The sequence below is a fragment of the Nocardia sp. CA-135953 genome, from assembly GCF_050955735.1.
Taxonomy (GTDB): Bacteria; Actinomycetota; Actinomycetes; order Mycobacteriales; family Mycobacteriaceae; genus Nocardia.
The window spans coordinates 2,806,219-2,862,913 of the sequence record NZ_CP192082.1; the positions used below are offsets into that span (position 1 = coordinate 2,806,219).

General features: G+C 65.1%; 56 protein-coding genes and 1 pseudogene (1 of these 57 cut by a window edge). 24 read left to right on the top strand and 33 right to left on the bottom strand.

The window, feature by feature from the left end:
• Window positions 1-363, top strand: the 3' portion of a protein-coding gene (locus ACQPXH_RS12750) for an SRPBCC family protein (RefSeq protein WP_433602545.1). 90 nt of this gene lie to the left of the window's left edge; only the last 363 of its 453 coding nucleotides appear in the window; its start codon lies beyond the left edge, outside the window; the stop codon is at window positions 361-363.
• Between the two features lie 346 nt (window positions 364-709).
• On the top strand, window positions 710-4,180 hold the full coding sequence (locus ACQPXH_RS12755) for a protein kinase domain-containing protein (RefSeq protein ID WP_433602546.1): 3,471 nt from the start codon (window positions 710-712) through the stop codon (window positions 4,178-4,180).
• Window positions 4,181-4,373: 193 nt separating this feature from the next.
• On the opposite strand, the gene ACQPXH_RS12760 is transcribed toward ACQPXH_RS12755, so the two are convergent.
• The 5 genes from ACQPXH_RS12760 to ACQPXH_RS12780 form a co-directional block, all read right to left on the bottom strand.
• Window positions 4,374-4,655 (bottom strand): YggT family protein, encoded by a 282-nt coding sequence (locus ACQPXH_RS12760; protein ID WP_433602547.1) that lies wholly within the window; start codon window positions 4,653-4,655, stop codon window positions 4,374-4,376.
• Window positions 4,656-4,998: 343 nt separating this feature from the next.
• Window positions 4,999-5,511: a peptide-methionine (S)-S-oxide reductase MsrA gene (msrA, locus tag ACQPXH_RS12765; RefSeq protein ID WP_433602548.1), complete on the bottom strand. Its 513-nt coding sequence runs from the start codon at window positions 5,509-5,511 to the stop codon at window positions 4,999-5,001.
• Window positions 5,512-5,587: 76 nt separating this feature from the next.
• Window positions 5,588-6,043, bottom strand: a complete 456-nt coding sequence (gene msrB / locus ACQPXH_RS12770; RefSeq protein ID WP_433602549.1) for a peptide-methionine (R)-S-oxide reductase MsrB — start codon at window positions 6,041-6,043, stop codon at window positions 5,588-5,590.
• An 83-nt stretch (window positions 6,044-6,126) separates the two neighbouring features.
• The gene (locus ACQPXH_RS12775) at window positions 6,127-6,993 is read right to left on the bottom strand and encodes an alpha/beta fold hydrolase (protein ID WP_433602550.1); all 867 of its coding nucleotides are present in this window, start codon (window positions 6,991-6,993) and stop codon (window positions 6,127-6,129) included.
• A 30-nt stretch (window positions 6,994-7,023) separates the two neighbouring features.
• Complete coding sequence (locus tag ACQPXH_RS12780; RefSeq protein WP_433602551.1) at window positions 7,024-8,589, bottom strand: bifunctional phosphatase PAP2/diacylglycerol kinase family protein; 1,566 nt, start codon at window positions 8,587-8,589, stop codon at window positions 7,024-7,026.
• Window positions 8,590-8,706: 117 nt separating this feature from the next.
• Here ACQPXH_RS12780 and ACQPXH_RS12785 point away from each other — a divergent pair, with 117 nt between their 5' ends.
• The gene (locus tag ACQPXH_RS12785) at window positions 8,707-10,731 is read left to right on the top strand and encodes a M3 family metallopeptidase (RefSeq protein WP_433602552.1); all 2,025 of its coding nucleotides are present in this window, start codon (window positions 8,707-8,709) and stop codon (window positions 10,729-10,731) included.
• Window positions 10,732-10,781: 50 nt separating this feature from the next.
• Here the strand turns inward: ACQPXH_RS12785 and ACQPXH_RS12790 are convergent, their stop codons facing one another.
• Both ACQPXH_RS12790 and ACQPXH_RS12795 read right to left on the bottom strand, forming a co-directional pair.
• The gene (locus ACQPXH_RS12790) at window positions 10,782-12,128 is read right to left on the bottom strand and encodes an AIM24 family protein (RefSeq protein ID WP_433603428.1); all 1,347 of its coding nucleotides are present in this window, start codon (window positions 12,126-12,128) and stop codon (window positions 10,782-10,784) included.
• Between the two features lie 96 nt (window positions 12,129-12,224).
• Window positions 12,225-12,551 carry a hypothetical protein gene (locus ACQPXH_RS12795; protein ID WP_433602553.1) on the bottom strand — a complete coding sequence of 109 codons (327 nt, stop codon included), beginning with the start codon at window positions 12,549-12,551 and terminating at the stop codon, window positions 12,225-12,227.
• 502 nt (window positions 12,552-13,053) lie between these two features.
• On the opposite strand from ACQPXH_RS12795, the gene ACQPXH_RS12800 reads away from it, so the two are divergent.
• Window positions 13,054-15,606: an MFS transporter gene (locus ACQPXH_RS12800; protein WP_433602554.1), complete on the top strand. Its 2,553-nt coding sequence runs from the start codon at window positions 13,054-13,056 to the stop codon at window positions 15,604-15,606.
• Between the two features lie 44 nt (window positions 15,607-15,650).
• On the opposite strand, the gene ACQPXH_RS12805 is transcribed toward ACQPXH_RS12800, so the two are convergent.
• A complete protein-coding gene (locus ACQPXH_RS12805) occupies window positions 15,651-16,571 on the bottom strand; it encodes an LLM class flavin-dependent oxidoreductase (RefSeq protein ID WP_433602555.1) in 921 nt (306 codons plus the stop codon).
• Window positions 16,572-16,727: 156 nt separating this feature from the next.
• Here ACQPXH_RS12805 and ACQPXH_RS12810 point away from each other — a divergent pair, with 156 nt between their 5' ends.
• Complete coding sequence (locus ACQPXH_RS12810) at window positions 16,728-17,201, top strand: hypothetical protein (protein WP_433602556.1); 474 nt, start codon at window positions 16,728-16,730, stop codon at window positions 17,199-17,201.
• Between the two features lie 67 nt (window positions 17,202-17,268).
• Here ACQPXH_RS12810 and ACQPXH_RS12815 read toward each other — a convergent pair whose 3' ends face one another.
• From ACQPXH_RS12815 to ACQPXH_RS12840, 6 genes are all read right to left on the bottom strand, one after another.
• Complete coding sequence (locus ACQPXH_RS12815; RefSeq protein WP_433602558.1) at window positions 17,269-17,493, bottom strand: hypothetical protein; 225 nt, start codon at window positions 17,491-17,493, stop codon at window positions 17,269-17,271.
• Between the two features lie 44 nt (window positions 17,494-17,537).
• A complete protein-coding gene (locus tag ACQPXH_RS12820; protein ID WP_433602559.1) occupies window positions 17,538-18,764 on the bottom strand; it encodes a cytochrome P450 in 1,227 nt (408 codons plus the stop codon).
• Between the two features lie 75 nt (window positions 18,765-18,839).
• On the bottom strand, window positions 18,840-19,259 hold the full coding sequence (locus ACQPXH_RS12825; RefSeq protein ID WP_433602560.1) for a MarR family winged helix-turn-helix transcriptional regulator: 420 nt from the start codon (window positions 19,257-19,259) through the stop codon (window positions 18,840-18,842).
• On the bottom strand, window positions 19,249-20,625 hold the full coding sequence (locus ACQPXH_RS12830) for an MFS transporter (RefSeq protein WP_433602561.1): 1,377 nt from the start codon (window positions 20,623-20,625) through the stop codon (window positions 19,249-19,251). Before ACQPXH_RS12830 ends, ACQPXH_RS12825 begins: the two co-directional genes overlap by 11 nt.
• Before the next feature lie 80 nt (window positions 20,626-20,705).
• Entirely contained in the window at window positions 20,706-20,978 is a 273-nt protein-coding gene (locus tag ACQPXH_RS12835; protein ID WP_433603429.1) for a LysR substrate-binding domain-containing protein, read from the bottom strand.
• 124 nt (window positions 20,979-21,102) lie between these two features.
• Window positions 21,103-22,050 carry an alpha/beta fold hydrolase gene (locus tag ACQPXH_RS12840; protein WP_433602562.1) on the bottom strand — a complete coding sequence of 316 codons (948 nt, stop codon included), beginning with the start codon at window positions 22,048-22,050 and terminating at the stop codon, window positions 21,103-21,105.
• Window positions 22,051-22,317: 267 nt separating this feature from the next.
• On the opposite strand from ACQPXH_RS12840, the gene ACQPXH_RS12845 reads away from it, so the two are divergent.
• Genes ACQPXH_RS12845 through ACQPXH_RS12855 form a run of 3 tightly spaced genes read left to right on the top strand, consistent with a single transcriptional unit; the run spans window position 22,318 to window position 24,154 of the window.
• Complete coding sequence (locus ACQPXH_RS12845; protein ID WP_433602563.1) at window positions 22,318-22,794, top strand: iron chaperone; 477 nt, start codon at window positions 22,318-22,320, stop codon at window positions 22,792-22,794.
• A gap of 59 nt (window positions 22,795-22,853) precedes the next feature.
• Window positions 22,854-23,825 carry an alpha/beta hydrolase gene (locus ACQPXH_RS12850; RefSeq protein ID WP_433602564.1) on the top strand — a complete coding sequence of 324 codons (972 nt, stop codon included), beginning with the start codon at window positions 22,854-22,856 and terminating at the stop codon, window positions 23,823-23,825.
• A 47-nt stretch (window positions 23,826-23,872) separates the two neighbouring features.
• A complete protein-coding gene (locus ACQPXH_RS12855) occupies window positions 23,873-24,154 on the top strand; it encodes a hypothetical protein (protein WP_433602565.1) in 282 nt (93 codons plus the stop codon).
• 60 nt (window positions 24,155-24,214) lie between these two features.
• Here the strand turns inward: ACQPXH_RS12855 and ACQPXH_RS12860 are convergent, their stop codons facing one another.
• From ACQPXH_RS12860 to ACQPXH_RS12870, 3 genes are all read right to left on the bottom strand, one after another.
• Window positions 24,215-24,883, bottom strand: coding sequence for a hypothetical protein (locus ACQPXH_RS12860; protein WP_433602566.1), 669 nt, complete (start codon window positions 24,881-24,883; stop codon window positions 24,215-24,217).
• A gap of 658 nt (window positions 24,884-25,541) precedes the next feature.
• The gene (locus ACQPXH_RS12865) at window positions 25,542-26,168 is read right to left on the bottom strand and encodes a YdcF family protein (protein ID WP_433602567.1); all 627 of its coding nucleotides are present in this window, start codon (window positions 26,166-26,168) and stop codon (window positions 25,542-25,544) included.
• A gap of 83 nt (window positions 26,169-26,251) precedes the next feature.
• Window positions 26,252-26,476: a hypothetical protein gene (locus tag ACQPXH_RS12870; protein ID WP_433602568.1), complete on the bottom strand. Its 225-nt coding sequence runs from the start codon at window positions 26,474-26,476 to the stop codon at window positions 26,252-26,254.
• Window positions 26,477-26,729: 253 nt separating this feature from the next.
• Between ACQPXH_RS12870 and ACQPXH_RS12875 the strand changes: the two genes are divergently transcribed.
• The 3 genes from ACQPXH_RS12875 to helR all read left to right on the top strand — a co-directional run bounded on the left by ACQPXH_RS12875 (window position 26,730) and on the right by helR (window position 30,226).
• Complete coding sequence (locus ACQPXH_RS12875) at window positions 26,730-27,296, top strand: hypothetical protein (RefSeq protein ID WP_433602569.1); 567 nt, start codon at window positions 26,730-26,732, stop codon at window positions 27,294-27,296.
• 238 nt (window positions 27,297-27,534) lie between these two features.
• Window positions 27,535-27,684 carry a hypothetical protein gene (locus ACQPXH_RS12880; protein WP_433602570.1) on the top strand — a complete coding sequence of 50 codons (150 nt, stop codon included), beginning with the start codon at window positions 27,535-27,537 and terminating at the stop codon, window positions 27,682-27,684.
• Between the two features lie 349 nt (window positions 27,685-28,033).
• Complete coding sequence (gene helR, locus ACQPXH_RS12885) at window positions 28,034-30,226, top strand: RNA polymerase recycling motor ATPase HelR (RefSeq protein ID WP_433602571.1); 2,193 nt, start codon at window positions 28,034-28,036, stop codon at window positions 30,224-30,226.
• A gap of 10 nt (window positions 30,227-30,236) precedes the next feature.
• Here the strand turns inward: helR and ACQPXH_RS12890 are convergent, their stop codons facing one another.
• The gene (locus ACQPXH_RS12890) at window positions 30,237-30,953 is read right to left on the bottom strand and encodes an MBL fold metallo-hydrolase (protein ID WP_433602572.1); all 717 of its coding nucleotides are present in this window, start codon (window positions 30,951-30,953) and stop codon (window positions 30,237-30,239) included.
• Between the two features lie 203 nt (window positions 30,954-31,156).
• Between ACQPXH_RS12890 and ACQPXH_RS12895 the strand changes: the two genes are divergently transcribed.
• Entirely contained in the window at window positions 31,157-31,429 is a 273-nt protein-coding gene (locus tag ACQPXH_RS12895; RefSeq protein ID WP_433602573.1) for a hypothetical protein, read from the top strand.
• A gap of 237 nt (window positions 31,430-31,666) precedes the next feature.
• On the top strand, window positions 31,667-32,872 hold the full coding sequence (locus tag ACQPXH_RS12900) for a glycoside hydrolase family 76 protein (protein ID WP_433602574.1): 1,206 nt from the start codon (window positions 31,667-31,669) through the stop codon (window positions 32,870-32,872).
• Window positions 32,873-33,046: 174 nt separating this feature from the next.
• Here the strand turns inward: ACQPXH_RS12900 and ACQPXH_RS12905 are convergent, their stop codons facing one another.
• Entirely contained in the window at window positions 33,047-33,466 is a 420-nt protein-coding gene (locus ACQPXH_RS12905) for a hypothetical protein (protein ID WP_433602575.1), read from the bottom strand.
• Window positions 33,467-33,757: 291 nt separating this feature from the next.
• Between ACQPXH_RS12905 and ACQPXH_RS12910 the strand changes: the two genes are divergently transcribed.
• Window positions 33,758-34,816, top strand: coding sequence for a fatty acid desaturase family protein (locus ACQPXH_RS12910; RefSeq protein WP_433602576.1), 1,059 nt, complete (start codon window positions 33,758-33,760; stop codon window positions 34,814-34,816).
• Window positions 34,817-34,860: 44 nt separating this feature from the next.
• On the opposite strand, the gene ACQPXH_RS12915 is transcribed toward ACQPXH_RS12910, so the two are convergent.
• The 5 genes and pseudogenes from ACQPXH_RS12915 to ACQPXH_RS12935 all read right to left on the bottom strand — a co-directional run bounded on the left by ACQPXH_RS12915 (window position 34,861) and on the right by ACQPXH_RS12935 (window position 38,926).
• On the bottom strand, window positions 34,861-35,475 hold the full coding sequence (locus ACQPXH_RS12915) for a class I SAM-dependent methyltransferase (protein WP_433603430.1): 615 nt from the start codon (window positions 35,473-35,475) through the stop codon (window positions 34,861-34,863).
• A 132-nt stretch (window positions 35,476-35,607) separates the two neighbouring features.
• Window positions 35,608-35,847: pseudogene (locus ACQPXH_RS12920) on the bottom strand (NADP-dependent oxidoreductase); the annotation flags it as partial.
• Between the two features lie 566 nt (window positions 35,848-36,413).
• A complete protein-coding gene (locus tag ACQPXH_RS12925) occupies window positions 36,414-36,800 on the bottom strand; it encodes a hypothetical protein (protein WP_433602577.1) in 387 nt (128 codons plus the stop codon).
• A gap of 366 nt (window positions 36,801-37,166) precedes the next feature.
• Window positions 37,167-37,649 carry a dethiobiotin synthetase gene (locus ACQPXH_RS12930; protein WP_433602578.1) on the bottom strand — a complete coding sequence of 161 codons (483 nt, stop codon included), beginning with the start codon at window positions 37,647-37,649 and terminating at the stop codon, window positions 37,167-37,169.
• Entirely contained in the window at window positions 37,646-38,926 is a 1,281-nt protein-coding gene (locus ACQPXH_RS12935) for a hypothetical protein (RefSeq protein ID WP_433602579.1), read from the bottom strand. The genes ACQPXH_RS12930 and ACQPXH_RS12935 overlap by 4 nt, the downstream gene beginning before the upstream one ends.
• A 712-nt stretch (window positions 38,927-39,638) precedes the next feature.
• Between ACQPXH_RS12935 and ACQPXH_RS12940 the strand changes: the two genes are divergently transcribed.
• The 4 genes from ACQPXH_RS12940 to ACQPXH_RS12955 are packed head-to-tail and all read left to right on the top strand — an operon-like array spanning window position 39,639 to window position 43,155.
• On the top strand, window positions 39,639-39,950 hold the full coding sequence (locus ACQPXH_RS12940; RefSeq protein ID WP_433602580.1) for a hypothetical protein: 312 nt from the start codon (window positions 39,639-39,641) through the stop codon (window positions 39,948-39,950).
• 4 nt (window positions 39,951-39,954) lie between these two features.
• The gene (locus ACQPXH_RS12945; RefSeq protein WP_433602581.1) at window positions 39,955-40,917 is read left to right on the top strand and encodes a dTMP kinase; all 963 of its coding nucleotides are present in this window, start codon (window positions 39,955-39,957) and stop codon (window positions 40,915-40,917) included.
• Window positions 40,914-41,717, top strand: a complete 804-nt coding sequence (locus ACQPXH_RS12950; protein WP_433602582.1) for a hypothetical protein — start codon at window positions 40,914-40,916, stop codon at window positions 41,715-41,717. The genes ACQPXH_RS12945 and ACQPXH_RS12950 overlap by 4 nt, the downstream gene beginning before the upstream one ends.
• The gene (locus ACQPXH_RS12955) at window positions 41,683-43,155 is read left to right on the top strand and encodes a B12-binding domain-containing radical SAM protein (RefSeq protein WP_433602583.1); all 1,473 of its coding nucleotides are present in this window, start codon (window positions 41,683-41,685) and stop codon (window positions 43,153-43,155) included. The genes ACQPXH_RS12950 and ACQPXH_RS12955 overlap by 35 nt, the downstream gene beginning before the upstream one ends.
• Here ACQPXH_RS12955 and ACQPXH_RS12960 read toward each other — a convergent pair.
• Window positions 43,152-43,604 (bottom strand): NUDIX domain-containing protein, encoded by a 453-nt coding sequence (locus ACQPXH_RS12960; RefSeq protein ID WP_433602584.1) that lies wholly within the window; start codon window positions 43,602-43,604, stop codon window positions 43,152-43,154. The two genes, ACQPXH_RS12955 and ACQPXH_RS12960, sit on opposite strands and share 4 nt — an antisense overlap.
• Window positions 43,605-43,874: 270 nt before the next feature.
• Between ACQPXH_RS12960 and ACQPXH_RS12965 the strand changes: the two genes are divergently transcribed.
• From ACQPXH_RS12965 to ACQPXH_RS12975, 3 genes are all read left to right on the top strand, one after another.
• Entirely contained in the window at window positions 43,875-44,012 is a 138-nt protein-coding gene (locus tag ACQPXH_RS12965; protein WP_433602585.1) for a hypothetical protein, read from the top strand.
• On the top strand, window positions 44,009-44,251 hold the full coding sequence (locus tag ACQPXH_RS12970) for a hypothetical protein (RefSeq protein ID WP_433602586.1): 243 nt from the start codon (window positions 44,009-44,011) through the stop codon (window positions 44,249-44,251). The genes ACQPXH_RS12965 and ACQPXH_RS12970 overlap by 4 nt, the downstream gene beginning before the upstream one ends.
• A 90-nt stretch (window positions 44,252-44,341) precedes the next feature.
• Window positions 44,342-44,734 carry a hemophore-related protein gene (locus ACQPXH_RS12975; protein WP_433602587.1) on the top strand — a complete coding sequence of 131 codons (393 nt, stop codon included), beginning with the start codon at window positions 44,342-44,344 and terminating at the stop codon, window positions 44,732-44,734.
• 17 nt (window positions 44,735-44,751) lie between these two features.
• Here the strand turns inward: ACQPXH_RS12975 and ACQPXH_RS12980 are convergent, their stop codons facing one another.
• The gene (locus ACQPXH_RS12980; protein ID WP_433602588.1) at window positions 44,752-45,936 is read right to left on the bottom strand and encodes a sensor histidine kinase; all 1,185 of its coding nucleotides are present in this window, start codon (window positions 45,934-45,936) and stop codon (window positions 44,752-44,754) included.
• A complete protein-coding gene (locus ACQPXH_RS12985) occupies window positions 45,933-46,589 on the bottom strand; it encodes a response regulator transcription factor (RefSeq protein ID WP_433602589.1) in 657 nt (218 codons plus the stop codon). The genes ACQPXH_RS12980 and ACQPXH_RS12985 overlap by 4 nt, the downstream gene beginning before the upstream one ends.
• Before the next feature lie 151 nt (window positions 46,590-46,740).
• Here ACQPXH_RS12985 and cqsA point away from each other — a divergent pair, with 151 nt between their 5' ends.
• Window positions 46,741-47,973 (top strand): alpha-hydroxyketone-type quorum-sensing autoinducer synthase, encoded by a 1,233-nt coding sequence (gene cqsA, locus ACQPXH_RS12990; RefSeq protein WP_433602590.1) that lies wholly within the window; start codon window positions 46,741-46,743, stop codon window positions 47,971-47,973.
• A gap of 1 nt (window position 47,974) precedes the next feature.
• Here the strand turns inward: cqsA and ACQPXH_RS12995 are convergent, their stop codons facing one another.
• The 5 genes from ACQPXH_RS12995 to ACQPXH_RS13015 form a co-directional block, all read right to left on the bottom strand.
• The gene (locus tag ACQPXH_RS12995) at window positions 47,975-49,471 is read right to left on the bottom strand and encodes a sensor histidine kinase (RefSeq protein ID WP_433603431.1); all 1,497 of its coding nucleotides are present in this window, start codon (window positions 49,469-49,471) and stop codon (window positions 47,975-47,977) included.
• 109 nt (window positions 49,472-49,580) lie between these two features.
• Window positions 49,581-51,209, bottom strand: coding sequence for an NTF2-like N-terminal transpeptidase domain-containing protein (locus ACQPXH_RS13000; protein ID WP_433602591.1), 1,629 nt, complete (start codon window positions 51,207-51,209; stop codon window positions 49,581-49,583).
• A 225-nt stretch (window positions 51,210-51,434) separates the two neighbouring features.
• Window positions 51,435-51,812: a VOC family protein gene (locus tag ACQPXH_RS13005; RefSeq protein ID WP_433602592.1), complete on the bottom strand. Its 378-nt coding sequence runs from the start codon at window positions 51,810-51,812 to the stop codon at window positions 51,435-51,437.
• 97 nt (window positions 51,813-51,909) lie between these two features.
• Complete coding sequence (locus ACQPXH_RS13010) at window positions 51,910-52,608, bottom strand: helix-turn-helix transcriptional regulator (protein ID WP_433602593.1); 699 nt, start codon at window positions 52,606-52,608, stop codon at window positions 51,910-51,912.
• A gap of 149 nt (window positions 52,609-52,757) precedes the next feature.
• A complete protein-coding gene (locus ACQPXH_RS13015) occupies window positions 52,758-53,363 on the bottom strand; it encodes a hypothetical protein (protein ID WP_433602594.1) in 606 nt (201 codons plus the stop codon).
• A 325-nt stretch (window positions 53,364-53,688) separates the two neighbouring features.
• Here ACQPXH_RS13015 and ACQPXH_RS13020 point away from each other — a divergent pair, with 325 nt between their 5' ends.
• Complete coding sequence (locus ACQPXH_RS13020) at window positions 53,689-54,291, top strand: TIGR03086 family metal-binding protein (protein ID WP_433602595.1); 603 nt, start codon at window positions 53,689-53,691, stop codon at window positions 54,289-54,291.
• A 203-nt stretch (window positions 54,292-54,494) separates the two neighbouring features.
• Window positions 54,495-56,030, top strand: coding sequence for a DHA2 family efflux MFS transporter permease subunit (locus ACQPXH_RS13025; RefSeq protein WP_433602596.1), 1,536 nt, complete (start codon window positions 54,495-54,497; stop codon window positions 56,028-56,030).
• 47 nt (window positions 56,031-56,077) lie between these two features.
• On the opposite strand, the gene ACQPXH_RS13030 is transcribed toward ACQPXH_RS13025, so the two are convergent.
• Window positions 56,078-56,509, bottom strand: coding sequence for a type II toxin-antitoxin system Rv0910 family toxin (locus ACQPXH_RS13030; protein WP_433602597.1), 432 nt, complete (start codon window positions 56,507-56,509; stop codon window positions 56,078-56,080).
• Between the last annotated feature and the right edge of the window lie 186 nt (window positions 56,510-56,695).

The window sequence follows — 56,695 nt, forward strand, 5'->3', positions numbered from 1 at the left end:
GCGCAACAGCCGCGGTGGGACGGCAACGACAACTTGGCCGAAGCCCCGGCGGGCCAACGTGTCGAGGAAGTCGGCGATGTCTTCGCCATGACCACCACCAAGGGCCATATCCGCGAGAACCACATTGTGGAATTCGAAGAGGGGCGCCGGATCGCCTGGCTGCCTGCGGAACCGGCGAGCGAACCGCCGGGGCACCTGTGGCGTTGGGAGCTCGAGCCGGTGGACGCGGCGCACACTCGGGTCACGCACACCTACGACTGGTCGCGATTGACCGACGAGAACCGACTTCCGCGCGCCCGCGCCACCACCGCCGACAAACTCCAAGCGTCCATCGACCGACTCGCGGTCATCGCCGAAGGGTAGGCGTCTGCTGAACTTTCGCTCGGCTGTGTCGAAATCCCGAGGCACACCGGCACGCTCGCATCGCTCGTCGAAAATGCCCGTCCGACGCTTGCGGTGCCGGACTGCCCGGGATGGAAACTCGGACGGCTGCTGCGCACGTCGGCGGCTACCACTGGGCGTGACACAGTTCGCCAACCGGTAGCCTTCCGGTGTGCGGGCCGCGAATAGTTTCGGTGGCCGGACATTCGGCGACCAGGATCGCCTGCCCCGCAGGCAATTGCGGCGGCATCCTTACCGAGCGCGCGCGGAATCGTCGCGACGGGAATATGCTCGAAGTAGCTGGCTGGTAGTTGTAATCGGGGTCGTCGTGTCGCATATCGATCCGCTTTCCACGCAACGCGACCTCACCTCAGGGTTCGCGGCAGAGCTGGCCGCCGCCGGGTTCACCGATGCCGCCGAGATCGGACGTGGCGGATTCGGTGTTGTCTATCGGTGTGCCCAGCCCGCCCTCGAGCGCATGGTGGCGATCAAGGTGCTCACCGCCGATCTGGAATCGGAGAATCTCGAACGTTTTGTCCGCGAACAGCTCGCGATGGGCAAGCTGTCGGGACATCCCAACATCGTCAGCGTTTTCGAGGTGGGCTCCACCGCGACCGGGCGGCCCTACATCGTGATGCCGTACCACCCGCACGGCTCACTGGACACCCGCATCCAGGAGCACGGTCCGATCGGCTGGCAGGACGCACTGCATATCGGGGTGAAAATCGCGGGCGCGCTGGAGACCGCGCATCGACGCGGCCTGCTGCACCGCGATGTGAAACCCGGCAATGTCCTGCTCACCGAATACGGTGAACCGCAGCTGGCCGATTTCGGTATCGCCCGGCTGGTCGGCGGCTTCGAGACGACCGCGGGCACGATCACCGGGTCACCCGCCTTCACCGCACCCGAGGTGTTGCAGGGCCATGTGCCGGATGTGACCTCCGATATCTACAGCCTGGCCTCGACCCTGTTCTGCGCCAGCACCGGTCACGCGGTCTTCGAGCGACGCAACGGCGAGCAGTTGGTCGCCCAGTTCCTGCGCATCACCAAACAGCCGATACCGGATCTCGGCGAGGCGGGCCTGCCCCCGGACGTGACCGCCGCGATCGAAGGCGCGATGTCGCGCGAGCGCGCGGAACGACCCTCCAGCGCAGCCGAATTCGGTGCACAACTGCGCGAGATCCAGGAGCGGCACGGCCTGCCGCCCGACGATATGCCGATCCCGCTGGCCGCCGCCGAACCCGTCGGACATCGGCCGTCGCCGACACCGACCTCCGGCCGCCGCCGCACCTCGGCGACGTCATCGACCATCACCCCGCCCGTACCCGCCACCCGCTTGCGGCCGCCGGTGGCCAACCGTCCGCTGGTCGATCGCCAGCGCCTGATCGCACTGCTGCGCGATGGACGCAACCACAGGCTCGCGGTCATCCACGGCCCCACCGGATTCGGCAAAACCACCCTCGCCGCCCAATGGTGCGAGGCCCTGACCGTCGAGGGCGTTGCGGTGGCCTGGCTGACCGTCGATCACGACGACAACAATGTCGTCTGGTTCCTCTCGCATCTGATCGAAGCCATTCACGCCGCTAGGCCCTCGCTGGCGCGCGAGCTCGGCGAGCTGCTAGAGGAGCACGGCGACGAATCCGAACGCTATGTGCTGACCTCGCTGATCAACGATATCGACCGGCGCGGTGAGGAACTCGTGGTCGTCATCGACGACTGGCACTGCGCCACGGATCCCGCCACCACCCGCGCACTGCGCTTTCTGCTCGAAGGCTGCAGTCCCACATTGCATCTGGTGGTCACCAGCCGCAGTCAGACCGGACTGCCGATGAGTTCCATGCGGGCCCGCGACGAACTGGTCGAAATCGGCCCCACCGCATTGCGTTTCGACATCGCGGAGGCGTATGCCTTCTTGGTCGAACTGGGCGGACTGGAGCTGGATCGCGCCGACGTCGAGGATCTCACCGAATCCACCGAAGGTTGGGTCGCGGCACTGCAACTGGCGGCACTGTCATTGCGCGGCAGCGACGATCCCGGCGGGCTGATCAGCCATCTGACCGGTCGACACCACGCCATCAGCGAGTTCCTGGTCGAGAACGTCCTGGACACCCTCGAACCCGGAACACTCGAATTCATGGTGGCGACCTCGATCACGCCGCGGATCTGCGGTGAACTCGCCTCGGCGCTCACCGGCGTACCGGACGGGCAGGCGAGGCTGGAGCAGATCGAACTGCAGGATCTGTTCCTGCGCAAGCTCGATGACGGCAATTGGTTCCGCTATCACCATCTGTTCCAGGATTTCCTGCAGCAGCGGCTGGAACGCGATCGGCCCGAACGGATCACCGAATTGCACCGGGTCGCTTCACGGTGGTTGGCCGAGCATCGGCATGTCAGCGAGGCGGTCGATCACGCCCTGCTGGCCGGGGATGAGCAGCGGGCCATCGAGATCGTCGAGCGGGACGGGATGTCGTTGCTGGAATACGGGCAGTTCGCCAGTCTCATCGGTCTGGTCAACAAGCTGCCCGCCACCATCATCGAAACGCACCCACGGCTGCAACTGGATCTGGCCTGGGCGAATATCCTGCTGCACCGGGCCGCACCGGCCGAACGCGCACTGCGCCTCGCCGAATCGACGCTGGATAACGGTGAACTCGACGAAGGCGGCACCGCCTTGCTCCGGGCCGAAGCAGGTGTGGTGCATGCGGTGGTCGCGGTGCGCGCGGACGCGCTGGCCGGAGTCGACGACATGCTTGCGCCCTGCTTTTCCCGGGCCGCGGAACTGTCACCGTATGTGGTCGCGATCGGCGCGAATGTCGCGACCTTCACCGCGGGCTATCGCTACGACTTCAACGAGGCGCTGCGCATCCAGGAGTGGTCCGCACCGTACATGCGCCAGAACAAGGGCTTCTACAACAACATTCACGGCCTGTGCTTTCTCGGGCTGGCCGCGAGCCTGCAACTCGATATCGCCAGTGCCGAGCAGTACTTTCGCAAGGCGATGAAGGTGGCCAAGCAATCCGGTGGCAGCCATTCCTACGGCGCGCGGCTGGCCGGATCCCTGCTGGGCGAATTGCTTTATGAGCGTGGGGAAGTCGCGGATGCGGAGCGACTGCTCGACGAGGGCTACAAGCTCGGTCCCGAGGCGGGTGTCGTCGATTTCAAATTGGCGCGCTATGTTGTCGGGGCCCGTATCAAGGCGTTGCGCGGCGATCGCGCGGCCGCGATTCGCCGATTGAACGAGGGTGCGCGCGTCGCGCGTTCGATGTCATTGCCGCGGCTGGGCGCCGAGGTCGAGAACGAGCGGTTGCGACTGGGATTGCCGCCGCATCCGGAATTCGGTCCGCTGCCGGTTGTCGAATACGGAAACCGTCGCGAGCCGATCGACGCGATCGATGAATTCACTGTTCTGTACGAGGAATTCACCGCGATCCGGCTGCTGCTCGCCGCGGAAGTACCGGAGAAGACCGAACTCGCCTGCGCATGGGCCCAGGAATGGGTTGATCTGCTCGAATCCGTCCAGCGGCCGAGGGAATTGCTGAAAGCACGCCGAATGTTGATCGCCTGCCTCGCGGCCGCGGGCCGCGCCGATGCGGCAAAGACCTTGCTGGCCACGGTGACCGCCCAGTGCGCCGAACTCGGATCGGTCCGCTATCTGCTGGACGGGGGACCACACGTCGTCGCCACCCTCGCGGCCGTGCGCGAAGATCAGCTCGCCGGGCATTGGCATCCCGAATGGCCCGACGTGCCAACGGAATTCCTGCTGGCACTGGTCAATGCTGATGCGACACAACGAATCTGATGACCTCACCTGGTCGCATAACCCAGGGCGGTCGGCGCCCCGGCGCCTCCGGCCGGGCATGCTCGCGGTCGAACCGCGCGCCCCAGAATCCGCCGTGCGGCACCACGATGAGCGGTGCCGGACCGTCCGCGATGGGCAAGTACAGGTCGGCAACCTGGTCACGGTGCGGGCCGTAGGCGATGGGTTCGATCGCTTACAGGCTGAAGAAGATCTGACGCAGGACCAAGGCGACGATGAAGACCACGGTGAACGCCAGATCGATGGAGAGTCCGCCCAGCCGGACCGGCCGCAGGTACCGACGTACCGGGGCGATCACCGGTTCGGTCGCGGAATGGCTCAGGTCGCGGGCGCGGTTCACCCACTGGGGGTGCCTGCCGTCGGCGAGCACGCCTACCCAATCGAATACCAACCGCGCGAGTAGCAGCAGGATGAATACCGTCAGGGCTAACCCGAGCAAGGTGCCGATAAGGGTCATGTCGCACTCCTTCGTGGGTGGCCGTTTCCAGTATCAACGGTCGGCACCGGCTGGAAAGTGTCCCATTCGTCGGGTTCTCAGCCGACTATCAGGTCGGTTAGCGCCACTGGTTCTCGCTCACGCGGGATGTGCCATGCACTGGGATCAGATGACCGCAACGCCCGATGACCTCCGCGAGCGGGTGCGCGAGGCGTCGATGTCCGGGCAACTCGGGGTGCTCGGGTCGATCATCGATGCGGCGGAGGGGCCGTGGCTCGGTCCGATGGATACCGATGGCCGGGGTGCTGCGGCCCGGCGCGTCGAATGGCTTGTGCCGCAATCAATCAAATTGCGGCAACACAACCTACTGTGCGGTCTGCCGCTTCGGCAGCTTCCAGCCCGTTCGCGGGAAGTGGCAGGTGTAGCCCTCCGGGTAGCGCAGCAGGTAGTCCTGGTGCTCGGGCTCGGCGTCCCAGAACGCACTCGCCGCGGTCACCTCGGTGACCACCTTGCCCGGCCACAGGCCCGAGTCGTCGACATCGACGATGGTTTCCTGCGCGACGCGCTTCTGCTCGTCGTCGAGATAGAAGATCGCCGAACGGTAGCTGGAGCCGATGTCGTTGCCCTGGCGGTCCTTCGTCGTCGGATCGTGGATCTGGAAGAAGAACTCCAGCAGCGAACGGTAGTCGGTCTGCGCCGGGTCGTAGATGATCTCGACGGCCTCGGCATGGCCCGGGTGGTTGCGGTAGGTGGGGTGATCGTTCTGCCCGCCGGAGTAGCCGACTCGCGTCGAAATCACCCCCGGCTGCTTACGAATCAAGTCCTGCATGCCCCAGAAGCATCCGCCGGCCAGAATCGCCTTTCGCGTGTCGCTCATGACTCCGCCTCGCTGGCGCTCGGCTCCGTCACGACCGACAGGTCGGCTGTGTTGATTGTTCGCTCGCTGCGCTCGCTCACGCGTCCTCCTTACTGAACAGGGTCTTGTACCAACCGTAGCCTTCCGCCTCGAGGTCATCGAGGTGGATGAACCGCAGGGCCGCCGAGTTGATGCAATACCGCAGACCGCCCGCCGCGCGCGGGCCGTCGGTGAACACATGCCCGAGATGGCTGTCACCGTGCGTCGAACGCACCTCGGTGCGGACCATCAGATGACTGAAATCCCGCTTCTCGACGACGTTCTCGCTATCGATCGGCTTGGTGAAACTCGGCCATCCCGAACCGCTGTCGAACTTGTCGACCGAGGCGAACAACGGTTCACCGGAGACCACATCCACGTAGATACCCGGTTCGTGATTGTCCCAGTACTCGCCTGTGAACGCCCGCTCGGTCCCGTTCTGCTGGGTGACGTGGTACTGCTCGGGCGACAGCGCGTCCACCGCGGCGGGGTTCCGGTTGTATTCCTGTGCCACCTGACCTCCTCATATCGGCCCCACGTACAACCCGCGGTCCGATTCGGAAAGTCCCCGCCGAGCAGCGCGTCATACTTCCGTCATTATTGTCCGGCCAGGACCTCGCGCAGTGTGCGCGCGAAGGCTTCGGGCTGACCCTGATACCCGTAGTCGCCGCCGAGGAAGCCGCCGTGATGGCTCGGGAATATGGTTGCCCGCTGGCCGAGCAGTTCTGCGGCGGCCACCGATGTGCGTGCGGTGAAGGTGCCCACGGACTCCTCGCCGACGGCGATGACGACCCGGGTCGGTGCGGCCGACAGCGCGGCGATATCGGGGTGGTAGCTGCTGATCGCCCAGGACCGGTCGGACAGCAGCGGATCGTCCCGGGAACCGTCGTCCTCGCTCGGCATTCCGAACATGGCGGGGTCGGCGGCGGGCTGGGCGAAGTAGTCGTCGGTGTATTCGCCCTGCCATGAGGTCATCGCGATGAAGGTCGCCATGCCCGCACCGAAGCCCTTGGCCTCGTATGCCTCGCGAACTTCCGCACGGGCGCGCTCCGCGGCGGCCGCGTCGGGCAGCACCGGAATGAGCGGCGGCTCATGGGCCACCAGCGTGCTGACATCGTTCGGATAGGCCGCTACCAGCGCGAGCGCGGTGACCGCGCCGCCGCTGCTCCCGAACAGCTCGACCGGGCCCGCGCCGAGCGCCTCGATCACGGCGTGCACGTCCTCGGCCTGGACCGTCGGCGTGTTGTCGACCCGGCCGTCCTTGCGTGTGCTGCGGCCGAGTCCGCGCGGATCGTAGGTGACCACTGTGCGATCCGGAAAGTACGAGGCCAACGTGCTGAACCCACCGGCATCCATGGGCTGCCCGATCATGACCAGCGGCGGGCGTCCCTCATCGGTGGGCAGCGGCCCGTGCACGTCGTACACGATGTCGGCTCCGGCGGTTTCCAGCGTGTGTGTCGTCATACCGGTATCGACGTCGCTCCTGTCGCGAATTCATCGGTTCGTGCGGAAGGCATCGCGGAGCCAGGGCGCTCGGCGGTGGTGCGGGCGGAACCGGTCGGCCCAACGGGGGTTCGATTCGTCGCGGCGGTAGGCAGCGAGCCGGCCCGCCATCGTGAAGTGCAGGTGGGTGGCCTTGCCGACCACCTCACCATCGGTGGCAAGCGCCTCCGGCCTGGGCAATTGCACATACAGCTCGGGCAACCGGCGCTCGCCGTAGACCTTGCTGTGGCCGATCGCGGCCAGCAGTAGAGCCACCAATGCGCGGGTGCGCGACCAGCGTAGATCGGCGCGCAGCCAGCGGACGTCGAGTAGTCCGGCGTCGAGCCGGTCGCGGAAGGCGGGTACGGCGCCGTGCGGGTGGTAGGGGCCGTTGCCGATGAACAGGAACCACACTCGCTGCCAGCGATCGTCGAGATAGATCTCGATCGGTTCGGCCCGGCGCAGGGTGACCACCAGCGCGGCCGCGAAGGCGGGCCATTTGCCCCAGCGCGCTTGCCACTGCTCGCGCAGCCGCACCAGGTCCGGATAGGCGCCGATGCTGGCGGTATTGATCAAATGCCTGGTGTGCGAACCGGTTTCGTCACCGTATTCGACGCGCGCGATATCGACCGCGACCGCCTCGCCGGTACCGGTCGCATCGATCACTTCGCGCAAATCGTAGACGCCGAGATCACGCGCGAAATGGTTGAGCGTGCCGGTGGGGATGACGGCCAGCGGCAACTCGTGCCGCAGCGCCACCGCGGCCGCGGCCGCCACGGTGCCGTCGCCACCGGCGATGCCCAACGCCAGCACCGGCTCGGCGTTTTCGGCGAGCGCCCGCTCGAGTTGTTCGGCGGCATCCAGGTCGGGTTCGGTGCGCAGGACGGTGGCGGCGGGCAGGGCCGCGATGATATCGGCGGTGGGATCGTAGTTCGGATCGCCGGAAATCGGATTCACCAAAACCACAAGACCCTTGCCGTCCGCCAATGCGGGCGCCTCACGGACCAGCCTGGCCTGTGCCTCGTCCGATTCACGCACCGGCCACCAGCGTCGGGTGGCCAATGCGATACCGGAACCTACGGCCGCCCCGACCAGCACATCGGAGCTCCAGTGCACGCCGGTGTGCACCCGCGAGTAGGCGACGGTGGCTGCCAGCGGGGCGACAACCAGTGCGGTGCGCGGACTTTCGAGCGCGACCGCCGTGGCGAATGCCGCCGCGCAGGCGCTGTGGCCGGACGGGAAGGAGGACGACGTCGGGGCCGGCGTCAGCCGCCGGTATGCGGGCAAGAGTTCGGCGGCCGGTCGGCGCCGCGCAATGAGCGGCTTGAGTCCGAGGTTGACGGCCAAGCTCGCGCCCCCGACGGAGACGACCCCACGCAGCGCGGCGCGCCGCGGTGTGCCCTGGCGGGTGGCGAGCAGTGCCGCGCAGACCAGCCACAGCGCGCTGAAATCGGCGCTCTTGGTGACCCGCAGCAGGCCGTTGTCGACTATGGAGGCCGGTAATTCGGCGACCGCGCTGCCGACCGCCCGATCGAATCGTCCGACTCTGTGGAACTTTCGCCGCACCCAGCTACTCACTCGCTCGACATTACCGATCGCGGCGGACGGCGTGTTGCCGCCGTCGTCAGCGCTGTGGATCTTGCTCGCCAGCGATTTCGCTGCCAGGGGAGCGCGATCGGAGCATAGGGTTCACCTATGACGAGCAACCCGTTCTTCGAGCCAAGTGCGCTGCCGTATGAGCTTCCTCCGTTCGCCGAGATCGGTACGGAGCACTATTTGCCCGCGTTCGAGCGAGGGATGGCGGAGCAATTGGCAGAGGTTGCCGCCATCACCTCGAGTGGGGAAGGGGCGAGTTTCGCGAATACCATTGCGGCCCTGGAGCGTTCGGGAGCGGTGCTGACGCGCGTCGCGAATGTGTTCTTCAATATCACGAGCTCGGATTCCAGCGAGTCCACCGATGCGATCGAGGCCGAGGTATCGCCGAAGCTGGCGGCGCACCGGGACGCGATCTACTTGGATCCCGAGCTCTTCGCTCGGGTCGAGGCACTCTACGGCCGCCGCGACGAACTGGGATTGGATCCCGAGGAAGCGCGACTGCTGGAGCAATATCATATTCGGTTCGTGCGGGCGGGGGCTCGGCTGGATGCGGCCGGGCAAGCGCGTTTGCGTGAGTTGAATGCGGAACTCGCCACGGCGGCAACTGAATTCGGGCAGAATATTTTGGTGGCGACCAATGGTGCGACGGTAGTCGTCGAGTCGGCGGCGGAATTGTCGGGGCTCGGACAGACGGCGGTGGCAGCCGCCTCGGAGAACGCTCGGGAGTTGGGGCGCGACGGCGCATGGGCGCTTCGGCTGCAGAACGTTTCGAATCAGCCCGTACTGGCGGAACTGGCCGACCGGGACGTGCGGCGGCGGGTGATGGCGGCTTCGCTGGGGCGCGGCCTGGGCGACAACGGCGCGCTCGCCGTGCGCATCGCGAAATTGCGAGCCGAACGGGCTGCGCTGCTGGGCTATTCGGACCATGCGGCGTATGCGGTCGAGGATCAGACCGCGAAAACCGCTGCGGCGGTGGAGGAAATGCTCGGGCGGTTGGTCGCGCCAGCAGTGTCCAACGCAGAGCGTGAGGCAGCCGAGTTGGCGCAGGCCATGGGTGGGCAGGAGCTGCGCTCGTGGGATTGGCAGTTCTGGTCGGAAAAAGTGAGGGCCGAACGGTTTTCGGTGGACGCGGAAGCGTTGCGTCCCTATTTCGAGCTCGAACGGGTGTTGCGCGACGGTGTCTTCTTCGCCGCCGAGCAGGTGTACGGGATCACCTTCCAGGAGCGGAAGGATCTGGTCGGATATCACCCGGAAGTGCGGATCTTCGAGGTATTCGACGCGGACGGCGGTGCACTCGGACTATTCCTCGGTGACTTCTTCGCGCGCCCGTCCAAGCGTGGCGGGGCGTGGATGAACGAATTGGTCAGCCAGTCACGGCTTTTGGGCAAGCGGCCGGTGGTGGTCAACAACCTCAATATCGTGAAGCCCCCCGCGGGCGAACCCGCACTGCTCACCTGGGACAATGTGCGCACGCTCTTCCACGAGTTCGGGCACGCGCTGCACGGACTGTTCTCGGATGTGATGTACCCGTTCTTCTCCGGCACCGAAGTACCGCGAGATTTCGTCGAATTCCCGTCCCAGGTGAACGAGATGTGGATGTCGCGACCGGAGGTACTCGCCAACTACGCCAGGCATATCGAGACCGGTGAACCGATGCCCACCGAACTCGTCGAGCGGATGGCGCAGGCCGAGCGTTTCGGCACGGGCTTCAAAACCGTCGAATACCTCGGCGCGACACTGCTGGACTGGGCGTGGCATCGCGTGCCCGCACCAGAGGCGTTGGCCGACACCGATGTCGAGGCGTTCGAGGAGGAAGCTCTGCGCAAGGCGGGTCTGGCTATCGATGCGATTCCACCGCGCTACCGGACCGGCTACTTCGCCCACATCTTCTCCGGCGGCTACGCGGCGGGCTACTACTCCTACATCTGGAGCGAGGTGCTGGACGCGGACACCGTCGAGTGGTTCGACGAGGGCGAGGAGTCCATCCGGGAAAAGGGTGAGGCTTTCCGCCGCGAACTGCTCTCGCGCGGTGGCTCGGTCGACCCGCTCGAGGCCTTCGAATCGTTCCGCGGCCGCGCGCCCGTAATCGAACCGCTCCTGGTCCGGCGCGGTCTGCTGAACTGATCCACAGCGCTGGAACCGGCTGCGGCGTAGCCGGTTCCAGCACGGGACGGTTATCCGAACAAGCCGCCGAGCACGCCGCCGCTTTGTCCGGCCTCCTGACCACCACCGGTGCCCCCGATGAAACCGCCCGGCGGCAGTTCCGACGGCTGCACGATGACGAAGCCGCGCCCGGAGAACGACAGCGTCAGACCCTCGCCGGTGCTGCGGCCGATGAGGCGGCCGAGGCCGAAGGAGTCGTTGCGCTTGATGCCGGTGGACAGGCTCGACGACCAGGCCACCGCGGCCTGTGGGTCGGCGTAGGTGGGCTGGTCGACATTGAGGACGACGGGCGAGCCGTGGGTGGTGATGGCGATGCGACCGCGCCCGGTGAACACGCAGTTGAAGAAGCCCGCGTTACTGGCGAAACCGGCTGCGCCCTGGACCCTTTGGATGTTGTAGGACAGCGAGGTATCGAAAGCCAGCACATTCGAGCCGTTGATGGTGAGCCCATCGGTGCCGTCGAGATCGACGGTGTGCACGTCGGCGGCGGCATCGGCGAGGAACAGATCACCGCGACCGGACACCTGCATCAGCGGCACTCCCTCACCGGTCAGCCGCTGCTGGATCGCACGGCCGATACCGCCCGAACCCAGCGCCTTGAAGTGCAGGTCACCCTGATAGGCGACCATCGAGCCGGCCCGCGCCATGGTCTCGCCATTGACGGCGACCTTGATCATCTTGCCGCCCTGCTTCTGGATGCCCATGCCGTTGACCTCGGCGTGGCTCGGATTGAACAGTTCGCTCTGCATCGGCAGCGCTCCTTGCTGTGGTGCAATGGGTGGGGGCGGCGGCACGGCGCCGGACGGGGGATAGGCGGGTGGAGCCGGAGCCTGGTACTGCGGCTGGGCTGAATATTGCGGCGGCATCGGAGCCTGCGGTTGCGCCGCAGCGGGCGGCGGTGCTGCTGGTTCGTCGTCGATATTCACGCCGAACGCCGTCGCGATTCCGGCCAACCCGTTGTCATAGCCCTGCCCGACCGCGCGCACCTTCCACGCACCGCCACGCCGATAGATCTCCACGCACACCACGGCGGTCTCGGTGCTCAGCCCGGTCATCGGGAAGGTCAGCGTTCCGGCATCGGATCCGATCGTCGCGGTCAGCGAACTCGCGCCCGCGAAGGTCGGCGGCCCGCTGCCGTCGAGGCTGGCGGTGACCACGACCTTGTCGACATCGGCGGGCAGTGCGGAGGTCTGGACGTCGACCATATCGCCGGCGCCGCGGCCGTGCCGATAGGTGACTCCGGGTCCGGCAGGCTGATTGAAGAAGACGAAGTCGGCATCGGAGCGGACCCGTCCGTCGGCGCCGAGTAGCAGCGCCGACACATCGACCGGCGCTGCGCAGGTGACGGTCACGATCATCCGGTCGCCGGGCGCGGGGCGATTTTCCCCGCGTGCGAGTGCGGTCACGGCGGACCGCCCCGGTCGATGTGTCCGAGTGGCATGCGATTCACGGGATCAAGTGTGTCGCGAGTCCCGTCCGATTGCCACCACCCGCGATAGATCCGGCCACGGCGGCCTGCGCAGCACCGCGAGCGTGGCGATGACCGCGGCCAGCAGACCGATCAATTCACCCATCAACGCGATCCGGGTCGCATCGACCGCGGGCGTCCAGCCGACCTCGCCGTTGTGGACCACGAAAGCACCCACCGGACGAGCGGTGCGCAGCAGACCGCCCGTCCTGGTGACGGTGATGATCGTGGTGCCGTCGGCAGTTTCGTACGGCTGCCCGTAGGCGAGCGAATCCTCCACTGTCCGTAGTGAATTCAATTGATTGCGAAGCATTGATTCCTCCCCTCGATTCGGCGCCGTCGGTGGCGCGGTCCCCTTGGAGTATCGGCGGCACCACCAAATGTGGCAAGGATGCTCTGCGGTGTGGCGGACTCCGTGCCGACGAACTGAATCCGCGCTGGCGCGACCAGTTCAACCCCTATTGACGAATAGATCCAAGTATGCCAAGGGTTTGCGGGGATCGGTCCCGGAACACAGTGGTTGACTCACGGCCAGTGATTGCCGATGCCCCAGTGATTGCCGATGCCCTAGCCAGCGATCCGGTGCAGTGCCGCCCGGATCCGCTCGGCCGCTGAGGCATTGGATGTCGGGATGATCCGACCAGGCCGTTTCGCCCTGAGCGGCCGTATGTATATTAGCGAGCGCAACTAGTTACAGGTGATCGGCGTGTGGCGGTGGATCGCTTGTGGCGCAGTGTGCCAACTGCTCGACCGGCTCGACTCAGCTTTCGAGACACTTCCAACACGGATAGCCGATCAGAACTAGGGCTCAAACTATGACGAATTCGACCATCCAGGCTCCGGCAAAGTCGCCGAACCTGGATGCCGGTGAGGGTACGTCACTGTCGCACCGGCAGATACTGACCATCCTGTCGGGACTGCTGCTCGGCATGTTCCTCGCCGCGCTGGATCAGAACATCGTGAGCGTCGCGATCGTGCGGATCGCCAACAGCTTGGACGGATTCGACGAACAGGCCTGGGCGACCACGGCATATCTGATCACCGCGACGATCACCACCCCGCTATACGGCAAACTGGCCGATATCTACGGCCGAAAGCCGTTCTACCTCACCGCGATCGGACTGTTCGTCATCGGTTCGGTGGCCTGCACCTTCGCCACCTCGATGTACGAACTCGCCGGATGCCGCGCCTTCCAGGGGCTGGGCGCGGGTGGGTTGATGTCGTTGGCGTTCACTATCATCGGCGATATCGTGCCCGCCCGGGAGCGGGTGCGCTACCAGGGCTATTTCATGATGGTCTTCGGTACCGCGACCGTGCTCGGGCCGGTGCTCGGCGGTTTCTTCTCGAACTACGACCATCTCTGGGGTCTCGAGGGTTGGCGCTGGGTGTTCCTGGTCAACGTGCCGATCGGCGTGCTCGCGCTCGGCGTGGTCGCCAAGGTGCTCAATACTCCGCATCAGCGCCAGGATCACCGCATCGACTGGTTCGGCGCCGTCGCATTGACGACCTGCGTGGTGCCGCTGCTGATCGTCGCCGAACAGGGCCGGGATTGGGGCTGGAGTTCGCAGCGGTCGCTGATCTGCTACGGAATCGGTGCGGGCGGGCTGCTGCTGTTCGTGCTCGTCGAATTCCTGATGAAGGATGCGGCGCTGATTCCGCTGCGGCTGTTCAAGAATTCGACCTTCAGCGTGACCATCGTGGGCGGCTTCATTGTCGGTATCGCGATGTTCGGCGCGATCGTCATGGTGCCGCAGTACTTCCAAGTGGTGCGCGGATATTCGCCGACCAAATCGGGTCTGCTGATGCTCCCGCTGGTGTTCGGGATCATGTTCGGCTCGCAGTTGGCCGGATTGACCACCAAATTGACCGGGCGCTACAAGATTCTGCCGGTGATCGGGACATTCATCGTCGCGGTCGGCGCGGCGCTCTACGGCCGAGTGCATTACGACAGTCCGCTATGGCAGCCGCTGGTCTACGGCGGCGTCATCGGATTCGGGCTCGGTTGCTGCATGCAGACCCTGATCATCGCGGCGCAGAATGCCGGTCCGCGTTCGGATATGGGTGTTTCGACCGCTTCGGCGACCTTCTTCCGGCAGATGGGCGGCACCCTCGGTGTCGCGGTATTCCTGACCATCCTGTTCAACCTGTTGCCACACCGGATCATCGACGCATTCGGTGGTGCGCTGCCCCCCGGTTTCGATGCCGCGCAGTTGAGCACCATGCAGAGCAATACCAGCGGAGTCGCGGCGCTGCCCGACGAGCTGAGAGTGCCCATTCTGATCGGGTTCACCGATGCGATGCACGGTGTCTTCTATGCTGCGGCGGGGGTGGCGCTGCTGGCGTGCCTGGTGCTGATGTTCATGAAAGAGATTCCGCTGCAAGACAATCCGGTACCCGCTGTGGAGCAGGTGCCCTCGGAGGGCGAGGACAGTTGGGCTGAGGCGCAGGTTTGGGAGGGTGCTGCCGAGGTGCTCTCCGAACCCGAACCAGTGCTGGCGGGTGCGGTCGGCCGAATCTCGGTGGATCACGACGGCAATGGTGTGTATGTGGCCGCCGTTGTGCCGCAGTCGCATTCGAGCCTCGAATACGAAGGCGCATCGATCGGCGGGCGGATCGGACGCGAGGACGGCAGGCCGGTGCCCGGCACCGTGCTGACCCTGATAGACCAACGGGGACACCAGGTTTCGCGCGCGACCGGCGATGCCGAAGGCGGCTACCGGATCGAGGCGCCCGCCGCGGGCAACTACGTCTTGATCGCATCGGCGACCGGACATCGGCCGGAGGCGGTCAGCGTGGCCATCGGACAGCGCCCACAGTTGCTCGACCTGACCCTCACCGGCTCCGGCGAATTGTCCGGTGTGGTCCGTTCGGCCGGTCGCGGTACCCCGTTGCCAGGTGCCACCGTGACACTGACCGATATCCACGGTGAGGTGGTCGGCGCGGCCATTACCGCGGGCGACGGCGCGTATGTCTGTCATGGCGTCGTGTCGGGCACCTACACCCTGGTGGCCGTTGCCGAACATATGCGCCCCAGCGCCACCACCCTCACCATCCCCGACAGCGGTCTCCTGCATCACGACATCGATATGGCATCGATGGCCGTGCTGGCCGGATCCGCCTGGGCCGACGGCGACCGAGCCGTCCCGGACATCCAGATCACCGTCCTGGACGCATCCGGCGATCTCACCGCCACGGCCCGCACGGACGCCAATGGCCGCTACCTGGTAACCGACCTCCCCGAAGGCCATTACACCGTAATAGCCCGCGGCTACCCACCCGTCACCACCCGGGTAACAGTCTCCGGCGGCGAAGTAACCCACGACGTCCGGCTCGGCTACGAACCCGCCGAAGCTCCAGACCCGCGCTGACGCCAGCTCAGCAGACACCGGTGCCTTGGCGTTACCGCACCCGTTCAGTCGACATGCAGCAACACCTCCGCGGCGACGCGCTCCATTTGAGCGGCCTCGTCGAACAGCGGGTTGATCAGGATCATTTCGGCTCCGGCGTCGGCCACCTCGCGTAAACCCTGGATGCAGTCCTTGGGCGTGCCGTGTACGGCGACGGGCAGCAGGGTTTTTCCGAATTCGCCATAGAAGTCGGTCAGGGCGGTGGCCATGCGCTGCTCGGCCCGTGCCGGGTCGTCGTCGACCGCGATGTAGACGCGTTTGGCAATGCGGAAATCCGATGGGGCGCCGGAGTTTTCGGCGAGAGTCTCGCGCACGTACCGGACCTGTTCGGCGAATTTGGCCGTCGTACTCGAACCGGCGCCGAAGAACCCGCTGCCGTGCCGGACCGCCCGCCGCAGTGCGGCGGGTGTGCTGCCGCCGAACCACAGTGGCGGATAAGGCTTCTGGAACGGTTTCGGCTCCATGGTTGCGCCGGTCAGCTGCCAGAACTCGCCGTCGATGTCGATACGTGGCTGGGTCCACAGTGCCTTGATGACGCGCAGGCCCTCGTTGAAGCGGGTCACCAAATTGTCGGCGGGGTCGACGTCGAAGGCGGAGAACATCCGGTTGCGTCCGCCGATCCCGACGCCGATCTCGAGTCGGCCGCGGGTGAGCTGATCCAGCGTGCTGATGCGTTTGGCGAGGTGCACCGGATTGTGCAGCGGCGTCACGAACACCGCGCATCCGAAGCGCAACCGCTCATTGCATGCGGCCGCGAAGGTCAACAACTCGATCGGACTCAGATTGGGCGCGGATCCGAGCAGCTGTTCGGTCGTCCATGCGCTCTCGAAGCCGAGCGCCTCGGCTCGATCCAGGTAGGCCCGCAGATTTTCCGGTTGGAATGATCCGTCGGGAATGAGCTGCGGAACCGAAATGGCGTATCGCATCAGCCGAGCCTATCTCGCGCAACGAAGCAGCGGTTCCGAGTCATCGAGCCAGACCTGAACATGCCGGTAACTCGACTGTAACCACCCGCCGAGCCGCAACGATGCGGGCAGGCTAGATTATCCGAAAGCCGTTATCCCAGAGAGGAAATCACCCCCGTGGGGCAGTTCTGCAGAGCCGTCTTCCTGGACGCCGACCACAAGCTGATCGGGTATCTGGAACCCAAGATCCGATTCCTGAGACGCGCCTGGATCGGCGACGACTTCGTCCAAGGTGTGGAGCGCCTGCTGACGGTGCCGACGCGGGTGGTATGGGCCGACCAGCAGGTGGGCAAGCAGACCTGCCTCTACGACACGGCCGCCTCCGTCGCCCCGCTGGTCGCCCCGCAGCACGGCTTCATCGGCCGCTACATCCTCAACCACGACAAACGCACCTACGTGGACAAGGCGACGGTCCGGCAAGGCGACGACCGCCACCGAATCCATCCGCTGCCGATGCTCACCGCGGAAGGCACGGATTGCGCCGACGGTGACGCCGCACTGGTCGGTACCTGGTCCGGGGATCGCATCTCGATGAGTGCCACCGTGCCCACCGGCTTCGAACTACTGCAGTACGACATGGTGGCGAACTAGTTCACGACTTGCGGGCGCTCTCGCGGCACGCGGATGTGTGTGCCGCACTGCGAGACTCGGACGCGAATCAGAGCCGTGGATCGAAGACCAGCCGAAAACCGGTCAGCCCGTGCTCATCACCGGAGGCCCAGAACTCCCGTCCCGGTAATTCGTTCGGTGGCAGCCCGGCCTGTTCGGCGATATCGGCAGCCGATATCCACATGGGCGAATGTGCCGGATGCCATGGTGTCTGCACCTGCGCCCGATCGCCGAACAACAGGATCACCCGCACCCGCACTGGTTCAGGTTCCATAGTTACATGATGCGCGCTCGTAACGGCTTTGCCGAGGTCGCGCATCAATCGAAACGTACTTCCCACCGTTTGATGCCATTGAGCCATCCGGAGCGCAGGTGCTCGGGTTCGGCGATCTGACTCAATTCGGGCATGGTGTCGGCGATGGCATTGAACATCAAGTCGATCTCGAGCCGGGCGAGGTTCGCGCCGAGGCAGTAGTGCGTGCCCGCGCCGCCGAATCCGACGTGTGGATTGGGGTCCCGCAGGATATCGAACCTGAACGGGTCCTCGAAGGCGTCCTCGTCGAAATTGGCCGAGCTGTAGAACAATCCAACGCGCTGGCCCTTGCGGATCAACTGCCCGCCGAGTTCCACATCGCGCATCGCGGTGCGCTGGAATACCGAGACGGGAGTCGCCCAGCGCACGATCTCATCCGGCGCGGTGCGCGGCCGCTGCTCCTTATAGAGCTGCCATTGGTTCGGGTTGTCGACGAAGGCCTTCATGCCGTGGGTGATCGAATTGCGGGTGGTCTCATTACCAGCCACCGACAGCAGGATCATGAAGAACGCGAACTCGTCCGAACCCAGATGCTCACCGTCGATATCGGCATTGACCAGCTGCGTCACGATATCGTCCGCCGGGCAGGCGCGCCGCTGCTCGGCCATGGTCCAGGCATAGCCGGTCAATTCCAGCTGTGCGGTCGGCGCATCGGTGGCGTACTCCGGATCGTCGGCGCCGATCATCTGGTTGGACCAGTGGAACAGCTTCTTGCGATCGTGCTGCGGCACCCCGAGCAGTTCGGCAATGGCCTGCAGCGGCAGTTCGCAGGCTACCTGCTCCACGAAATCACCGCTGCCGGACTTCTTGGCCTCGTGCACGATCCGGGCCGCGCGCTCGGTGAGCGCCGCCCGCAGACCCTCTACCGCGCGCGGTGTGAAACCCTTGGACACGATGCGCCGATTCTTGGTGTGGACCGGCGGATCCATATTGAGCAGAATCAGCCGCTGCATATCGATCTGTTCGCGCGTGATGGTGGACTGATAGCGGATGATCGCGCTGTTCGCGGTGGAGGAGAAGATCTCCGGATGTTTCGAGATCTCTTTGATGTGTTCGAGTTTCGTGACCGCCCAGTAGCCGCCGTCATCGAAGCCGCTGGCGCGGTCGGGCTGGGCGCACCACCAGACCGGCGCGGTTCGGCGCAGCTCCGCGAACTCCGCGGTGGGTCTGCGTCTCGCCCACAGGTCCGGGTCGGTGAAATCGAATCCGGCGGGAATCGACGGCGTGGCCATGGCCACCTCCCAGAGCTGGAACACGTTCTACACACGATTGAAGCACAGTGTGCCGTTCCGAAATGGTGAAACCCGTCAGTGCTCTAGCTTGTGTAAGAGCTGATGCAGCGAGCGCAGGTCGTCGGGGGAAAGGGCGGCGACGGCGGCCGGGGCGGGGTCGGGGGTGGCCATGGCCTGTGCGAGTACGGCGCGACCGGCGTAGGTGATGGAGACCTGTTTGCGGCGGCGGTTAGTCGGGTCGATCTCGCGCACTACCAGGCCCAGTTCGTCGAGATTATTGACCGCGACCGTGGTCGCGGGCGCATCCATGCCGGTCGCCTGCGCGATCTGGTTGAGTGTGAGCGGGCCGGGACGCAGGCGGCGCAGAATGCGAATTCGACTGAACGGCAAGCCGGTTCGTTCGCTGACCGCCCGCTTCCACGAGTCGCGGGTATCCATCACCAGGTTGGTGAGCTGGGCCCACACCTCGTCGGCGGTGGGTACGTCATCCGGCATGTGCGGGGACCTTCTCTTCCGATATCGGGGCGACGCGATCGCGGGACCGCGCGGCCCAGCGGGTGTTCGCGACTATGCCGAGTATGGCGATTCCGGCGGTGAAAACCGCAATCAGCCACCACAGACCGGCACCGGTCAGCGCGCCGCACAGCGCGACACCCATGCTCACGCCCACCTGTCTGCTGGTCGAGGCGACCGCCGCCGCGGCGCCCGCGCGATCCAGTGGCATCCCGCTGACCGCCGCCGTCGTAATCGGTGCATTGACCATGCCGAATCCGATTCCGAAGATCGCGAAGATGATGAGCAGATGCCAGATCGGAGTTGTCGCATCGAGTCGAGTGAGCAGCACGGCGGCGATGGTCAGCGCGACACCCGCCGCGAGGAGTGAGGGTTTGGTTCCGTAGCGCCCGACCAGACGCCCCGACAGCGGCGAGAAGATGAGCGTCGCAACCGCCATGGCCAGATACAGCGCCCCGGTGTGCACCGCCGAATAACCGCGCACCTCTTGCAGATACAGCGAGCAGGTGAACAGGAACGCGCCGAGCGCCGCGAAGGCGAAGATCGCGGTCACCGTCGCCGACGCGAACGGCACACTGCGGAAGAAGCGTAGATCGATGAACGGATCCGAGCGCCGCGATTCCTGCCACAGGAAGGCCGCGAGGGCCACCGCCGACACCGTGAAAACCATCGGCAACCGCTCGATCAACCCGAATACCACCGTGAACAGAAACGCGATCGCCAGCAACTGCCCGATCGGATCGAGTCCGCGCACCGTGGCCGACTTCGATTCCGGCACAAATAGAGTCGTCAGAACCAGTGCGAGCGCACAGATCGGCAGGTTGATCCAGAACACCGACGGCCACCCCAGCGCATCGATCAGCACACCACCGACCATCGGCCCGAGCGCCATCGAAATACCGACCACCGCACCCCAAATGCCCACCGCGCGAGCACGTTCCACCTTCCCGGTGAAGACCTGCGTAATGATCGACATCGCAACCGGATTCAGCATCGACCCGCCGACAGCCTGCAAAAACCTTGCCCCGATGAGGGTTTCGATATTCGGCGCGAGGCTGCAGGCCAGCGACCCGAGTGCGAAGACGGTCAACCCGATCCGGAACACCCGACGCCGCCCGAACCGATCCGCAGTTGCACCCGCGAGCATCAGCAGACTCGCGAGCGTGAGTGTGTAGATGTCGATGATCCACTGCAGCCGCCCCAGCGGTGCATCCAGATCCGCTCGAATCGCAGGCACTGCGACATTCACGACCGTCGAATCCATCGACACGATCAGCAGACTCAGGCAACACGTCGCCAATACCACCAGCTTCCGCCGCGGCGTCAGCCCCTCAACAGTTGTATTCACACAATGATTGTGTAATCACAACTGTTCTGAATGCAAGGGCATATCTCAGGATGTGAGCTGTGGAACATCCGGTTGATGTTTCAGTCGGCGGTGTGCGCCGGGATGCCGAGAACGGCGAGGAAGGCGGTTGCCGCGGGCGTGCGGCCTGCGCGGCTCCGGATGACGTACTCGACCCCCCGGCGCCCGACTACCTCGATGGTGACAACGCCGGTCAGCTGAGGCGCGCAGGCAGCGGGGAACATGGCCACGGCTAGACCCGGCCCGACGAGTCGGGCGACGTAGTCGGCGCTGGTCACTTCGAAGGCGACGTCACGGTCGAGACCGGCGCCCGCGAAGGCCTGGTCGGATTGGATTCGCCGGCCGCGGCGACGTCAGCGCCCAATCATTTCCCATCGGTTACTCGGACCGATCGGAATCGCGATGCACCAGGCAGCGAGTCGGAATTGGCAGCGATCTCAGCTTTCGGCCCTGAGTGGACTACGCGACGAGGGTGAGGTGCGCGGTCGCGGTCCCGCCGGCGCGCGTCATCAGGCGGGTAATGGCCTCGGCGACCTTCCTCGGCTGCTCGAGGATCACCGAGTGGCCGGCGCCGTCGACCAGAACGAAATCCGAGTACTCGACGGCGGCGGCCATCGCGACGGAATGCGACGGCGGCGTCATCAGGTCGGCGCTACCGCACAGCACCAACGTCGGGATCTTCGACAGGACCGCGAGGGCGTCGGTCTGGTCGAAGACCATGAAGGCGCTCAGGAAGCTCGCCATCGTCACGATCGGTGTCTCGTTGTGCATCGCGTTGGCCAGGGCGAGCACCCGCGAGCTCACCTTGCGATCGCCGAATTCGGCGGTCCGGATGATCGGGGCGAAGACCTTGCAGGCCATGACCTTGGCGTGGTGCATCAGGCCTGGAGCGCGTCGCACGGCCGCCTGGAATGCGGATACCGCCGGGTTGCGCAGCAGACGGCCGAAACCGGCGTCGGCGATGCCATTCGCGGCGGTCGCGATGAGGGCGACGCCGGTGATGCGCGTGCCGATCTCGTGCGGATTCTGGCTGACGTAGGTGAGCACCGTCATGCCGCCCATCGAGTGGCCGACCAGGACGACCGGCCCGGTGGGGGCGACGGCGTCGATAACGTCGCGCAGGTCCTTGCCGAGCTGCTCGAGGTGGTAGGTCCGCCGGGAGGCCGCGGCGGAATCGCCGTGGCCGCGGTGGTCGTAGCAGACGATCCGGGCGCCGGGGTACTGGCGCACCAGCGCGTGGCGGACGTACGTCCACGACGCGGTGCGCAGGCAGTGCCCGTGCAGCAGGACGACGGTGAGGTCGGCGTCTCGCGGGCCGTATTCACGAACCGCGAGTTCCACGCCGTCCTCGGTCGAGACCGTGGCACGACGTTCCGCCGAGGTGGCGATGGTGCTGGTGATCGACATCGGGTGCTCCGGTTCGGTTGCGGTGACTTGATTAACTGTCCGCCGCATCGCCCGCCGATATCAGGTCCCCGAGTGCTGAGCTCGTGCCCCCAAGGTGGTCCGGATCACCACCAAGGTGTCGCCGGTCGACGCGCCACCGCGACGCACTCCGTCCGCCGCGTGAATCTTCGAATCGCATCGATTGATCAGTTTCGAAGAAGCCCCGCGTGGGGTCGGCTCCATAGCATTGGAAACGTCCCCAGCGAGACGATCACGGAGGAAAAGACAATGAACCAAGCGCAGAAGTCCACCAAGGCAACCACCACGAAGAGCCGGGCCTCGGTCGGATTCTCCGAAGAAGAGCGGGCCGCGATGAAGGAGCACGCCCAGGAGTTGAAGACCGCCGCGCGGCGCGGCTCACGGGCTACCAAGGCGGATGGGGAAGCCGACGTGGTCGCCAAGATCGCCGAGATGGCGGAACCGGATCGAACCATGGCCGAACGGATCCATGCGATCGTCAAAGCCAACGCACCAGCTCTTACGCCGAAACTCTGGTACGGTATGCCCGCGTATGCCATGGGCGGCAAGGTCGTCTGCTTCTTCCAAACCGCCGAGAAATTCAAGTCGCGGTACGCGACGTTCGGCTTCAACGACATCGCGACCCTTGATGAAGGCACCATGTGGCCGACCGCCTTCGCGCTGACGAAGTTGACGGCCGCCGATGAGGAACGGCTCGGCGCGCTCGTGAAGAAGGCGGTCGGCTGAGGCGAGAGCGATTGTCGCGCAAACTATCATGATCTTTCCGATCGGTAGGAGGTGTGCGGGTGGGTGCAGCACGGTCTGGAAATCATTGGGGTTGGCTGGGCAAGGCCGGCGCTGTGCTGGCCGCAGCCGTTCTGCTGTCGTCGATCGGAGCGGCGGTTGCCACCGCCGCACCGAGATTGCGCACCCCGGCGGGTGGTTACGAGGACCTGTTCGTGCCGTCGAGCATGGGGCCGATCAAGGTCCAGGTGCAGTGGGCGGCCCGGGGCGGGAACGCGGCCCTCTATGTGCTCGACGGTCTCCGCGCACCCGCCGATCACAGTCAGTGGGTCAGCGATACCGACGCGCTGCGCCAATTCGCAGGCGATAACGTCACTTTGGTGTTGCCGGTCGGCGGTCGCTCGAGCTTCTACACCGACTGGTACCGACCCAGTAGTACCAATGGTCAGCAGGCGACGTACAAATGGGAAACCTTCCTCACCGAGGAGTTGCCCGCATACCTGGCGCGGTTCGGCGTTTCGCCGACCAACAACGCCATCGTCGGTGCGTCGATGGGCGGCAATGCCGCACTGACGCTGGCCGGCCACCATCGCGACCGATTCAAGTTCGCCGGATCATTTTCCGGCTTCGTGCACCCGACTTTTCCGCTCTGGAACGAAGCGATGCGCGCGGCCATGTGGGACGAGGGCAACTTCAATGTGGACGATATGTGGGGTCCGGCCGGTGACCCCGCCTGGAGCCGCAACGATGCCACCAACCAGGCGGAGTTGCTACGTGGGCTGCCGGTCTACGTCTCCACCGGCAATGGCCAGCCCGGACCGCTCGACCTGCCGTACGGACTCGGGAACACGGTGAATGCGATGGCCCTCGAAGCGATGACGTTGACGTCGGCCCAGATGCTGCGTGATCGAATGTCGGAACTCGGCATCCCCGCGCGCTTCGACATCATCGACGGAACGCACACCTGGCCCTATTGGCAGCAAGCGCTCGCGGCGGCGCGTCCGATGATCCTCGATGTGCTCGGCGCGCACTGAGTTTCAGGATCGGAAGATCGCCGATGTGACGCGCCGTTCCACTTACCGTGGGAACCGAGAGCGGAGTCATGCACGGCCACAACGAACTTCGGCCCCTGCTCGAACAAGTCGCCGCACGCAAACCGCCGCTGCGCACCTACTACCGAACGGGCTACCTGACCGACGGCGTGCGCACCATGATCTTCGAATACCCCCGCCAGACACGTACGGGTGAGCAAATGGACTTCGTGGAGGTGATGGAGATCGCCGACGGGCTCATCCAGCGCCGCTGCGTCTACTGGGGATGGCGCGGCGTCCAGGTTATCCGCGACGATGCCTACCACAAATAGCCCGCGCCTGCCGTTACGCCGGAATGTCCCATGGTCGGCAGTCGCCGACATCGCACGGCCTCAGTGAACCAGGACAGCTCGATTTCGTGCGTACGCGACGACATCTTCTGCGTAGGCCGAGGCATCTCGCTCCGCGAAACATGTTCGGAGCTGGTCGAATGCGTCGTCGAGTTGTGGTCCCGGTCCGCGATCGGCGAGCAGGACGACGATCGCTTCCCAGGTGCCGCTGCGCGGGTCGGGATGGGTAAGTAGTTCGTCGAGGTACCGGTCCGGTTCCACCAACCGTAATGCGCGGCGCGCGAAGGTGTGTACGCGCCGAGGCAGTTCGGTGCGGATGGTGTCGATGTCGGTTTGCAGTACGTGCTGGCCGGATTGTTCCGGGTCGAGCCGTAAGGACCACAACGCCGTCAGCTCGTCGGGCAGGGTCTGGGTATCGATCAGGTCGGGGCCGGTGGCCTCTTCCAGTGGTATGGACGGTAAGCCCAGCTGTGTGTTGCGCCAGTTGCGGAATTCCCACCAGGCCGTCGGGGTGGCGCTCAGCTCCAGGCCGAATCCGAGCACCTGCTGTCCGCTGGTCCACGTGCGGGAAACTCGGGTGCGCCCTACGGCGGCGACACCGCCCGGCTCCACCCGTATCCACCTGGGGTCGGAGCCGTCAAACCCATACGGTTGCAACAGTTTTCCTGTTTCACGCAGCAGGCGGCGCAGTGCCGACTCAGGTCTGACCATATCCGCAGGTTAACGATGCGCCCCGACAGATTTGTCGGCACATGGCAAAGCCACCAGGTCGATGTCAGTAACATGGCGGCCGAAGACCTCTCCATCGGGACGGTGCACTACCCGGTGGCGACCGGCAGGAGACAGGGGCGCTGCGGCACTTCACAATTCCGACGAACACGAGGCGCGGTAGCCGAGCCGTCGGCCGATCAGATCGCGAGCGGCGTCGCCATTGCCGCCACGGTCCGAATGAAAACGGCCTGATGCCAGGCCTTTTCGCGGAGCCCGGCGCGCAGACTCCCGATCTCAGCTCAACAATGCTTGCAAACCATTCCTGAACTCTTCGACCACGAGCGCCACACCGATGACTACCATCGTCCCTCCGGAGAATCTGGTGACGGCTCTCGCCGTGGCCGCGCGGGTCCGGAGCACAGTGCGTGCACCCGTGCGTAGACGACCGCGCAATTCGCGACTGAACCAGTCCGAGGGCAACGACCTGAGCGGCCGAGGGCCGGGCCCGCATCCGAGTCGATGAACTGCGGGAGCAATGCCAGGAAAAGCAGCATCAACTTGGGATTCAGCCCAGTCCGTTCGCGGCCCGCCGCACCCACGGCGCACCGATGTCCGGCTCGGCGGCTTCGGGGGCGCAGTGGGGCGGATCAGCATCTCGTCATGAAAAATGTGGTCGAATACAAGCCGCTGCCGTTGTAAGCGAGCCCCGAGCTTCCTTCCACAGGCCGTAGAGGGCCAGTAATGGCTTTGCCGCCATCCACTCACCGAACCGGTAATCCGCTCCCCGCACCAGACGCGACGCCAGCTCCGGGGACTGCTGGACGAGGTATTGTCGGCCCTTCTCGGCGTGCAGGGGAATCGAGACGATCTTGATCCGGTCGCTGTCCTCGAGATATGGGATCGCGAAACTGATGTTTTCCCACGTGGTCCGGCTCTGATCTTCCAGGACCAGCTCGCCGCTGTATCCGCACGTCTCCGTGGCGTAACGGGCCATCAGGGCTGCCTCGGATTGCGGACCCGCGCATGCCCCTCCGCAGAGTACGAGACGACTGCTGGCCATGGCCGGGTCGATGGACCGCAGACCGGCTCGCACGCGCCACCGGTTCATGATGTTCGCGCGCGTGCCCGCATTGCGATAGCCGAGAATCACGATGGCCTCGGAGGCGCCCGTGACCGATCCCACGAGCCGGTGGGAAGCACGCCAGTTCTCCCACTCGCCCCACAGCAGCACGAGCACGAGACCAGTAGTCGAAAGCCACGTCCGTTTCCGCACGTATTCAGCCAAGCACAAGCTCATCGAAAAGCCGGTCCGCGACATGGCTTTTCACCGATATCTCCTGCTGTATCCCCGACGTAGTTTGCCGCCGATCAACGTCGCAATTCACCGGCATAGCGACCAGGACAGGTCTCCGGGAACCGGCGGTGCAACCGGTCGATGAATCGCTGTACGGCGCGCAGTTCTACCACGAGTTCTTCGCGGAATGCCGGGTGGAGGCGATGGGCGAGTCCGAGTTCACGGGTGAGCCTTTCGGCCCGATTCGTCAGTAGGTCCAAGAAGACCTGTGCTTGGGCAAGGTCGGGATCTTCGTGCATCTATGAGGCCGTCCTGTGGGCGTCGCATGGTTTCCAGGTGTGTCCCGGCAGTCGCGGCCCTCGACAGCGTGGGAATCGGACTGATGCTATCCCGCTACAACGCACTCCGTGATGACTTCGTACGCCTTGATCGTGAGTCTTTATACAGCCGATGGGAAGTCGTGAGGATCCCAGCTCTGAAATGCGTATGTGAGTGCGACGTTCCCAGGGCTCTCGTGTATCGACGGCGCGAAGGCACTTCTACAATCCGTGCGTGACGCTTACCCTCGCCGACCTGGTCGGCTACACCGATCGCGACCTCGACGCCGACCTGGCGCGTTGGTTCCCCGCTACCGAAGCCGTACAGCTTCCCGAGCAGACCCGACCGGTGGAACCGTTTCTCACGCGCCTGGCTGCCACGGATGCGGCGGCGCTGGCCGCGTTCGACCGCCGGGTGCGGTCAGGCCTGCTGCCGCAGTTCTTGGACATCTTCGACTGGTCCTACGGGTTCGATTTCGCCGGAAACGACTGCGGCATCATCGATTCGGACTACACGACCGAGCTGACCGACGACGATGTCTACTCGATCGGTGCGGACGGCGGCGGCAATCTGTATGTCGTACTCACCAACGGCCAAGTGGCCGTGTGGTTCCACGAGGAGGAGGTGCTCGAAGACGGCACCCGCTTCGACAACCTCGACGTCTTCCTCTGGTCGTTCGTGCGCTACCGCGCGGTGCGCGCTGGGAAACTCGACCGCTCGGCCGTAGAAGCAGACTTCCTGGCACTCGGCCAGGACGGCGCACTCGAACCGGAACTCGGCCTGCTGAACTTCATGAAGTAGGACGCCCGCGCAGCACTGGATGCGGAGACGATGTCGGTGCTGCGTACCGGTGTCAGCGATGATCTCGCAGTGACCATTCCATCAGTCCTGCGCGGGTCATTGCACGATCCAGTGTCCTGGGCGCGGTACACCTTCGCACACGAGGGCTGCCCGGAGCCGATCGGCTCGGTGCATCAAGGACCTGCTCGACGATGATGCCGACCAGGAGGACTGGGATACGGACGATACGGCGCTGGATGTGGAGTTCGCTGTCGGCGGCGGCTACCGCGTACTGCTGACAGTCGACAGCCCGACCGACAGCTACACGCCGCAGATCGTCGTCCCGGACTCGTCCGATGCGGCCGAGCTGGGTTGGGCCGCCAATGTCTCAGAGCTGCCTCCGATGTAGGCCAGCCACTGGTATGGACATCGAATGGCATTGGCTGCCAACCGATCTGGGGGTGGCGAAACCCATCGGATATTGCTCTGGCAGGAGTGATGCTGGAACTACGACCGCGGTGATGTCGTCGCCGACGTGCGTACGTTGCCGAGGATTTGTCTGTCACAGCGGACCGACGAATGGAAGGGAACTCCCTTCCATATTCAATCTATAGCGCACCTGGGGGCTTGCGGCAAGACCCCGGTCGTACCGCAGAATCACTGGCCGAAGCCAGAACCTGCGGAAATGGAGTCGCGAATTGCGTGTGTTGCCGTCGACGTTTGGGGTGAGCCCGTCGAGCCGAGAAAGGGAGGGACAGATGGCGACTCAGGGGTACGAAGACGAATTGCGATCCGAGCGAGACTATGTGGCCGGGCTCTACACGCGGCTCGACGCCGAACGCGCGCGTGTGAAGGGAAAGTACACCGCGGCGTTGCGGGGAACCGGCGGGACACCCATGGAACGCGATGTCGAGGTGCGCACGCTGGCCAGGGAGGCGAAGCGGCTGGACGTGGCCGACAACGGGCTGTGTTTCGGCAGGTTGGACACCGTTTCGGGCGAACATTTCTACATCGGCCGGATCGGCATCTTCGATGAGGAGAACGAGTACGAGCCGCTGTTGATGGATTGGCGGGCACCGGCGTCGCGGGCGTTCTATGTCGCCACTGCCGCGACCCCCGAGAACATGCGACGACGTCGCCAGTTCCACACGCACGGGCGTCGAGTTGTCGATTTCACCGACGAGGTGCTCGGCCGTCCGAGCGATGGCGAGCGCGGCGACGCGGCCTTGCTCGCGGCGGTCGATGCGCCGCGCGGTGCGGGGATGCGCGACATCGTGGCGACGATCCAGGCCGAACAGGACCGGATCATCCGGCTCGATCACCCAGGTGTGCTGGTGATCGAGGGTGGCCCGGGCACCGGGAAGACCGTGGTGGCGCTGCACCGCGTCGCATATCTGCTCTATACCCAGCGGGAGCGGATGGAGCGCCACGGTGTGCTCGTGGTCGGGCCGAATCCGGCGTTCCTCAACCACATCGGCCGCGTGCTGCCGTCGCTGGGCGAGACGAATGTCGTGTTCATGACCACTGGCAATCTGCTGCCCGGGTTGCGCGTCACCGCCGAGGACACCCCGGATGCCGCGCGACTCAAGGGCTCGCTGAAGATCCTGGACGTGCTCGCGGCGGCCATCGCCGATCGTCAGCGGGTGCCGGAACATCCGGTGCCGATCGAACTGCAAGACGTCACGGTGCGGATCGACACCGAGACCGCGGAGTGGGCGCGGGAGGAGGCACGCGCGAGCGGACTGCCGCATAACGAGGCCCGCGCGGTGTTCAGCGAGATCGTCACCTACGTACTCACCGAACGCGCGATCGCCCGGATCGGCCGTGGTTGGCTGACCAGGAAGGACCGTGAAGCATGGGAGAACCTGCGGACCGCCCTGCTCGTCGAACTCGCCGACAACGACGAGTTCACCACCGCGCTCGATGAACTCTGGCCGGTAATGACGCCGGAAACATTTCTGGCACAGCTGTATTCGTCTGCTGAACGGTTGCGTGCGGCTGGCGCCGACCAGTCCCTGTGGCGCGCAGGTGGACAGGCCTGGACGGTGTCGGACGTGCCGTTGCTCGACGAACTGGTCGACTTGCTCGGCCGCGACAAGGCGGCCGACGAGGCCGCCGCGCGCGCCGTCGAACGGGAACGCAAGGCCGAGGCCGAGTACGCCGCGGGCGTGTTCGACACTCTCATCAAGCGCGAGGACTTGAACGACGACATCGGCCTACTCGCCCAGGACATGCTCTACGCCGAGGACCTCGCCGAGCGTTTCCTCGAACGCGACACCCGTGAACTCGTCGAACGCGCTGCCGCGGATCGGGATTGGACTTATCGACATGTCGTGGTCGATGAAGCCCAGGAGCTGTCCGAAATGGACTGGCGGGTCCTGATGCGGCGCTGCCCGGGCCGATCGTTCACGGTGGTAGGCGATCTCGCGCAACGCAGGTCGGTGGCCGGAGCGACATCGTGGGGCACGATGTTCGAACCGTACGTGCCCGGCCGCTGGGTCTATCGGTCGCTGTCGGTGAATTACCGCACTCCGGCGGAGATCATGAGCGTCGCCGCCGCGGTGCTCGCCGAGTTCGCACCGGGAGTTCGACCACCGGAGTCGGTCCGCGCGTGCGGCGTTCAGCCTTGGTCCAGGCAGGTGTCCGAGGACGAATTGCCCAATGCCATAGCGGAATTCGTGCGCGACGAAGCCGGTCGCGAAGGCACCAGCATCGTGATCGGGCCGCCGGGTGTACCGGGCACGGTGCCTGCCTCGGAGACGAAAGGTCTGGAATTCGACGCCGTCCTGGTCGTGGAGCCGGAACGAATCCTCGCCGAGGGCCCACGTGGCGCAGCCGAACTCTACGTCGCGCTGACTCGCGCCACCCAGCGCCTCGGTGTCCTGCATCAGGGCCCTCTACCGCAGGCCCTGACCGGGCTCGCCAAGGCCGGTAATCGAGGATTGGCTTAACGATGGGCGATCAGGAGTCCAAACGGTCCTGGTAGACCGTGGCGAGATTGCGCAGCGCAGTGGCCCCGTCGCCGATGAAGCTGGAACCGTGCATGATCGCCAGCGTCGTGGGTTCCAGCTCCGCCAGCCGATTCAGAGTGGCGGGCACGGCGGGCCCCAACGAGGTGGCGTGGAATACGTCCTCCGCGACGGCCGCCGGCTCGACCAGGTCGGAATCGGTCAGTGCCGGGCCATTTCCCAGCTGGGTCATCAGGTCACCGCAGAACAGCACACCGGTGGTCTCCTCGTACAGCACGCGCGCCTCCCAGTTGTGCGGTGCGTGCGGAGTATCCAGATGCCGTACTCGACGGCCGCCGAGATCGATGACCTCACCATCGGCCAACCGGCGCGGCTGCCGATCCGCCATGTCGTCGATCGAGACGAGGCAGCCGAGCTCACCGTGCGCCACCTGCGCATGCGGTGCGGCACCGAGGAAGAGGTTCATCGCTCCGCATTCGTCGGCTTCCACATGCCCGAAGGTGATCCAGCGCAACCGCTCCACCGGCATGATCCGCGCGATTTCCGCGGACACCAGCGGAAACAACGCACGCATGCCGGCGTGGAACAACAACGGTTCCTCGGCATCGATGAGGAACTGGTTGAAGGTGAAGCCGGTCGGCCCCACCTCGGGAATGAAGGTAGAGATGCGGTAGATATCTTCGGCGATCTCGTCGGTATGGGTTTCCATGAAACCTCCCTACTTGTGCCGTCCCCGCCATTTTGCTCGCCAACACGCTCGCGCACACCGAATTCGCAGGCTGCTACCGTCTCGGCAACCGAGCCGTCATGGTTTCCACCATCGCCGCGTTCACATCAGAGACTAGAGAGTGGGCTGCGGCAATAACCGCCCGCGCGTAGTGAGTGGGCGTGTCAGGTTGGCGTCAGTTCTGCATGAGCCGGGCTGACGGCTGGTTCACCGCACAGTGGGAAGGCGGCGGTCTGGCGCTGATCGGCCTGTTGATCAGCACGGCGGTGCTGGCCGGTCCCGAGTTCTGGGCAGCCGGCCTCGATGAGATCGCGCAGATCTGCGCGGTGATCGCCATCCGCTCAACGGCCCGGATGGCGTCTATCGGCCCCCGGTGGAGCCGGACCGACCGCTGCCCGTACTACGTCATCGCAGCCCTGCTCGGCAGTGATCCCCACTGGGAGCCCGCCGACGGCTAGTAGCGCGCTCCACTCGAGCGGTTCGGAGATTTCAGGGTCGCCGCTGATGACGGCCTCGACGAGCCACCGGCGAAACGGTGTTCCGCGATCTCGCAGCGGCGGCAGCCATGCTCGGCGGTTGACACCTGCACCTGGGCAGTCGGTCGGCGGCGCGCGGTGGTGGTCGTTGCGCGATAAGGTGTAGCTGCGCGGTTTCCGGCTGCGGGGAACGTTGTTCAGTAAAGGGAGTCCGAGCGGATGGATCGCCGGAACAGGGTGATCAGCCGGCGCGGTGTGTTGTTGGCGGGCGCGGCCTCGATCGCGCTCACCGCGATGGCGCAGCCGACGCAGGCGGGGACGATCACGCGCAAGGTGTCAGCCGGCCCCGAGGCGCCCGAGAAGCGGGCTGAGCTGGCGGAACAGGCGATCGTGCAGCGGCACGTGCGCCCGCTCTGGGGACAGTCGGGAATGCGGTTGGGTGCCCTCGCCTGGCCGGCGTCCTTGCTGGACCAGTCGTTCGTGCGATGGTGCTACTGGTGGCAAGCCCACCTTCTCGACTGTGCGGTGGACGCCGCGTATCGCACCCGCACTCCCGAACGCATCGACCGGGTCATCGCCCTCGCACGCGGGATTCTGACCCGCAATCTCACCGGCTGGACCAACCGGTACTACGACGATATGTCCTGGCTGGTGCTGGCGCTCGAACGTGCCGACCGGCTGCTCGGTGTCCGGTTCGGCGCTGCCATCGCGGACTTGCGGGCCGCCTTGATCGAAGGCTGGAACCCGGTCGTCGGTGCGGTGCCCTGGCGGTCCGGCGACGATTTCTACAACACCCCTGCGATCGGTCCGACCGGAATCGCCATGGCCCGTTTGGGCGAATTGTCTCGCGCCCGACAACTTGCCGAATTCCTGTACACCCGATTGCGCGATCCGGGCAGCGGCCTGATTCTCGACGGTGTCCATGAGCCCGGCGGACGAGTGGACCGGACTGTCCACACCTACAGCCAGGGCGTGACCATCGGGCTGGAAACCGAGTTGGCAGTGCGCACAGGCGAATCGAGCCATCGCGGCCGCGTGGCAGCGCTCGTTGCCGCAACCGAGGACCGGCTCACGGACGCGGGGGTGATCGCCGCGGCTTCCGGGAACGACTCCGGGCTGTTCATGGGGATCCTCGCCAGGTACCTCGCCGAAGCCGCCTTGGCCTTGGACGACATCACCGCCGCGAATATCGTGCACGCTTCCGCGCGGGCGGCCTGGAAAAACCGCGCCGAGGTGGACGGGCTACCCCTGTTCGGTCCGGACTGGACCCGCGCGGTCGCGGTGCCGGAGCCTCCGGGAACCGTTCCACCGCTTACGCATTCGTCCGCCGATTCGTCGGCGAACCTGAGCCGCGATCTCTCGGTACAGCTGAGCGGGTGGATGCTGCTCGAGGCGGATTACCAGCTCGCCATCGCGGGACTCTGAGCTCGCGGCAATGCTGCGCCGACTGTAGAACTCACGCCGATAGCCTGATGTCACCACACCCGGGATCGGCTCAGTTCTGCGCCGTTCGTCCTTATCCGTCGGGTCGCAGCCGCGTCGCGGTATCCGTGGCGTAGGTACAGGCGGATCGTTGGACTCGCGCGACGATCGGTGGCTTCACGCCGGTCGAGTCATCAGCTGAGCGAGTTGCTTCGCCTGCGACGTTCTCAGTCTCACCTCGACCCGTTCCGGCTCCCGCGGATCGGTCCTCGCCGGATCATAGGCGAAGCAGATTCGATCGGGTCGATCGAGTCTGAATTCGATTGCCGCCCATAGCGGATGCGTCATCGGCACATCGATGTGTTTGAACCGGCCCGCCCACACCAGTACCCGGCCGCCGACAGTGACCGCGATCGCGCCCGAGACCTCCCGCCGCTCCCATTCCACGAGACGACCGGATGGCCGGAAACTGCGACGGATGACCGAACCGCTCAGGCCCTCCTCGAAGAACACGATGCCGCCGGAGGCGTCCAGCGACGCACGCAGGTCCTCCGGTAACCGCCCGGACCCGAACAGCAACCGCCGCAGGGCATTCACTCGTTCAGCTTAACCGCGCATCCCCTTCGACGGTGGTCGCGAACCGAGCTACGACACGATCATCTTCGGCTTGGTCGCGGTCCCAGATATCACACCGCAGTCCGATTCCATGTCATACCAAGGGGTTACATGGGATGAGAATCCGGCCGATAGCTTCGGTGTATCGAAATCGCCACCCCGCTCCGAACACACCGAGCAGCGGCCGCTGGATCAGATCTCCGATCGACATCGACCGGTCGGCATCGAGGACGGGCGGAGGTGGCATCTCCGACTCAACTCTCAGGAAGATCTATGACGACACCGGCTTTGGCCCCACACTCATCGCGGCGCGGCGGCGCTGTCGGTGATTACGCCCGTCTGTTGCGCCGTATCTCCGACGCGGGACTGATGAACCGGCGTCCCGTCTATTACGCCGTCCGGCTCAGCCTGGTCGGGATTGCGTTCGCGGCCGGCTGGGCGGCGTTCGTCCTCGTCGGCGACTCGTGGTGGACGCTCATGGTCGCGGCGCTCATGGCTGTGACGTGTGCTCAGGTCGCACTCGTCATGCACGATGTCGCGCACCGCCAGGTCCTCCGGTTACGGAGGCCGACGGAGGTCGTCGGCCGACTCGTCGGCAACGCCGGTATCGGCCTGGCCTACGGCTGGTGGCAGGACAAGCACACCCGGCATCACGCCAATCCGAACCATGAGGAACTCGACCCCGATGTCGCGCCCGACATTCTGGTCTGGTCACAACAGCAGGCGCGGGCCAGCCGTGGTCTGCCTCGTCTCATCGGGAGGGTGCAGGCGTTCCTTTTCTTCCCCCTGCTGATGCTGGAGGGCCTGAACCTCCATGTGGCCGGCGCACGTGCGCTCAGAAATCGATCGGTCGAATACCGCGGATTGGAGGGCGCGCTGCTCTTCGGCCACTTCGCCGCCTATCTGGCCGCTTTGTTCGCGGTCCTGCCCGCCGACAAAGCCTTCGCGTTCCTCGCTGTCCACCAGGCGCTGTTCGGCCTGTACATGGGCTGCGTCTTCGCCCCGAACCACAAGGGCATGCCAACCCTGACCGGCGACGACCGCCCCGACTACTTACGCCGTCAGGTGCTGACCTCCCGCAACGTGCGAGGTGGCGTGCTGACCGACCTCGCCCTCGGCGGGCTCAACTACCAGATCGAGCACCACTTGTTCCCGAGCATGCCGACGCCGAATCTGCGTCACGCCCAGGTGATCGTCCGCGACTACTGCGCCGAAATCGGCGTGCCATACCACGAGACCGGGCTGCTCTCCTCCTATCGCGAGGCGCTGCGGCACATGCACCACGTCGGCGCGCCCTTGCGCAGCACCGACCGACATCCGGTCGCCAGATGAACGTTTCCCTGTCGGGTTCGGGATCTCTCGGGGATGGGCAGGCTTCAATCTGCGCGTGAGAACACCGCCACCAGAAAGTCGGACTCGTCGGCAAATGGACGTAGATCCCATGCCGATAGCCGCAAATCCACCGTGAGTCCGGCGTTCTCGGCGTCTGCCAGGAACTGTGGAAACTCGTAACCACGATCGGCGCCGAACCCCACAACCACCCGACCGGCTGGGGCGAGATGGCGGGCGAATCCGGCCAGCACCGCCTCCCGGGTGGACGGCGCCAGAAATGTCATCACGTTCCCCGCACACACGATGACATCGAAGTCGCCGGCGATCCCACGGCCTGGCAAGTCCAGTTCGGCGAGATCACCGACCATCCAGGTCGGACCCGGATAGTCCTGCTCCGCCGCGGCGATCAACACCGGGTCGACGTCGACACCGACCACTACGTGGCCGGCTCGGTGCAAGTAGGCACCCACACGCCCAGGACCGCACCCCGCATCCAGGACTCGGCCACCGCGGTCGAGCATCGCGTCGACCAGCCGCGCCTCCCCGACGATATCGGTGCCTTCGGCCGCCATCGCTCGGAACCGCTCCACGTACCATGTCGAATGCGCAGGGTCGGCAGCAGTGAGTTCTTCCCACTGGCTGGGGGTACGTCCGCTCATGGTCTGTTCCTCTTCGCTCGAGCCGATATCCGTCATGCCGAAGTACGCGGTCAAGCCGGGCGCTCCGAACAGGCTCAGCATCATCGTGGGGGGTACACCGTCGGGCACCACGTTCAGCCCGAACAATCCACCCTCGGACGCGACGGCATAATCCTGCCAGCCGACCATACCGGCGACCCAGCTGCCCACCGGATAGCTCGCAGTATTCGAGCGCACCACCTGCCCCACCCCGCTACCCCGCACCGAGCCGACCGGGACCGCATCGATATAGTTGTCCGCATCGTTGAGCCAGCTACGCTGCGTCGGATCAATACCCAGCCGATGCACCCTGACCAAGGCTTCCCCGGCCCCGCAACCGGAACCGGAACGCTCCTGAGCTCGAAATCCCCATCCCGCAACGCCCCTCGGGCCGCCTCCGCAAAATCCACTGCCGGTTCACCGTATCCGCCACCAGGCGATGCTAAGTCACACACATCGCAGTCTTCGAACCGTTTTCCACCGTGACCAATACGCACGGAATCCGGCATTATCGGACGTTCCGCGCGGGCGTCAGCGGCCCGAGATAGCCTCGGGCCGTTGATCTTCGGACTGTCGTATCTGGCTGTCGGACGCCGCGCGCGCCACCTACCGATCTCAGGTTTGAGCACGAACCCACAGGGTGCGGGCCAGCGGGCGACCGGGATCCTGGAATTCCTGGGAGCCTGCCGAGTCCGACATTCAACGGAAGCACTAGGCTGGGCGCCGGGGTTTCCAATCGCTTGGCGTCACTAGGGTGTTCGTCTACACCCAGGTCATCCTCCCAACCCAGACCGAACCCGGGCAGGCCTGCCAAGCCGCGACGTCGATCGCGACCCAAGCTCTGTCCCATCGACCTCCGAACCAGCCCCCAGGTCTTCGCGAAGCACGATGCAGGAGTCGCGCGACGTGCGCCACATCGGTCAGAAGCCGGCGGAGCCGGTTTGCGGGATGCTCGCGCGCGGGACCGCGCTGGTGAGGCCCCAACCGACGAGCGAACCGCCGGAACCACACCCGAGCTGAATCGTTACGGCGCTGTGCGGTTCGACGTCCTGGGTGATGGGGCTGTTCTCATAGAAGTACTCCGGCGCGGTGCCATTGGGCGGCCAAATTGTTTTCACACAGGTGAACGTGCCGAATACGACGTAGGCCTCGTCGTTGTCGTTGGTGCAGGCGAGCCCGTCGCAGTGGACGCCAGGCGCCAGATCTGCTGCGATGGCCTGCGGCGCGAGCACTCCCATTGCGGCACAGCACATTCCGACCGACGCCAGCACACGTGTGGCAAGACGAATCATTGATTCCACCCCCATGAAAGTTCTCCCTTGCCCGTAGGCTAGCAGAACTTTCTGCCGCCGCCGCGGTCAGCACCGTCACGCACATCAAGAACCGCCACGCCCCTTGCTGCGGGGGCGACTTGGTCGACGACAGTGAGATCCTTTGTGCTGCAACGGTTATGGTGGTTAAGTAGTGGGCTACAGCTTCCCGATTGCGTGATCGCCCGCGCTCTCAACGGAAGTGATTCATGCGGGGATTTACACGTGCTGTTCGGCCGAAAGATGGTGGAACTCAAGGGTTATCGCCTTCTGGTCTGGATTCATGCGGTGGTGACCCTTTTCGCCGGATCGTCGAATCGCTACCGGAATTCGTCGAAAATACGCCCGTCACGGTGTTGCCGGTCACACCTTGGCGAGGGCTGTTTGGACTGCGGCCTCGGGACTTGCTGCCACGATGGCTGCCTCAACCGCATTGTCCTCGGCGTCGAGGATTTGCCAGCCGCCGAGCGTAATCACAGGGACGGCTCCGCGACGATTGGCGAGGGCGAGTTCGGACAGCGTCCCCCATGAACCGCCGATAACGATGACCGCGTCGGCGGACCATACAAGAATGGCGTTCCGGGCTTCGCCCATGTTGGTGTAGAGGACTGCGGATAATCCGTCGCAGATCCCGTGTGGGTCGGTGTCGGGTCGGACGCCGATGACGAGTCCGCCTGCGACGGAGGCGCCTTCGGCGACAGCGGCCATGACGCCGCGCCCGCCGCCGCACAGCACTGTTGCGCCTGCTTCGGCGAGGAGCCTGCCGACGATGCGGGCGTTCGTTGCGTCTGTGTCGGTGCAATTGCGGGGCCCGCACACGGCGACCTGGATCGGTGGCACTGTCACTCCTTGTTGCTGGCCTGCGCGGTGTAGGCGGTGAAGAGAGTAATCCGGTCGGGAAGTTCGCGGGCGGCGCGAGTACTGGTCGAGATCGCAGACATCTGGTCTGCCGCCTTCAGCACACGTTCGACGATCGGTGTTGTGCGCAATTCGACAGGCAGCTCGAGGACCCGGGTGATCCGGGCACCAGCTGCTTCCAAGTCGCCGAGGCCGAGATGTGCTCGGGCGGCGTCGAGTTCGGCGGCTGCGATGAACTCCGGCGGACTCATATCGGTGAACACTTCCAGCGCCACTTCAGCCTGCTCGAGGGCATGTTGGCTATGTTGACGGCCGCCTAGGGCGAGATGCGCTTCTGCGGCGTAGTAGCGAGCCTTGCCGGGGTCGAACCACATCACTCCTGGCTGAGCGTCGGCCGGTTGCACTCGGGTCAGAGCGTCCATGGCGATGTCCAGGGCACCCAAGGCTGCCCGTTCGTCGGAGCGTGCGGCTTGTGCTCGCGCGAGCTGGCTTGCGAGCCGCAGTTTGATTGACGGGTCGGTCATGTCGGCTAGTCCGGATTCGGCGTACTGGGCGGCGCGTCGGTAGTCACCGGCCCAGTAGGCGACGTTGGCTTGCACCCATCGCACGTACGCGCGCAGATGCTGGTCTTCGGCGTAGTCGGCCGCGAACCAGGCGGTGCGGGCATGGGTGTCGGCATCGTATGTGCGGCCGAGGTCAGCGCAGGCGTGCGCCAATAAAGCGCAGATCTGGCCGGCGACCAGGTACAGGTCTGGTAGGAACCGTGGCCGCTGGCGAGTGTCGAGCAAGTCGAACACCTCGCGCCGCATGCCGGTGAGACCCGGAATCAGTTCCAGGGGCGCCATTGTCAAATAGTCGGCGGCAAAATGACGGACGTCGGCGTGTAGCTGGTCAAGCACGTTCTCATCGACCCCGCCTGCACCGCGTTTGACCCAGCGTGCGGAGTCTTCGGTGGACATTGCAATCTCCTGATTCAACTCATCGAGTGCGGACGGAACCGCGTCTGGCAGGCCGTCGCTCATGTTCGGCGGTGACACGAGGTCTTCGAATGCCAGTTTCCACACTCGTTGCGCCACGCGCCGGGCGGAGGGGCGGGCGTCGGGCACATCTCCGGCCATCCAACGGCGTAATTGGCGTTCGGACAGCGTGGCGCTCTCTCCGAGCTGGCGTGCTGCATCATTGAAGTAGACGCACCACTCGGGGATGCTGCGGTCGGCCTTGCGGATAAGGGATTCGAGCACGGTGCGGGCGCCGGTGTTGTCCATCGCTGTTCCTCACGCTCTGCGGTGAACCCACCGTAGCTCCGTCCTCAGGCCGCTATAAGCCGGTGAGGCTGAGAAGTCCGGGAAAAGTCCGAGAAAAGTCCGGGCGCCGACATTGTTGTGTCATGGGCCATCCCATGAGGCTGATAACAGCGCACGCCGCCGGGTCGATGACCGCTTCCCCGCATCTGCATGCCGACCGGACCCACCACAGTGACGCCGATCCGGTCGGTGTTGTGAGGTCATCCCGGCGGCGGGCGCACTCACTGACCTAACAATGAAGGGGCGCAGGGGTTTGAGTAGACGGATGTGGATGCCGATCTCTCTGCTGGGCACTCGCAGCGGCTTCCGGGCGCACACATATCCCTGCGGTCCTCGACCGCCAGACACCGTATCGAGCCTATGTGTCGGCGAACCCATGCATCACCGGTTCGGAACCGAAATTCAACAAGTGCCTAGGAGTAAGAGTCGTTCCGGCCGTTGTATCGGAGCCGGTTCGTCTGCCGTAGCAAAGGGGAGGAATCATGACGAATTCGAAACTGCCGCAGCGTTATCCGATCACCGGGCAGCCAGTCGCATACACCGGTGCTACGGCCGACGTGGTCGAGCAGTTCGCGGGTGCTGTCCGAGTGTGGGCCGGACAGCCTATGCATACGGAGTCATGCCGAGGTTTCGAGGCCACACCAGGCGGGTGTCCGAATCGTGAGGGGGTTTGATGCGACGGGATCGGTTGCGGACCACGCTGACTGAGGACGGCCGCAAGGTTGCCGTGTGGCAGTTGGTCGGGTGTGCCGTGCGGGTCTTGCGTGTGCAGTTCACTTCGGACGCGTTCACTGCGTTCAGCTTGCCGTCGCGCGCGCCGCTCAGGGGAGTGCAACCGGGAACGATCATGTTCGATCCATATCCCGATCTGGCCGCCGCTCGGGAGTTGCTGCCCAAACACAGTGATCTGTGGGACTCGCTTCGAGACGACTATTGGGTGGCACTCATGAACCTGAAGGACCTGCCGAACCCATTGGAGGCATAGGCAGATGTACGAGTTGGCGCAGTTCCATCGGGGCGAGATCGCACCGTCTGTGCGCGCGTTGCTTGATGCTTTTCACGAAGATACTCATTTCAAGCTCGATCTGGCCCCCGATGACAGCACTCCGATCTACGAGCGCACGGCCGATGGCTGGCTGTGCCGAGTCGACGAAGACGGTTGGCTTTCGGACCCGGACATGGGCTTGGACAAAACGCCGCTATCAGGGGCACGCCGGTCAGTGTTCGCGACGCTGGAAGCGGTGGCCGCTCTCGTTGCCACAGGACGTATTACACCGGCCGAAACAACAGGGGGTGCAATGGAGCCGATAAAGAACAGCGGGCTGCTGGTGACGGTCGATGGAGCGGGCGGCGTCGGCAAGTCCAGTACGGTGCAGGAAACGGCTGCGTATCTACGGAAGATCGGCGTGTCTGTGTACGCTACTCGTCAGCCCAGTGACAATGCAGTCGGCTCTTACATCCGGGCACAAGCGGACAGCTACTGGGGAATGGCGTTGGCGTGTCTGGTTGCTGGCGATCGCCACCATCAACAGGCCACCGAGATCATCCCCGAACTGGATGCCGGACGTGTGGTTCTCTGCGACCGGTATCTCCCGTCCTCGTTGGTGCTACAGGTGCTCGACGGCGTCGCCCCCGACACGGTGTGGGCTTTGAACGCTGGCGTGCGGTTCCCGGACTTAGCGGTGCTCCTGCGCGCTGCGCCGGAGATCATCAGGCATCGGTTGCAGAAACGAGGTCAATACAGCCGATTCGAGACCGATCCTGAGAGCTCAGTCCGTGAGCTGGAGTTGTTCGAGGCTGTTGCTGAGGATCTGCGGGAGAAGGGGTGGCCGATCCATTTGATCGACTGCACCGACCTGCGGCCACATGAGACTGCGCGCGTGTTAGCCAACCTGATCATTAGGCGACTCGATGACGATGCTCTGGCCAGCGAAGAAGGGAGACCTGCGTGAATGTCATGACCGACCACCCGGGGTGGCTACATACCGAAGCCGGTAACAGGTACCGGGCTGTGTCCGTGGGCGACAGTGCTGTCCTGATCTCTACCGGCTGCGGAGCCGGCGGCGACACCGTCATCGACGTTGGCGGTGCAGATCTGCATGTCGACATCGTCGATCCGGACGCGCTCGCTGGCCCCGGCGATCTGGTGACGCCGCTGAAAGACGCGGGAACCGTGGCACGGATGGCGAATCCGTCGCTGTGGGATGCGCTGGCGACCGCGATCATGCGGCAGGTGATTCAAGCCGGTCACGCCCGCACCCGGTACGTGCGATTTTGCGCCGCCTATGGCGAGTCGGTCACTCGCAACGCGTCGACCGCGTGGCTGTTCCCCGACCCACGCCGGATCCTCTCCCTATCGGACGACGAGTTTCAAATCGTCGGTGCGGCATTCCCGCAGTCCGCGTTGCGGGCCGCGGCCCGCACCTATCTCGCCCACGGTGACCGATGGGAGCGACTGCCGCCCGTGGATTTGGTGACAGCGCTGCAGACGATTCCTAGGGTCGGGGCGTGGACGTCGCGGACAGCGGTCGCCGATTACACCAACGATTTTGCTTTGTACGACTACTCCGACATCGCGGTCCAGCCTGCGGCTCGGCGACTCAATCCCGAACGGGCGTGGCCAGAAGGCGCGCCCGCGTTCAAATCCGCCTGGGAAGCGATGGCGGGAAAACAGTTGTCTGCGTGGACACTTCTGACACTTGCATGGGGGATACGCTATGGAAAATCCGACGACCGTTCGGCGGCATCATGACCTGATTGTGGGAGCCGACCCACATCACCCGCTCGACCTGGTGCTGGTGAACGCACCGCTGCGCGACTACGCGGTGCGGCCGCGAGTCAACGACTTCACTCTGCCCGTTCTCGGCATGGCCTACATCGCCACCTACGCCACCAAACAGGGCTTTACCGTTGGCGTCCTCGATGCCGAAGCCAACGGGTTAGGCATCGCGGAAACCATCGACTTGATCAACGCAGCGCGGCCCCGCTGGGCTGGGTTCAACCTGCTTGCTCCCACCTACGAGATCAGTGCGGCGATCGCTGCTGGCCTCGACCCGGACACCATGGTCATGCTGGGCGGCCATCAGGCCAAAGCTATGCCGATCGAGATCCTGACCGACCCGCGTATGAGGCGGTGCGCCGCGCTGGTGATCGGTGAAGCCGAGACGCGGGTGGTCGAACTGCTCGGCGATCACCGCAATCGTGCGCGATTGCCGGGTGTGATGTGGCTCGACCCGATCATGAAATCGCCTGTGCAGGGTGGAATGCCGGGTACCAGCCACTATCTGGCGCCGGATATCGACGCATTGCCATTTGTCGACCGCGGCTTCCTTGTTCAGGATCCGCACGAGGAAGCGGGCCGGTGGGAGGCGAATATGGTCGGTGCACGTGGCTGCCCATACGACTGCAGTTTCTGTGGCGCCGCAGTGTCCGCGAACCCGGATGTGAAGATTCGGGTTCGTAAGGCAGACAACGTCATCGAGGAAATGACCTGGCTGAAGGACAACCTTGGAGTGACTGCCTTCAGGTTCGTCGACGACCTGTTCCTGGGGACACGGCGGGTGATCGACACGATGATGACCGCATTCACGTCCGAACGAGTCGGGGACTGGGCGTGCTGGGACGCCACGGGCCGCATCAACGTGCTCGAGCGGGCCTCCGACGTGGTACTGGACACGTTGTCGGCCAACGGGTTACGAGAAGTTGCGCTTGGCATCGAATCCGGCAACGAGGACATGCTGGAGTACATCGACAAGCGGATCACGCCGGACATGGCAGTGCGGAATGTGACGCGGCTGCTCGAACGCGGAATCGCGGTCAAGGCGTACTTCATCCTCGGCTTTCCTGGAGAGACTGCCGCTCAGATCGATGACACCGAGGCCTTGATTTACCGGCTCTGGGACGCGGCTGATCGGCGGGCCGGCGTGTTCCGGGCCAGTGTCTTCGAATTTCGGCCGTACCCAGGCACGCCGGAGTGGGCGCGGTTGATGGGCACCGGCCGATACACGAGCGCGCAACTGCTCGACTACCAACCGGTAGACCTCACCAGCGGTGGGGTCGACGAGTCGATGCGAGAGCGCGATGAGTTCAACTTCGCGGTTGGTGTCCAGCTATCGTCCGCGCCGCCGGGCTACGTTCGCGACAAACTGCTCTCCCTCAGTCGTGCTCAGCACGCGCGACTGGACGGCTAGACACTTGCAGAGATCCAGCCTTGCTCGCTGAACGACGCCGACTCGCCATCGATGTAGGCGCGGATGCCGACAGCCGGGTACTCGATGACGTCGTGGGGGAGCTGGTCGATCGAAAACCACTGCACGGCAGCGCATTTGTCTGGTTCGCGATTGTCCGGCTCACCCCGCCAACGGGTTGCATGCAGGAACACGCCCAGTCGAGGTTCGGGACCCGAACCCGCCACATGCACGACGTGCACCACACGTAGGTCAGCGGGATCGATTTTTACTCCCACCTCTTCGAAGGCTTCTCGGGCGGCGGCTGCGGTGATCGGCTCACCGGCATCGAGCTTGCCGGACGGTAAGTGCCAGCGGCCAGCGAATGCATCGTTGCCGCGGCGTTGGGTCAGCAGCAGTCGGTCACCATTGGTGAGTAGCACGTGCACGTCGATCAGGTGGCGGTCCGGCATCGCAGGCAACTCCTGAATTGCTGGGTGGTCGCGCGGAACACTACGCCACCTGATTACTGATACCGCATGCGATAGGTGAGTCTGCGAACACATGCACCATCGGTTCAACCGGAAACCAACAAGTGCAGGGCATTCCCGGTGCGCATTTCCCTGGCTCGGCACGAAATCTGGCGGTAAAGCGCTAACTCACTAGCTTTTCGGCGAAGAACCGACCTGCTTGACGTAGCGATGGGCAGGGACCGACACGGGGCCATCGGGTCCAGGGGCCTGGTGACTGAACAGCCCCTCATCGACCCATCCGTTCCGGGCGTAGAAGGCGCGGGCGCGGGTGTTGCCCGCAACCACGGCCAACCAGGCGCGGGAATGACCGCCGGCATGAATGCGCTGCTCGGCGGCACCGGGTCTTGAAGCCCGGAGGGTACCTCCACATCCTCGCGCTCTCGGATGCCGAACCCGGCTTCGGTCCGCGCATCAGCCGCTCCGCGATCTCCAACCCGTTCGACGCGGGCTGGGATTTGGAAGAACTGAAGCCCGCACGGTATCGCGGACGCGTCAGCGAAGCGGTCGTCGAGGCACAAGAACTCGGCCTTACCCCGGGCAGCATTGTCGATGAGGCAGCCTGGATTGCCCGCGTTCGCCGTTCCTAGCGCTGCGCAAACACCCTGCCTGATGGACTGTGCATCGAGTCGCGGCACTGTCTGCCGTGATCCGATCGCCAATGGAAAGGGTCATTCGTCATGACATACACCCGTACCGGATTCGTGCGAACCGCTGTTGCACTCGGCGGTCTGCTCGCGGCGGGGGCGCTACTGGTTCCTGGAACCGCTTCGGCGCAACCGGGCATCGGCGGCGGACTGATCGAGACGACATGCAGCTTCGCGCAGGTGGATGCGGCCATTCACGCCGAGGCGCCCAAGCTCGCCGAACGCCTGGACAGTCATCCCGATCGCAAGGCGAAGCTGCAGGAATTCCTCGGGCTGCCGGTCGAGCAGCGCAAGCAGCGCGCCCAGCAGTGGATCGATAACCACCCGAATGCGCGGACCAAGATCGAGGAGAAGCGCAATTCGCCCGAGGGCCAGCAGAGGATCGACAAGCTGCGCCAGATCGCGAACACCTGCCACAACTACTGAGTCGAACGCGGGCGGCGCTATCCGGCGTCGCCCGTTCGGTTTTCGATGGTGACCGTGACGGTGAGTCCGCCCTCGGACCGCGCGGTCGCCCGGACCTCGCCACCGTGTGCGTACGCGACCGATCGCACGATCGACAGACCCAGCCCCGCGCCCCGGCTATTCGGTGCATGCGCCGATTCGGCGACCCGTTCGCCGGAGGCCAGTCTGCGGAACGGTTCGAAGAGTCCATCGACCTCGAAGGCAGGCACGACCGGGCCGGTATTCTCGACAACAAGCTGGACATTGCCCGCGGTGCTCACCGATCTGATCGAGACCCAACCTTTTTCGCTGACGTTGTAACGAATCGCATTGTCCACCAGGTTCTGTGCCAGACGTTCCAGCAATACCGGATCACCGGAGACCGGAGCCGCCTCGATAGCGGTGCGGATCTCGATACCGGCCCGGTCGGCGGCATCACCCGCCACAGTGACCACCCGACGGACCACCTCGGCCAGATCGACCCGACTGCGCTCGATGAGTCGCTGCTCACTGCTCGCGAGCACCAGCAATCCGTCGATCAGCCGCTCGTGCCGATTATTGACCTCCAACAGCGTTGCCCCGAGCCGACGGGTGGATTCGGGTGCGTCGGGATCGTCCAGCGCCACTTCGATCAACGTGCGATTGATGGTCAAGGGTGTGCGCAGTTCATGTGAGGCATTGGCGACGAAACGCCGCTGACCGTCGAAGGCGCGATCCAACCGTTCCAGCATGGCGTCGAAAGTGTCGGCCAGATCCTTGATTTCGTCATCGGGTCCGGTCAGTGCGATCCGCTCGTGCAGGCTGCGATCGGCGACCCGGCGCGCGGTCGCGGTGATCTGCTGCAGCGGATGCAAGGCTCGCCCGGCCAGCAGCCAACCCAGTCCGCCCGCGACGATCCCGATCGCACCCAGGCAGACCAGCGACCAGACGAGCATCGCCTCCAAGGTGTCGCGGCGCTCCTTCGCGGCTTGCGCGGTCAGCGCCGTGTACAACTCCTCGGTGACGATCGGGCGATTCCGCTTGGCCAGGTACTCGCGCACGAGGATCTGGGCACCCATCCCGTGTCGCCGATCCAGCGACCGATCGAGGTAGAAATACATCAGCGCAACCAGAATCGCCCCGGCGATGAAGAACGCGCCCGCGTACAGCAGCGTGAGCCGGAGCCGAATGGTGCGGCCCCTCACCGGATGCGGTACCCCACGCCCGCCTCGGTCTCGATCACCGGCGGATCGCCCAATTTCCGGCGCACCATCATGATCGTGTAGCGCACCACCCCCGTGAACGGATCGATGTTCTCGTCCCATGCCTTCTCCAACAACTGCTCCGCCGACACCACTCCGCCGTCGGCACGCAATAATTCGGCCAGAACCGCGAACTCCTTGCGTGACAATGAAACCGGCTCGCCGTCGCGGGTGACGGTCAGCCGATGCGGGTCGAGCCGAATCCCGGCTCGCTCCAGTACCAACGGGGTCGCTGGCCGCGCGCGCCGCCCCAGCGCCTGAATGCGGGCCACCAATTCGGCGAATGCGAACGGTTTGGTCAGGTAGTCGTCGGCGCCGAGACCGAGCCCCGCGACTCGCTCGGCCACCGCCGCGGCGGCCGTCAGCATCAGAATCCTGGCGTCGCTGCCTGCCTCATTGAGCGAGGTGCAGACGATATCCCCGGATATCGTCGGTAGATCGCGATCCAACACGATCACGTCATAGTCGTTCACGCCGACCCGCTCCAGCGCATCCGCGCCGTCGTACACCACATCGACCGCCATCGCATGCCGCCGCAGCCCATCGGCTATCGCGTCGGCCAGCAACTGCTCATCCTCGACCACCAGTACCCGCACCCGACCATCGTGCCTGTTGTCGCTGTTAGGACGCTGTTAGTGCGACAGATCCCGCGTCGAGTTGGCGATTTCGGCGCATCCGGCCATGCGGAGTGATTCAATCTGCTCGGTGTGTGCTCTCTAGTAGCTGATAGCAGTGAAAGGAGTTCAGATGACAATGTCGGTTGCCGACCGCATATTCTTTCGCGTCAACCGATTCCACAGGGAACGGGTCGCGATCGCATGGGGCGGACGGCATATTCTGCACGGCCGTAAGCCCAGGCCGGGTGACGTCGTGCTGACCAGCAATGACTATCTCGCGCTTGCGCACGAGCCGCATATCGTCGGGGCGATGTGCGCGACACTGCAGTACGCGAGTGGGGGAGCACCTCCGTCGGGCGTCTTCGTACACGGTCCCGACCATCCGCAGATCGCGCTGGAAACGAAGCTTGCCGAACATATGCGGGCGGCCGCCGGAATTCTGTGTCAGTCGGGCTGGGATGCGAACGCCGGATTGATGCAGTCGATCGCCGACTCGCATACGCCGGTCTACGTCGATCACATTGCGCATATGTCGCTCTGGCACGGCGCGAAAACCGCTGGTGCGCCCGTATATTCGTTCCGGCACAATTTTCCGGGCCATCTGCGCGACGAGATCCGCAAGCACGGCCCGGGCATCGTCGCGGTGGATTCCATCTACAGCAGCAACGGGAGTCGCGGTCCGCTGACCCAGATCTGCGATGTCGCCGACGAAACCGGCAGTGTGCTGTTGGTCGACGAATCGCATTCGCTCGGCACCGACGGGCCGTACGGTGCGGGCATGGTGGTCGCGCTCGGCCTCACCGACCGGGTGCCATTCCGGACCGCCAGCCTCGCAACGGCTTTCGCGGGACGCGCCGGTTTCGTCGCCACGAACAATATCGATTTCGTCGACTACTTCAAGATGGAATCCGATCCCGCGGTTTTCTCCGCGACACTGCTGCCGCACGATATCGCCGGTCTGGCCGCGACGCTCGAAGTGATTCGCATCGACGAGTGGCGCCGGGTCCGGCTGCGCGAGATCTCCGCAGTCGTGCGCCGTGCGCTGATGGCGTTGGAATTCGATCTGGAGGGTTCGGCCAGCCATATCGTGGCGCTGCAGACCGGTTCGGATGAGCGCACCATCGCGATCCGCGACTTCCTGGAGGCCCGTGGCGTTTTCGGCTCGGTCCTGTGCTGGCCGGCTACCGCGCCTGACCGCGCGCGCATCCGCTTCTCGCTGCATGCGGGGCTCACCGATATGCAGGTGGATCGACTCATCCAGGTGTGCACCGAGGTTCGCGACAACTTCGGCGCGACGGCGCCGATGCGTTACGAAAGGCCGAGGCCCGCACCGACTCCAGCGCAACTCGTGCCGAGCCAGTGAACTATGAGGCGGCCGTCGCACGCGGCAGGATCACCCTGAAGGTCGCGCCGTTGCCCGGCTCGCTGTCCACGCTCACCCGACCGCTGTGGGCAGCCACAAGGGCCTGCACGATCGACAGCCCCAACCCCGTTCCGCCACTGGCCCGGGTGCGCGAGTCGTCGGTGCGATAGAACCGTTCGAAGACGCGGGCGGCGGCCTCCGGCGTCAGGCCGGGGCCGGTGTCGATGACATCGATGCGCACGTCATCCGCGGACGGGGTGAGCCGCACGGTGACCGCGGCGGTGGCCGGAGTGTGGGCCAGGGCGTTGCCGAGCAGGTTGGCCAGCACCTGCCGCAATCGCGCTTCGTCGCCGGTCACGTCCATGGTGCCGACGCCGGGACGGACCTCGAGGGTGATCGAGCGTCGAGGTTGCTGCCGCGCCGCCATGGCCTGCGCATTGCGCACCGCATCGCCGGCAAGCGTCAGCAGATCCACTTGGCGGCGGTCGAGTGGGCGTTTGGCATCCAGCCGCGCGAGCATGAGCAGGTCCTCGACGAGTAGGCCCATGCGTTCGGCCTCGCCCTCGATGCGGCCCACCACCATGGACGCATCCGTGCTCGCGCCTTGGCGGTAGAGCTCGGCGAAACCGCGAATCGTGGTGAGCGGAGTCCGCAATTCGTGGCTGGCGTCTGCGATGAACTGGCGCATCCGGCGTTCCGAACGCCGGGCGTCTTCCTCGGAGGCCTCGGTGGCTGCGACGCCGTGCTGGATCTGCGCGAGCATCGCATTCAACGACCGCGCCAATCGGTCGACCTCGGTATCGACACCACGCACCGGAACGCGCCGGTGCAGATCACCGCCCGCGATCGCCGCCGCAGTCTTCTCGACATTGCGCAGCGGGCGCAGGCTGCGCCGCACGACGAAGTACCCGACCACACCGAGCGCGATCAATGCGGCCGCGCCGGTGCCGAGTTCGAAGTAGATCAATCGCGATACCGTCTCCTGGTTATCGGCGAGTGGCAGCGCGATGGTCGTCGAGCCGTACTGGTTGCTGGTGGTCAGGGCGCGCCATTCCAGCTCGGATCCGTCGGTCGAGCCGACTGTCATGGGGACCGATGCCGTCTGCCCATCGACATCCGGCGTGGTGCCGGTGCTGGCAACCGTGACCGAGGTGCCCGGATAGATCTGTCCCTCGGGACCTTTGTGCAACTCATAGAAGCGGCGGGGTTGATCGGTGAACAGCCGAGGGGGCGGCGCCTGCGGCAGGTCGGCCGGAACCCACACCGTCGCACCGTCATACGTGACGACCTGCTTCATCTCGCGTGGTTCGGCCCATGAGCGTGCGGCGTCGTAGAGCTGCTCGTCGGTGCGCGCGGTCAGTGATCGACTCAGGGCGGAGGTCACCGCGAAGCCCGTGGAGAGCAGCACCATCGCGGCCAGGAAGACAAGGGCGACGACAAGTCCCACCCGCAGCGGGATGGCCGACACCCGCCGGGCGAGTGATTCGCGCAGTCTCATATCCGACTCGGCTGCGGTGCGCGCAGCTGCTCTGCTCATTCCACTAGCGTGACTGGCCGAGCAAGGTCGCAGCTCAGGACAAGCTGGGTGTTGGCTGTGAGCCCTGAACCTATCCGAGATCCGGATGAAAAATGCGTTCGGCCGCATTCCGCACAGTGGTGCTGCTGTCCGGATCCTCGACATGGAGTGCGAAGACCAACTCGCCGGTATTGGCGAGCAGCCAGCCCTGCCCGGCCGCCGTGGTGACATATCCGCCACCGCCGATCAGGCTCCGGAGTTGGTCGACCACCGCGGCGGGCAGCGGACTCGATTCGGCGGAAGTCATTGCCGGGCGGCCGATTTCGATCATGGGTGGCGTGATACGTCCAATGGCGATGGCGGCGGTGAGGATCGCCATGCCGTACGGGCTGGCCTGGATTTCGCTCGCCCGGCCGCCGCGCCGGGCGTCCGCGGTGCCCGGGACCGGGATTCGCGAACTCACCTTGTCCAGACCCGTCAGCTCGAAATCGACGCCGAGACCCAGCATGCGGGCCGCCTGGGTGATCTCGTCGAGGGATACATCCTGCGGCGGTTTGTGCGCGATGGTGGCAGCGGCCGTCCGGAGTAGTTCGGACGTGCCGCCGATCGGGGCCAGCCCGGCGAAGGCCATCGGCTCGTTCGTGCTGGCCGCGTTGTTCTCGGCGGCGGCGACAATGGCTCCGGTCGCGGGACGGATCGCGACGACGGCCGCCGGATTCCCGAGGTAGTTGACCGCATCCTGGGCGGCGCGCTGCCAGTGCGGATCCAGGGTCGCGGACACATCCGGCGCCGGTGTGCCCTGCTGTCCGGCGATGTTTGCGATCGGAAGCCCGTCGGGTCCCGATAGCTGCACCGCCCAGCCCGCGGTCCGGTCCCGGTTGTCCTGCCACACCGTGCGCAGTGCGTCGAGCATGGGGGATTGGATGCGCCGGTCGGCCGAGATCAGGCGTGGCTGCGGCTGTGCCACCACCCCGGGAATCGGCGTGATGTCGGGTTCGAGAACCGCGAAGTCGTCCTGCCGCAGATTCACCGCGACGACCGGTTGACCTTTGGCGGCGGCGAGTTGCGCGCGTAAGGACTCGCCGGTGATCAGTGGGGCGACCGGTGCGATGGCCTTCGCCAGCGCGTCGGTGGTGGCGACCGGATCAGTGATGCGGGCGGGATCGAGCCGGACCACAGCGATGACATTCTCGGTCATCAACGGTTGTCCGAGACTGTCCTTCACCACGGGCGACGGCGTTGGGTAGGCCTTTACCAGGTTGACCTTGCGGGTGTTGTCCAGTTGCGGCAAGGCGATAGTGGGATCCCAGGAGATTCGCCAGCCGGTCGCCAACTTTCGGATCGTGCCCTGCGCGTCGTATGTCCAGTTTCGATCGTGTCCGAATGCCCACGCGCCCTGCAGGGCGAAGATGCCCTCCTTGGAATCCAATGCGATGAATTGCGACAAACGGAAGTCCGGAGCACCAGGGCCCAATCCCTCGAACACCTGTCGCAGCGATGTGGCGGCATTGCTCGGTTGGGTGGTCAATTTCGCGGCGCTATCCGCATCCCGCTTGTTCAGCAGCTCGGTGAACTTTTCGACCGCCACCTTCGCGTCATCCGAATATTCGCCGAACGAACAGGCGCACCCGCTGAGTGCCGCCGCGAGAATCACTGTGCCGAGTGCCGCCGACCAGCGTGTGCGGCTCCTGTGCGGTCCGACGCCCGGGGAATTGCTCATCGGGATCCTCGATTCTCGAGTCCAACCGCGATTGATGGTCGTCAGCATCTGATTGCGCAGCGCAACGGACTTCGAGGCTAGTCCGCGCATTCGGCGGCTATCCATTCGATAAATCGGATAGCTGCCGAATTGCGATGGACTCGAGATATGGCCTTATGTTGGCTCCCCGCAACAAAGTTCGAGCCGACCGGGGGACCCCCGCCGATGGCCGAGGTCCCCGTCGGTTCACGGCTGCGGCGGTGGACTGAAGATGCCGAAATCGTTTCCGGAGGTGTCCAGGATGTGTGCGAAGACGAGTCCGTCCTTGCCGGTGATCGGCGGGACCGACACCTTTCCGCCCAGCTTTTCGGCGGCGGCGACCGTGGCCGTCACATCCTGGACGAGGACGAAGAAGGTCGCGTGATTGGCCGAGGCATCGGGGGTGCGCGAGATGCCGCCGCTGGGCGCCTCGCTCGCCGGGTAGCTGACCAAGTCGTAGGTGTCGGCGTTCGGGTCGGCGGTGAAGCTCCAGCCGAACAGGTCGCCGTAGAACTTCTCGACCTCCTGCGGCTTATCGCTGCCGACCTGGAACCAGGCAACCGTGTTGAAAGGGGGAGTGCTCACCGTGTCGTCTCCTCGCGTTCGGGTATAGGTGTCTTGCCCGACCACGATCACCCGGCGCGGCGACAACCCCCTGTCGGTGTTTCCCGCCGATTTCCTCTCACAGCGCGACGGTTCGGAGTTCGAGGTCCTTCGGAATATCGGAAGGGGTGAGCGGGCGCGGCGACGTCGGTGTATCTGTCATGGTCACCGCGCGGATGCGGTCCAGCCGGAAGCAACGCGACTCCGCGCGCAACCGGCACCACGCGATGAGATACCAGCCGCGCGATCCGTTGAGGAATGCTGTCGGCTCGACCTCCCGGTCGCTGGCCGCGCCGAAGCGATCCGAATAGCTGATCCGCAGCACCCGTCCCGCTTCGATCGACTGTCCGATGACCGACGGAATCGCCTGGACGGGCGGCGCATCCACCGGATCCAGCAACCGAACCCGCGCGGCGAGGTCGCGCGCGGCGGCCGCGTTGCGCTCCGACATCACCCCGAGAATCTTGTGCAACGCGCTGCGCCCGGCCTGGTCGAAGGGCATCGCCTCGCTGCGCGCCAAGGCCACGGCGAGTGCGACCGCTTCCGCCGCGGTGAAGTTGAGCGGCGGCAGCGACATGCTCTTCTCCAACGCGTAGCCACCGCGCCTGCCGACATCCGCGTAGATCGGAATACTCGCCTGCTGCAGTGCCGCGATATCGCGTTCGATTGTCCGAACGCTGACCTCATAACGTTGCGCCAACTCTCGCGCGGTCCGCATCCGCGGCGCCACCGCCCGCAATTCCTCGACGATCGCATACAGCCGATCCGTACGGTTCACGCCGCCACGCTAGCGCCGGCCACCGACATCGAACGCTCATCCGAATTGTTTTGGCGGAATGCGGGTATCAGTCGAGGGTGTCACATAGCCGGTGACCGCCTCGCGCAGTCGCCTGCGCGCGGGTGTCACTTGATATGCGACGGCTCGGGTCAGCGGCGGGAGACCAGCATCGGTTCGTGCAGGTCGAAGTATTCGACTTCGCCCATGAGTTCGCCTTCCTCCTCGAACAGGGTGCGCAGATCGTCTGGAATCTCCAGCTTTTCGTGGGCGCGGGCCTCGGCCTCGGAGGTGAAGTAGACGGCCTCGACGTAACCGTCGCTGCCATATGTCGCCAGGGTGCCGCCGAGAATTTCGGGGCGCAGTTCGTGGATGCGCTCGGTGCCTTCGGCGAGCAGTTCGCGCATGCGGCGCGGATTGCGGGTATGGCCCTCCATGACCTGGACGAACCCGGCTTGATCCGAGCCACCGCCCAGCCACTGCGTCACCTCGGGGCAGTCCATGAATTGCACCGGTCCGTCGAAGCACTGCTCGGTCTCGGCCCACCACGCGCCCTGCTCCGGACGATTGCTATTGCGCCGCGCCGCTTCTTCGGATTCGAACCTCGCCAATGCGATGAACGTTCCGTCATTGCACAACCCGCTGGTCGTCCCGAGATAGCCGACGGCTCCCGGCCGCAATTCCTCGGTCCACCGATCCATACACCGACGTAGCCGATCGGCGTCGGAAACCTTTCCTTGAATAACTTGGATGAACATCGAGTCCTCCTAGTGCGGAGGGATCACTCCGCTCCATAGCGAGGCTGACGCGTCGCGGTCCACCGAGGGTGCTCGGACCGCACGGCCCGCGAACACCGCCACCGCACAGCTAATCGTTCGCCGTGGTGCGGCCGTACGCAAGACCGGCGCGAGTCGATGCGCTTCGGCGCAGTGGTTTCGGCGGGGCCGAGGCCGGTCAGTTCCAAGCGGCGTCAGCAGTTCGTCGATCTGGAAACAGTCGAACCTGCTCTACGCTGATCGCGTTAGTCGGCCGAGTTGCGCGTTCGGCGATGTGTGCGGCGGACGCGAGGCAGAATCGACAGGCGTGGATACCGTTGATCCCACCGTGGACCTGTTGGACCGCGCATTGACCCGGATGGGCGAGGTCATCGCGGCGATTCGGCCGGAACAGGCGACCCTGCCGACACCCTGCGCCGGCTGGGACGTGCAGGCGCTCGTGCGACATGTCATCGGGCAGAGCCTGCGGAACTTCCTGGATTCGGCGCGTGGCGAGATGGCCGATTGGGCGGCTCCGCCCGCCGAGCTGAGTCCGAACTGGGCGGCGGAGTACCGCGCGGCCGCCGCACCCGTCCTGGACGTCTGGCACCACGCCGACCTCGAACGCCCGGTTCCGGTACCCGGTGGCGCACAAGCGCCGCTGCGCAGCCGAGCCGACCAGCAGATCACCGAATTGGCCATGCACACCTGGGATCTCGCCAGCGCGACCGGTCAGCGCATCGACTTCGACCCGGAAATCGCCGAGTACGGGCTGGCCTGGTCGCACAAGATGCTGCGCCCGGAATTCCGTGGCCCGGACAAGGCTTTCGACCTCGAGGTGCCCGTGCCCGCCGACGCTCCCGCATACGACCGCCTCGCGGGGTGGTTCGGCCGCGATCCTTCCTGGAAGTCGCCGGGGCCGCAGAACTGATCAGCGCCCTACCGCGACAACACGACCGGCAACTCGAGCGGCCCTTGATGCCGAAACCCGGAGCGCCACTGGATATCTCCCGGATCGCAGGCGAGCGTCGGAGTGCGGCCTTACAACAGCAGCGTCTCCAGCACGGCCCCGAGGTGTGTCGAAGGTCGCAGAATATGCTGGTCATTTGGTCGGCGAGGTGCGAGGCTTAAGCGGTGACACATCCTCCGGATACCACGTCGGTCGCAGCGGACCCCGCGACCGACAAGCTAGACATCGCGGTCTTCAAGGTGGCAGGGGTCGTCGTGCTCGGCGCGATCATGTCGATCCTGGACATCACCGTCGTAACCGTCGCGATCCCGAAATTCCAGAACGAGTTCCACACCACCACCGCGATAGCGGCCTGGTCGATGACCGGCTACACCCTCGCGCTGGCCAGCGTCATCCCGCTGACCGGATGGGCGGCGGACCGGTTCGGCACGAAACGGCTGTACATGCTCGCGCTGACGCTGTTCGTGCTCGGATCGGTGCTGTGCAGCCAGGCCTGGAGCATGGAAACGCTGATCGCCTTCCGCGTTGTCCAGGGCCTCGGCGGCGGCATGCTGATGCCGCTCGGCATGACGATCATGACCCACGCGTCCGGTCCGCAACGCGTCGGGCGGGTGATGGCGGTGCTCGGGGTGCCGATGCTGCTCGGCCCGATCTGCGGCCCGATCCTGGGCGGTTGGCTGATCGACAGTTACGGCTGGAAGTGGATCTTCCTGATCAATGCTCCGGTCGGGGTGATCGCGCTCGTTCTCGCCTTCGTCGTGTTCCCCGCGGACAATCCGGAGCCGTCGGAATCCTTCGACTTCCTCGGCATGCTGCTGGCCTCGCCGGGTCTGGCGCTGTTCCTGTTCGGCGTCTCCTCGATTCCGGGTGAGGGTACGGTCGTGGCGGCCAAGGTGCTCATACCCGCCGCCATCGGTCTGGTGCTCATCGTGCTGTTCGTCTTCCACGCGCTGCGCACCGAACATCCGCTGATCGATCTGCATCTGTTCCGCAACCGATCGCTGACCTTCGCGGTGCTGACCATGGTGCTGTTCGCGACCGCATTCTTCGGAGCGGGCCTGCTGCTGCCGACCTATTTGCAGCAGGTGCGCGGCGAAACAGCCATGGCGGCTGGTCTGCTGATGGTGCCGCAGGGCCTGGGTGCGATGTTGACGATGCCGATCGCGGGCCGGCTCGTCGACAAGATCGGTCCGGGCAAGATCGTGTTGACCGGTATGGCGCTGATCTCACTCGGCGCGGTGTTCTTCGTGCAGCTGAAGTCCGATACGTCGTATCCGTTCATGTTGGGCGCGCTGTTCGTGATGGGCCTCGGCATGGGCTGCACCATGATGCCGACCATGACCGCGGCGATCCAGACGCTGACCCACCAGCAGGTCGCGCGCGGCACCACGCTGATGAACATCATCAACCAGTCCGCCGGGTCGATCGGCACCGCGACGATGTCGGTGGTGCTCAGCAGCCTGCTGAACCAGCATCCGCTCGCCAAGCCGGCGATCGCGTCGAACTACGATCCCTCGATCGCGGCGAAGTTGCCGCCCGGTGCGGTCGAGACCGGATTGAGCCAGGCCGCGACGGCATTCAGCCACACCTACATCGTGGCGCTGGTGCTGATGGTGCTGACCTTGGTACCAGCGGCGTTCCTGCCGCGTACCAAGCCGCAGACGCCCGCGGTCGCCGACGCGCCGGCCCTGGTGCATTAGCCGAAGGGTCCGAGTTCGCCTGTGCACCAGCCGAACTCGGACTCTCCTCAGCTGTAGAGCGCGACGAAACGCTCCAACGAGCGCTCGATATCGCCCTTCAGCGCCCGCGCGACACCGGAACCGATCGGACCGAACAGGGGCGCACCGCCCAGATCGATATCGACGGTGACCTCCGAGCCCGCACCCTTCGCGGCGACGAGCAGTTCGAGCTTGAATTTGGTGCCGCCCTTGCCCGTGCCGATCAACGCCAGGCGCCGCGGCGGTTCAGCGGCCTTGACCGTCCAGGTGACCCGATTGCGCAATCCCTTGACGGATGCGACACCGACCAGTTGGGTGCCGACGGTCAGTTCGGCGGGCACCTCGTCGCGCCACGCCTCGTGCATGAGGAGCCATTTGTCGAGTTCGGTGAGGTTGGAGGTATGCGACCAGGCCTTCTGCGGGGGAATCGGCACGTCGACGGACACCTTCAGCTTTGCCATTCGCGCATAGTATCCGGTACCCACGGTTCGCTATTTACGGCATTCGGCCATACCGATCGGGCGGTACGCGAAATGCAATGGGGGCGCTGGCGGTTCGAGGAATCGGAATGTGGTCCTCGGATCGAGAGAGACTTCCCGGCGATGCTGCTACTGTGGGCGGGTCGTCGGGTGCTGAGCTACTTATCG

Bases quoted from the DNA above. Each gene is read 5' to 3' on its own strand.
- ACQPXH_RS12760 (WP_433602547.1), bottom strand. From the start codon at position 4,655: ATGACCCTTATCGGCACCTTGCTCGGGTTAGCCCTGACGGTATTCATC.
- msrA (WP_433602548.1), bottom strand. From the start codon at position 5,511: ATGAGCGACACGCGAAAGGCGATTCTGGCCGGCGGATGCTTCTGGGGC.
- ACQPXH_RS12775 (WP_433602550.1), bottom strand. From the start codon at position 6,993: ATGACGACACACACGCTGGAAACCGCCGGAGCCGACATCGTGTACGAC.
- ACQPXH_RS12785 (WP_433602552.1), top strand. From the start codon at position 8,707: ATGACGAGCAACCCGTTCTTCGAGCCAAGTGCGCTGCCGTATGAGCTT.
- ACQPXH_RS12790 (WP_433603428.1), bottom strand. From the start codon at position 12,128: ATGATCGTGACCGTCACCTGCGCAGCGCCGGTCGATGTGTCGGCGCTG.
- ACQPXH_RS12795 (WP_433602553.1), bottom strand. From the start codon at position 12,551: ATGCTTCGCAATCAATTGAATTCACTACGGACAGTGGAGGATTCGCTC.
- ACQPXH_RS12800 (WP_433602554.1), top strand. From the start codon at position 13,054: ATGACGAATTCGACCATCCAGGCTCCGGCAAAGTCGCCGAACCTGGAT.
- ACQPXH_RS12805 (WP_433602555.1), bottom strand. From the start codon at position 16,571: ATGCGATACGCCATTTCGGTTCCGCAGCTCATTCCCGACGGATCATTC.
- ACQPXH_RS12815 (WP_433602558.1), bottom strand. From the start codon at position 17,493: ATGGAACCTGAACCAGTGCGGGTGCGGGTGATCCTGTTGTTCGGCGAT.
- ACQPXH_RS12820 (WP_433602559.1), bottom strand. From the start codon at position 18,764: ATGGCCACGCCGTCGATTCCCGCCGGATTCGATTTCACCGACCCGGAC.
- ACQPXH_RS12825 (WP_433602560.1), bottom strand. From the start codon at position 19,259: ATGCCGGATGACGTACCCACCGCCGACGAGGTGTGGGCCCAGCTCACC.
- ACQPXH_RS12840 (WP_433602562.1), bottom strand. From the start codon at position 22,050: ATGTCGATCACCAGCACCATCGCCACCTCGGCGGAACGTCGTGCCACG.
- ACQPXH_RS12845 (WP_433602563.1), top strand. From the start codon at position 22,318: ATGAACCAAGCGCAGAAGTCCACCAAGGCAACCACCACGAAGAGCCGG.
- ACQPXH_RS12860 (WP_433602566.1), bottom strand. From the start codon at position 24,883: ATGGTCAGACCTGAGTCGGCACTGCGCCGCCTGCTGCGTGAAACAGGA.
- ACQPXH_RS12870 (WP_433602568.1), bottom strand. From the start codon at position 26,476: ATGCACGAAGATCCCGACCTTGCCCAAGCACAGGTCTTCTTGGACCTA.
- helR (WP_433602571.1), top strand. From the start codon at position 28,034: ATGGCGACTCAGGGGTACGAAGACGAATTGCGATCCGAGCGAGACTAT.
- ACQPXH_RS12890 (WP_433602572.1), bottom strand. From the start codon at position 30,953: ATGGAAACCCATACCGACGAGATCGCCGAAGATATCTACCGCATCTCT.
- ACQPXH_RS12895 (WP_433602573.1), top strand. From the start codon at position 31,157: ATGAGCCGGGCTGACGGCTGGTTCACCGCACAGTGGGAAGGCGGCGGT.
- ACQPXH_RS12900 (WP_433602574.1), top strand. From the start codon at position 31,667: ATGGATCGCCGGAACAGGGTGATCAGCCGGCGCGGTGTGTTGTTGGCG.
- ACQPXH_RS12910 (WP_433602576.1), top strand. From the start codon at position 33,758: ATGACGACACCGGCTTTGGCCCCACACTCATCGCGGCGCGGCGGCGCT.
- ACQPXH_RS12915 (WP_433603430.1), bottom strand. From the start codon at position 35,475: ATGAGCGGACGTACCCCCAGCCAGTGGGAAGAACTCACTGCTGCCGAC.
- ACQPXH_RS12925 (WP_433602577.1), bottom strand. From the start codon at position 36,800: ATGGGGGTGGAATCAATGATTCGTCTTGCCACACGTGTGCTGGCGTCG.
- ACQPXH_RS12935 (WP_433602579.1), bottom strand. From the start codon at position 38,926: ATGGACAACACCGGCGCCCGCACCGTGCTCGAATCCCTTATCCGCAAG.
- ACQPXH_RS12940 (WP_433602580.1), top strand. From the start codon at position 39,639: ATGCGACGGGATCGGTTGCGGACCACGCTGACTGAGGACGGCCGCAAG.
- ACQPXH_RS12945 (WP_433602581.1), top strand. From the start codon at position 39,955: ATGTACGAGTTGGCGCAGTTCCATCGGGGCGAGATCGCACCGTCTGTG.
- ACQPXH_RS12955 (WP_433602583.1), top strand. From the start codon at position 41,683: ATGGAAAATCCGACGACCGTTCGGCGGCATCATGACCTGATTGTGGGA.
- ACQPXH_RS12960 (WP_433602584.1), bottom strand. From the start codon at position 43,604: ATGCCGGACCGCCACCTGATCGACGTGCACGTGCTACTCACCAATGGT.
- ACQPXH_RS12975 (WP_433602587.1), top strand. From the start codon at position 44,342: ATGACATACACCCGTACCGGATTCGTGCGAACCGCTGTTGCACTCGGC.
- cqsA (WP_433602590.1), top strand. From the start codon at position 46,741: ATGACAATGTCGGTTGCCGACCGCATATTCTTTCGCGTCAACCGATTC.
- ACQPXH_RS12995 (WP_433603431.1), bottom strand. From the start codon at position 49,471: ATGAGACTGCGCGAATCACTCGCCCGGCGGGTGTCGGCCATCCCGCTG.
- ACQPXH_RS13000 (WP_433602591.1), bottom strand. From the start codon at position 51,209: ATGAGCAATTCCCCGGGCGTCGGACCGCACAGGAGCCGCACACGCTGG.
- ACQPXH_RS13015 (WP_433602594.1), bottom strand. From the start codon at position 53,363: ATGTTCATCCAAGTTATTCAAGGAAAGGTTTCCGACGCCGATCGGCTA.
- ACQPXH_RS13030 (WP_433602597.1), bottom strand. From the start codon at position 56,509: ATGGCAAAGCTGAAGGTGTCCGTCGACGTGCCGATTCCCCCGCAGAAG.